Origin of the sequence: Janibacter sp. LM (assembly GCF_039631275.1) — a bacterium.
GTDB lineage: Bacteria > Actinomycetota > Actinomycetes > Actinomycetales > Dermatophilaceae > Janibacter > Janibacter terrae.
In genome coordinates, this window is record NZ_JBDIVG010000025.1 from 1 (window position 1) to 55683 (window position 55683).

General features: G+C 73.4%; 55 protein-coding genes, 1 pseudogene and 1 riboswitch (1 of these 57 only partly in view). Of the genes and pseudogenes, 29 read left to right on the plus strand and 27 right to left on the minus strand.

Annotated features, from left to right (window positions below):
* Together ABC138_RS13270 and ABC138_RS13275 are read left to right on the plus strand one after the other, a co-directional pair.
* A partial coding sequence (locus ABC138_RS13270) for a DUF222 domain-containing protein (protein ID WP_345913972.1) occupies positions 1 to 531 on the plus strand: 531 nt, incomplete at its 5' end.
* Between the two features lie 202 nt (positions 532 to 733).
* Entirely contained in the window at positions 734 to 4018 is a 3285-nt protein-coding gene (locus ABC138_RS13275; RefSeq protein WP_345913973.1) for a DEAD/DEAH box helicase, read from the plus strand.
* Between the two features lie 24 nt (positions 4019 to 4042).
* Here the strand turns inward: ABC138_RS13275 and ABC138_RS13280 are convergent, their stop codons facing one another.
* Together ABC138_RS13280 and ABC138_RS13285 are read right to left on the minus strand one after the other, a co-directional pair.
* Positions 4043 to 4504 carry a pyridoxamine 5'-phosphate oxidase family protein gene (locus ABC138_RS13280; RefSeq protein WP_082807762.1) on the minus strand — a complete coding sequence of 154 codons (462 nt, stop codon included), beginning with the start codon at positions 4502 to 4504 and terminating at the stop codon, positions 4043 to 4045.
* A 209-nt stretch (positions 4505 to 4713) separates the two neighbouring features.
* The gene (locus tag ABC138_RS13285) at positions 4714 to 5058 is read right to left on the minus strand and encodes a DUF2200 domain-containing protein (protein WP_345913974.1); all 345 of its coding nucleotides are present in this window, start codon (positions 5056 to 5058) and stop codon (positions 4714 to 4716) included.
* A 56-nt stretch (positions 5059 to 5114) separates the two neighbouring features.
* On the opposite strand from ABC138_RS13285, the gene ABC138_RS13290 reads away from it, so the two are divergent.
* Positions 5115 to 5876 (plus strand): HEAT repeat domain-containing protein, encoded by a 762-nt coding sequence (locus tag ABC138_RS13290; protein WP_345913975.1) that lies wholly within the window; start codon positions 5115 to 5117, stop codon positions 5874 to 5876.
* Between the two features lie 6 nt (positions 5877 to 5882).
* On the opposite strand, the pseudogene ABC138_RS13295 reads toward ABC138_RS13290, so the two are convergent.
* The 7 genes and pseudogenes from ABC138_RS13295 to ABC138_RS13325 all read right to left on the minus strand — a co-directional run bounded on the left by ABC138_RS13295 (position 5883) and on the right by ABC138_RS13325 (position 12658).
* A pseudogene (locus ABC138_RS13295) lies at positions 5883 to 7296 on the minus strand (NAD(P)/FAD-dependent oxidoreductase).
* A gap of 30 nt (positions 7297 to 7326) precedes the next feature.
* Positions 7327 to 7749 carry an ankyrin repeat domain-containing protein gene (locus tag ABC138_RS13300; RefSeq protein ID WP_068328010.1) on the minus strand — a complete coding sequence of 141 codons (423 nt, stop codon included), beginning with the start codon at positions 7747 to 7749 and terminating at the stop codon, positions 7327 to 7329.
* A 23-nt stretch (positions 7750 to 7772) separates the two neighbouring features.
* Positions 7773 to 8963: a winged helix DNA-binding domain-containing protein gene (locus ABC138_RS13305; protein WP_345913976.1), complete on the minus strand. Its 1191-nt coding sequence runs from the start codon at positions 8961 to 8963 to the stop codon at positions 7773 to 7775.
* A gap of 1 nt (position 8964) precedes the next feature.
* Entirely contained in the window at positions 8965 to 9609 is a 645-nt protein-coding gene (locus ABC138_RS13310) for a methyltransferase domain-containing protein (RefSeq protein WP_345913977.1), read from the minus strand.
* 32 nt (positions 9610 to 9641) lie between these two features.
* Positions 9642 to 10688, minus strand: a complete 1047-nt coding sequence (locus tag ABC138_RS13315; protein ID WP_345913978.1) for a DNA polymerase IV — start codon at positions 10686 to 10688, stop codon at positions 9642 to 9644.
* A gap of 21 nt (positions 10689 to 10709) precedes the next feature.
* Complete coding sequence (locus tag ABC138_RS13320) at positions 10710 to 11711, minus strand: peptidoglycan-binding protein (RefSeq protein ID WP_345913979.1); 1002 nt, start codon at positions 11709 to 11711, stop codon at positions 10710 to 10712.
* Positions 11709 to 11896: riboswitch (cyclic di-AMP (ydaO/yuaA leader) on the minus strand. It overlaps the preceding gene by 3 nt.
* Positions 11897 to 11983: 87 nt before the next feature.
* Positions 11984 to 12658 (minus strand): GTP pyrophosphokinase family protein, encoded by a 675-nt coding sequence (locus ABC138_RS13325; protein WP_345913980.1) that lies wholly within the window; start codon positions 12656 to 12658, stop codon positions 11984 to 11986.
* 82 nt (positions 12659 to 12740) lie between these two features.
* On the opposite strand from ABC138_RS13325, the gene ABC138_RS13330 reads away from it, so the two are divergent.
* On the plus strand, positions 12741 to 13148 hold the full coding sequence (locus tag ABC138_RS13330; RefSeq protein WP_345913981.1) for an NUDIX domain-containing protein: 408 nt from the start codon (positions 12741 to 12743) through the stop codon (positions 13146 to 13148).
* 15 nt (positions 13149 to 13163) lie between these two features.
* Here ABC138_RS13330 and ABC138_RS13335 read toward each other — a convergent pair whose 3' ends face one another.
* The gene (locus ABC138_RS13335) at positions 13164 to 13547 is read right to left on the minus strand and encodes a hypothetical protein (protein ID WP_345913982.1); all 384 of its coding nucleotides are present in this window, start codon (positions 13545 to 13547) and stop codon (positions 13164 to 13166) included.
* A 91-nt stretch (positions 13548 to 13638) separates the two neighbouring features.
* Here ABC138_RS13335 and ABC138_RS13340 point away from each other — a divergent pair, with 91 nt between their 5' ends.
* Together ABC138_RS13340 and ABC138_RS13345 are read left to right on the plus strand one after the other, a co-directional pair.
* Entirely contained in the window at positions 13639 to 14658 is a 1020-nt protein-coding gene (locus tag ABC138_RS13340; protein ID WP_338539178.1) for a pyridoxal-phosphate dependent enzyme, read from the plus strand.
* Positions 14655 to 15821, plus strand: a complete 1167-nt coding sequence (locus tag ABC138_RS13345; RefSeq protein ID WP_211596855.1) for an amidohydrolase — start codon at positions 14655 to 14657, stop codon at positions 15819 to 15821. Before ABC138_RS13340 ends, ABC138_RS13345 begins: the two co-directional genes overlap by 4 nt.
* Before the next feature lie 27 nt (positions 15822 to 15848).
* Here the strand turns inward: ABC138_RS13345 and ABC138_RS13350 are convergent, their stop codons facing one another.
* On the minus strand, positions 15849 to 16484 hold the full coding sequence (locus tag ABC138_RS13350; protein WP_345913983.1) for a maleylpyruvate isomerase family mycothiol-dependent enzyme: 636 nt from the start codon (positions 16482 to 16484) through the stop codon (positions 15849 to 15851).
* Between the two features lie 78 nt (positions 16485 to 16562).
* On the opposite strand from ABC138_RS13350, the gene ABC138_RS13355 reads away from it, so the two are divergent.
* The 4 genes from ABC138_RS13355 (at position 16563) to ABC138_RS13370 (ending at position 20111) form a co-directional block, all read left to right on the plus strand.
* Positions 16563 to 17060 carry a MarR family transcriptional regulator gene (locus ABC138_RS13355; RefSeq protein ID WP_345913984.1) on the plus strand — a complete coding sequence of 166 codons (498 nt, stop codon included), beginning with the start codon at positions 16563 to 16565 and terminating at the stop codon, positions 17058 to 17060.
* A gap of 39 nt (positions 17061 to 17099) precedes the next feature.
* Positions 17100 to 18137, plus strand: coding sequence for an NAD(P)-dependent alcohol dehydrogenase (locus ABC138_RS13360; RefSeq protein WP_345913985.1), 1038 nt, complete (start codon positions 17100 to 17102; stop codon positions 18135 to 18137).
* 118 nt (positions 18138 to 18255) lie between these two features.
* Positions 18256 to 19431: an endonuclease gene (locus ABC138_RS13365; protein WP_345913986.1), complete on the plus strand. Its 1176-nt coding sequence runs from the start codon at positions 18256 to 18258 to the stop codon at positions 19429 to 19431.
* 5 nt (positions 19432 to 19436) lie between these two features.
* Complete coding sequence (locus ABC138_RS13370) at positions 19437 to 20111, plus strand: hypothetical protein (RefSeq protein WP_345913988.1); 675 nt, start codon at positions 19437 to 19439, stop codon at positions 20109 to 20111.
* Here ABC138_RS13370 and ABC138_RS13375 read toward each other — a convergent pair.
* The gene (locus ABC138_RS13375) at positions 20100 to 21410 is read right to left on the minus strand and encodes an MFS transporter (protein ID WP_255218336.1); all 1311 of its coding nucleotides are present in this window, start codon (positions 21408 to 21410) and stop codon (positions 20100 to 20102) included. The two genes, ABC138_RS13370 and ABC138_RS13375, sit on opposite strands and share 12 nt — an antisense overlap.
* Positions 21410 to 22636 (minus strand): M20 family metallopeptidase, encoded by a 1227-nt coding sequence (locus tag ABC138_RS13380; RefSeq protein WP_345913989.1) that lies wholly within the window; start codon positions 22634 to 22636, stop codon positions 21410 to 21412. The genes ABC138_RS13375 and ABC138_RS13380 overlap by 1 nt, the downstream gene beginning before the upstream one ends.
* Positions 22637 to 22756: 120 nt before the next feature.
* Between ABC138_RS13380 and ABC138_RS13385 the strand changes: the two genes are divergently transcribed.
* From ABC138_RS13385 to ABC138_RS13405, 5 genes are read left to right on the plus strand one after another with little or no spacing between them, the layout of a single operon-like run.
* Positions 22757 to 23788 (plus strand): AsnC family transcriptional regulator, encoded by a 1032-nt coding sequence (locus ABC138_RS13385; RefSeq protein WP_345913990.1) that lies wholly within the window; start codon positions 22757 to 22759, stop codon positions 23786 to 23788.
* A 12-nt stretch (positions 23789 to 23800) separates the two neighbouring features.
* The gene (locus tag ABC138_RS13390) at positions 23801 to 25063 is read left to right on the plus strand and encodes a glutaminase (protein WP_345913992.1); all 1263 of its coding nucleotides are present in this window, start codon (positions 23801 to 23803) and stop codon (positions 25061 to 25063) included.
* Positions 25064 to 25762, plus strand: a complete 699-nt coding sequence (locus ABC138_RS13395) for an alpha/beta hydrolase (protein WP_068426464.1) — start codon at positions 25064 to 25066, stop codon at positions 25760 to 25762. It abuts the gene before it with no gap.
* A 12-nt stretch (positions 25763 to 25774) separates the two neighbouring features.
* Complete coding sequence (locus tag ABC138_RS13400; RefSeq protein ID WP_345914019.1) at positions 25775 to 27157, plus strand: FAD-binding oxidoreductase; 1383 nt, start codon at positions 25775 to 25777, stop codon at positions 27155 to 27157.
* Positions 27154 to 28422 carry a cyclopropane-fatty-acyl-phospholipid synthase family protein gene (locus ABC138_RS13405; RefSeq protein WP_345913995.1) on the plus strand — a complete coding sequence of 423 codons (1269 nt, stop codon included), beginning with the start codon at positions 27154 to 27156 and terminating at the stop codon, positions 28420 to 28422. The genes ABC138_RS13400 and ABC138_RS13405 overlap by 4 nt, the downstream gene beginning before the upstream one ends.
* Before the next feature lie 13 nt (positions 28423 to 28435).
* Here ABC138_RS13405 and ABC138_RS13410 read toward each other — a convergent pair whose 3' ends face one another.
* From ABC138_RS13410 to ABC138_RS13420, 3 genes are all read right to left on the minus strand, one after another.
* Positions 28436 to 29230 carry a GTPase domain-containing protein gene (locus ABC138_RS13410; RefSeq protein ID WP_068328071.1) on the minus strand — a complete coding sequence of 265 codons (795 nt, stop codon included), beginning with the start codon at positions 29228 to 29230 and terminating at the stop codon, positions 28436 to 28438.
* Positions 29231 to 29232: 2 nt separating this feature from the next.
* The gene (locus ABC138_RS13415; RefSeq protein ID WP_068329341.1) at positions 29233 to 29454 is read right to left on the minus strand and encodes a mycoredoxin; all 222 of its coding nucleotides are present in this window, start codon (positions 29452 to 29454) and stop codon (positions 29233 to 29235) included.
* An 85-nt stretch (positions 29455 to 29539) separates the two neighbouring features.
* Positions 29540 to 30058, minus strand: coding sequence for a SprT-like domain-containing protein (locus ABC138_RS13420; RefSeq protein WP_068328074.1), 519 nt, complete (start codon positions 30056 to 30058; stop codon positions 29540 to 29542).
* A 92-nt stretch (positions 30059 to 30150) separates the two neighbouring features.
* Between ABC138_RS13420 and ABC138_RS13425 the strand changes: the two genes are divergently transcribed.
* The 4 genes from ABC138_RS13425 to ABC138_RS13440 all read left to right on the plus strand — a co-directional run bounded on the left by ABC138_RS13425 (position 30151) and on the right by ABC138_RS13440 (position 33528).
* A complete protein-coding gene (locus tag ABC138_RS13425; protein ID WP_068329342.1) occupies positions 30151 to 31146 on the plus strand; it encodes an LLM class flavin-dependent oxidoreductase in 996 nt (331 codons plus the stop codon).
* Positions 31147 to 31599: 453 nt separating this feature from the next.
* A complete protein-coding gene (locus ABC138_RS13430) occupies positions 31600 to 32397 on the plus strand; it encodes a M57 family metalloprotease (RefSeq protein WP_068328082.1) in 798 nt (265 codons plus the stop codon).
* 217 nt (positions 32398 to 32614) lie between these two features.
* Positions 32615 to 33007 (plus strand): hypothetical protein, encoded by a 393-nt coding sequence (locus ABC138_RS13435; protein ID WP_345913997.1) that lies wholly within the window; start codon positions 32615 to 32617, stop codon positions 33005 to 33007.
* A gap of 26 nt (positions 33008 to 33033) precedes the next feature.
* Positions 33034 to 33528, plus strand: a complete 495-nt coding sequence (locus tag ABC138_RS13440; RefSeq protein ID WP_068328089.1) for an ASCH domain-containing protein — start codon at positions 33034 to 33036, stop codon at positions 33526 to 33528.
* 27 nt (positions 33529 to 33555) lie between these two features.
* Here the strand turns inward: ABC138_RS13440 and recD are convergent, their stop codons facing one another.
* Genes recD through recC form a run of 3 tightly spaced genes read right to left on the minus strand, consistent with a single transcriptional unit; the run spans position 33556 to position 42250 of the window.
* The gene (gene recD / locus ABC138_RS13445) at positions 33556 to 35331 is read right to left on the minus strand and encodes an exodeoxyribonuclease V subunit alpha (RefSeq protein WP_345913998.1); all 1776 of its coding nucleotides are present in this window, start codon (positions 35329 to 35331) and stop codon (positions 33556 to 33558) included.
* The gene (locus ABC138_RS13450; RefSeq protein ID WP_345913999.1) at positions 35328 to 38678 is read right to left on the minus strand and encodes a UvrD-helicase domain-containing protein; all 3351 of its coding nucleotides are present in this window, start codon (positions 38676 to 38678) and stop codon (positions 35328 to 35330) included. Before ABC138_RS13450 ends, recD begins: the two co-directional genes overlap by 4 nt.
* 14 nt (positions 38679 to 38692) lie before the next feature.
* Positions 38693 to 42250, minus strand: a complete 3558-nt coding sequence (gene recC / locus ABC138_RS13455; RefSeq protein ID WP_345914000.1) for an exodeoxyribonuclease V subunit gamma — start codon at positions 42248 to 42250, stop codon at positions 38693 to 38695.
* Positions 42251 to 42344: 94 nt separating this feature from the next.
* Between recC and ABC138_RS13460 the strand changes: the two genes are divergently transcribed.
* The 4 genes from ABC138_RS13460 to ABC138_RS13475 all read left to right on the plus strand — a co-directional run bounded on the left by ABC138_RS13460 (position 42345) and on the right by ABC138_RS13475 (position 43526).
* Positions 42345 to 42593 carry a type II toxin-antitoxin system prevent-host-death family antitoxin gene (locus tag ABC138_RS13460; RefSeq protein WP_338539200.1) on the plus strand — a complete coding sequence of 83 codons (249 nt, stop codon included), beginning with the start codon at positions 42345 to 42347 and terminating at the stop codon, positions 42591 to 42593.
* Entirely contained in the window at positions 42590 to 42751 is a 162-nt protein-coding gene (locus tag ABC138_RS13465) for a hypothetical protein (RefSeq protein ID WP_345914001.1), read from the plus strand. Before ABC138_RS13460 ends, ABC138_RS13465 begins: the two co-directional genes overlap by 4 nt.
* 13 nt (positions 42752 to 42764) lie before the next feature.
* Entirely contained in the window at positions 42765 to 42911 is a 147-nt protein-coding gene (locus ABC138_RS13470; RefSeq protein ID WP_345914003.1) for a hypothetical protein, read from the plus strand.
* A gap of 66 nt (positions 42912 to 42977) precedes the next feature.
* The gene (locus tag ABC138_RS13475) at positions 42978 to 43526 is read left to right on the plus strand and encodes a GNAT family N-acetyltransferase (protein ID WP_345914004.1); all 549 of its coding nucleotides are present in this window, start codon (positions 42978 to 42980) and stop codon (positions 43524 to 43526) included.
* Here the strand turns inward: ABC138_RS13475 and ABC138_RS13480 are convergent.
* Genes ABC138_RS13480 through ABC138_RS13490 form a run of 3 tightly spaced genes read right to left on the minus strand, consistent with a single transcriptional unit; the run spans position 43475 to position 45794 of the window.
* Positions 43475 to 44518 carry a threonine/serine dehydratase gene (locus tag ABC138_RS13480; protein ID WP_345914005.1) on the minus strand — a complete coding sequence of 348 codons (1044 nt, stop codon included), beginning with the start codon at positions 44516 to 44518 and terminating at the stop codon, positions 43475 to 43477. The two genes, ABC138_RS13475 and ABC138_RS13480, sit on opposite strands and share 52 nt — an antisense overlap.
* Positions 44519 to 44523: 5 nt before the next feature.
* Positions 44524 to 45156: a DUF305 domain-containing protein gene (locus tag ABC138_RS13485; protein ID WP_345914006.1), complete on the minus strand. Its 633-nt coding sequence runs from the start codon at positions 45154 to 45156 to the stop codon at positions 44524 to 44526.
* Entirely contained in the window at positions 45153 to 45794 is a 642-nt protein-coding gene (locus tag ABC138_RS13490; protein WP_345914007.1) for a DUF3105 domain-containing protein, read from the minus strand. Before ABC138_RS13490 ends, ABC138_RS13485 begins: the two co-directional genes overlap by 4 nt.
* Before the next feature lie 91 nt (positions 45795 to 45885).
* On the opposite strand from ABC138_RS13490, the gene ABC138_RS13495 reads away from it, so the two are divergent.
* The 3 genes from ABC138_RS13495 to ABC138_RS13505 are packed head-to-tail and all read left to right on the plus strand — an operon-like array spanning position 45886 to position 47803.
* Complete coding sequence (locus tag ABC138_RS13495) at positions 45886 to 46824, plus strand: alpha/beta hydrolase (RefSeq protein ID WP_345914008.1); 939 nt, start codon at positions 45886 to 45888, stop codon at positions 46822 to 46824.
* Positions 46821 to 47180, plus strand: coding sequence for a hypothetical protein (locus tag ABC138_RS13500; protein ID WP_345914009.1), 360 nt, complete (start codon positions 46821 to 46823; stop codon positions 47178 to 47180). The genes ABC138_RS13495 and ABC138_RS13500 overlap by 4 nt, the downstream gene beginning before the upstream one ends.
* Entirely contained in the window at positions 47177 to 47803 is a 627-nt protein-coding gene (locus ABC138_RS13505) for a DUF998 domain-containing protein (protein WP_068328132.1), read from the plus strand. The genes ABC138_RS13500 and ABC138_RS13505 overlap by 4 nt, the downstream gene beginning before the upstream one ends.
* On the opposite strand, the gene ABC138_RS13510 is transcribed toward ABC138_RS13505, so the two are convergent.
* A complete protein-coding gene (locus tag ABC138_RS13510; RefSeq protein WP_068328138.1) occupies positions 47800 to 48741 on the minus strand; it encodes a LysR family transcriptional regulator in 942 nt (313 codons plus the stop codon). The genes ABC138_RS13505 and ABC138_RS13510 overlap by 4 nt on opposite strands.
* 129 nt (positions 48742 to 48870) lie before the next feature.
* On the opposite strand from ABC138_RS13510, the gene ABC138_RS13515 reads away from it, so the two are divergent.
* Positions 48871 to 50073, plus strand: a complete 1203-nt coding sequence (locus ABC138_RS13515) for a Glu/Leu/Phe/Val dehydrogenase dimerization domain-containing protein (RefSeq protein ID WP_345914010.1) — start codon at positions 48871 to 48873, stop codon at positions 50071 to 50073.
* A gap of 68 nt (positions 50074 to 50141) precedes the next feature.
* On the opposite strand, the gene ABC138_RS13520 is transcribed toward ABC138_RS13515, so the two are convergent.
* Genes ABC138_RS13520 through ABC138_RS13530 form a run of 3 tightly spaced genes read right to left on the minus strand, consistent with a single transcriptional unit; the run spans position 50142 to position 52271 of the window.
* Positions 50142 to 50810 carry a GntR family transcriptional regulator gene (locus ABC138_RS13520; RefSeq protein WP_068328140.1) on the minus strand — a complete coding sequence of 223 codons (669 nt, stop codon included), beginning with the start codon at positions 50808 to 50810 and terminating at the stop codon, positions 50142 to 50144.
* Positions 50797 to 51528, minus strand: a complete 732-nt coding sequence (locus tag ABC138_RS13525; protein ID WP_345914011.1) for a maleate cis-trans isomerase — start codon at positions 51526 to 51528, stop codon at positions 50797 to 50799. The genes ABC138_RS13520 and ABC138_RS13525 overlap by 14 nt, the downstream gene beginning before the upstream one ends.
* Positions 51525 to 52271 carry an Asp/Glu/hydantoin racemase gene (locus tag ABC138_RS13530; protein WP_345914012.1) on the minus strand — a complete coding sequence of 249 codons (747 nt, stop codon included), beginning with the start codon at positions 52269 to 52271 and terminating at the stop codon, positions 51525 to 51527. The genes ABC138_RS13525 and ABC138_RS13530 overlap by 4 nt, the downstream gene beginning before the upstream one ends.
* Before the next feature lie 70 nt (positions 52272 to 52341).
* Between ABC138_RS13530 and ABC138_RS13535 the strand changes: the two genes are divergently transcribed.
* Together ABC138_RS13535 and ABC138_RS13540 are read left to right on the plus strand one after the other, a co-directional pair.
* Positions 52342 to 53331: a D-2-hydroxyacid dehydrogenase gene (locus ABC138_RS13535; RefSeq protein ID WP_345914013.1), complete on the plus strand. Its 990-nt coding sequence runs from the start codon at positions 52342 to 52344 to the stop codon at positions 53329 to 53331.
* The gene (locus tag ABC138_RS13540; protein ID WP_338539207.1) at positions 53328 to 54698 is read left to right on the plus strand and encodes an amidase; all 1371 of its coding nucleotides are present in this window, start codon (positions 53328 to 53330) and stop codon (positions 54696 to 54698) included. The genes ABC138_RS13535 and ABC138_RS13540 overlap by 4 nt, the downstream gene beginning before the upstream one ends.
* 100 nt (positions 54699 to 54798) lie before the next feature.
* Here the strand turns inward: ABC138_RS13540 and ABC138_RS13545 are convergent, their stop codons facing one another.
* A protein-coding gene (locus ABC138_RS13545; RefSeq protein WP_345914014.1) for a LuxR C-terminal-related transcriptional regulator crosses the window boundary here: on the minus strand, positions 54799 to 55683 show its end. The gene runs 1392 nt beyond the window's last position; only the last 885 of its 2277 coding nucleotides appear in the window; its start codon lies beyond the right edge, outside the window; it ends in the stop codon at positions 54799 to 54801.

Here is a 55683-nt window from a genome sequence, read left to right on the forward strand (position 1 = left end):
GCCGACAAGGCCCAGATCCTGGTGACCATCAGCCTCCACGCCCTCGCCAGCGCGGCCACCGACGGTTGCTGCGTCGCCTGCGGGCAGGACCTGCCCGGCCACGCCCCCGACGCCACCGGCCGGGCGTTCGGCGGGGCAGCGTTCGACCCGCCCAGCGGGGGCCACGCCGGCGGCCTGACAGCCACCGGCCAGGTCCTGACCCCCACCACCGTCCGCAAGCTGGCCTGCACCGCCGGGATCATCCCCGCGATCTTGGGTACCAACCACGAACCCCTCGAGCTCGGCCGTACCACCCGACTGTTCACCCCCGGCCAACGCAAAGCCCTGTGGTTGCGCGACGGCGGCTGCACCTACCCCGGCTGCACCATGCCCCCGCAATGGACCGACGCCCACCACAGCACCCACTGGGCCCACGGCGGGGCCACCGACCTGTCCAACGCCGCCCTCCTCTGCGAACGCCACCACACCCACGTCCACCAACACGACCTCACCGCCACCACCACCCCCCGCGGCGTCACCTGGCACACCTAGCGACCACGCGCTGACCTGAGGTGCGACGAAGGAGCCTCCAAGGGCCCGCACCCGCCCCCCACGAGCCGGGCCACAGACATGCCGCGCCGTCCCCAGACCCGGCGGCACACCCCCTTCGTCCACACGGAGCGGTCGGGCCGAGCGTTGACGGACGGCCTGCCTAGGGTGGGTTGCAGGCACAGAGGGCGAAGGGAGCAACGACGTGGTCTGGAAGGTCGAGTCCGCCGACTGGGTGCTGTCGTTGACGGACGACGACATCGAGGCGGCCACGGACGAGGGCACCTTCGACCGGGGGTATGGCTACGCCGAGGACGAGATGGTCACCCAGGCCGCGGCCCTCAACCGGGGTCGCGTCCTCGTCGCCACGGTGCTGGGGTCCGGCCACGAGTCCTACCAGACGATCGTCTCCCTCGAGGGCGACTCCCGGGCTCCCCGCACCGAGTGGAGCTCCCGGTGCAGCTGCCCGGTCGGCGCGCGCTGCAAGCATGCGGTGGCCGTCCTCCTCACCGTCCGCGACGTCCTCGGGGGCCCCACGGGGATCGACACCGCCCCCGCCGCCCCGTGGGAGGCGACCCTCGAGCGGCTGTCGGCGCCCGCGCCGGTCGAGCCCCTGCGCGACGGCGACGTGCTGGCGCTGGTCTTCGAGCCGGTCATCGAACCCGGGCGGGGGAGGGGGGCGGCCGACTCCCGCAAGCTCCTCGTCCGGCCCACGCGGTGGACGCGACTGGGCCGGTGGGCCAAGAAGTTCTCCTGGGCGGAGGCCGACAGCGAGTCCTACAACGCCGTCGCCATCAAGCGGAGCCATCGGCGGGCGGTGCGGTTCCTCCTCGCCCTGCAGCACCCGGCCGCCGCCAGGGCCCGGTCCTACGCGGTCAAGGAGCCAGCCGTCCATCTCGACGCCTTCGGCGGGGAGGTCTGGATCGCTCTGCGTCGGGCCGAGCAGGCCGGTATCGCCTTCCTCGCGAGTGACGAGGGGCGCCCGGCGCGGCTCCTGGCCGAGCCCGTCGAGGCGGTCGTCGACGCCACCCGCGACGCGGACGGTGTGTGCCTGACGCCGAAGATCGTGTGGCCCGACCCCACGGTCGAGCCCGAGGACGTCCACCTCCTCGGTGACCCCGTCCACGGGCTCTCGGCGAGCGTGGACGGGGAGCTGGTCCTCGCCCCCTTCGCCGCGACGTTGGGGACGGGTACCACCGACCTGCTGCGCGGCGGCGAGGTGCTCGTCCCCGCGGCGGACGTCGACCGTTTCCTCGCGATGTACCTCGGTCGGCTTCGCGAGCAGGTCACGGTCATCTCGTCGGACGGCAGCGTGGACCTGCCCGAGCCGACCCCGCCTCGCCTGCACATCCGCGTCGGGGGCGAAGGGGAGGCTCTGCGCCTCGACCTCGGGTTCGTCTACGCGGCGGGCAGCCAGGAGCACGTCGTCCCGGCGGGCGCCGGCGGAGCCGTCCCGCGGGACGCGAAGGGGGAGCAGGCGCTGCTGACCGCGCTCGGCGACCTCCGCGAGGTCCCCGGGGCGGTCGTCCGCGCCACCGGCAGCACCCAGCGCCGCCTCGTGCCGCAGGTCCTGCTGCGCGGCGCCACCGCGATCGCCGTCGTCACCGAGGTCCTGCCCGCGCTCGAGGTCGACGAGCGGGTCGTCGTCGAGCACGGGGAGGACGTGCCGGCGTACGAGCACCTCGACGAGGAACCCGTCATCGCCGTGCACGAGGCGGGCCAGGCCGCCGGCTCCGACTGGCTCGACCTGCGGGTCAGCGTGACCATCGGCGAGGTGGCGGTGCCCTTCGAGCCGCTCTTCGCCGCTCTCGTGCGGGGTGAGGAGATCATGCTGCTGGAGTCCGGTGAGTGGTTCCGTCTCGACCACCCGGTGCTCACGGACCTGCGCGCCCTCATCGAGGAGGCCGGCGAGATCACCGAGCCCGAGGCGGGCGAGCTGCGCCTCAGTCGCTACCAGGTCGGCCTCTGGGACGACCTCTCCGGCATCGCCGACGTCGCGGTGCCCCGCGAGCACGACTGGCGGGCCCGCGTCGAGGCCCTGCGGGACCTCGACACCACCGAGCCGCCGCCGGTCCCCGATGGCCTGCGGGCGACCCTGCGGCCGTACCAGCTCGAGGGCTACCACTGGCTCACCACGCTGTGGGACGCCGGGCTCGGTGGGGTGCTCGCCGACGACATGGGCCTGGGCAAGACCGTCCAGACCCTGGCCCTGCTCGCCCGGGCCGCGGCAGCCGGCGAGCTCGACCGGCCGGTCCTCGTCGTCGCGCCCACGAGCGTCGTCGGGACGTGGGCGAGCGAGGCGCACACCTTCGTCCCCGATCTCGAGGTGCGCACCCTGGGCCGGACGAGCCGCACCCGCGGCCAGGACGTCGCCGAGGCGGTCGCCGGGGCACAGCTCGTCGTGACCTCCTACGCCGTCCTGCGCATCGACGCGGACGAGTTCGCCGCCGTCGACTGGCGCGGCGTGGTCATCGACGAGGCCCAGTTCGTCAAGAACGACCGGGCCAAGGCCCACCAGGCGATCAGGCGGCTGTCGACCCCCTTCGTCCTCGCGGTGACGGGCACGCCCCTGGAGAACTCGCTGATGGACCTCTGGTCCCTGCTCGCACTGGCCGCGCCCGGGCTGTACCCGCACAGGGAGCGGTTCGTCCGGGACTACCGCAAGCCGATCGAGTCGGGGGAGCGGCCCGAGCTGCTCGACCGGATGCGGCGCCGGGTCCGGCCGCTCATGCTCCGCCGCACCAAGGAGCAGGTGGCGCTCGACCTGCCGCCCAAGCAGGTGCAGGTGCTGCCGGTCGACCTCACGCCCGGCCATCGGCGGCTCTACGACAGGCACCTGCAGCGCGAGCGCAAGCGGGTGCTCGGCCTGCTCGCCGACCCCGAGGCCAACCGGGTCGCGATCCTCGCCTCGATCACCCGGCTGCGACAGCTGAGCCTGGACCCCGGGCTCGTCGACGACGAGCACCGCGGCCAGGTGACGTCGGCGAAGATCGAGCTGCTCGTCGAGCAGCTGCGCGAGCTCGGCGACGAGGGCCACCGGGCGCTCGTCTTCAGCCAGTTCACGAGCTACCTGCGACTCGTCCGTGAGCGGCTCGACGCCGAGGGCATCACGACCAGCTACCTCGACGGCGCCACGACCGACCGCGCCGGGGTCATCGACGAGTTCCGGACCGGTGACTCCACGGCCTTCCTGATCTCGCTCAAGGCGGGCGGCGTCGGTCTGACGCTCACCGAGGCGGACTACGTCTTCGTGCTCGACCCGTGGTGGAACCCCGCGGCCGAGGCGCAGGCGATCGACCGGGCCCACCGCATCGGCCAGGAGCGACCGGTGATGGTCTACCGGCTCGTGTCGACCGGCACGATCGAAGAAAAGGTGCTCGCCCTGCAGGAACGCAAGCGTGACCTCTTCCAGCGGGTCGTCGACGACGGAGGCGCGCTGTCCGGCGCGATCACGAACGAGGACATCCGGGCGCTGCTCGACGTCGAGTGAGCTCCGGCGCTCACTCGGTGGCGCTCACTCGGTGGCGCTGCGCGGGGCCCGGGTCGCCGGCGTGCGCCAGACGTCCGGGTCGGCGACGGTGAACCGTCGGCCGGTCACCTCGCTCGGGGTGATCCGCACGAAGTGGCCCTTGTCGCCGGCCTGCCACGGGAAGATCGGCAGGTCCACGGTGTCCGTCAGCTCGTCGATCTCGCTGATGGGACGCGCAGCACCCTTGACGACGACGCTCCAGGCGCGACCGGTGTCGGGGTCGAAGCCGTCGGCCTCGAAGGCGACCCGCGCGGTGGACAGGGCTGCGAAGAGCTTGGTCCCCTGACCCGAGCGAAAGACGACGGTGCCGTGGTCGACGCCGAAGTTGATCGGGAAGAGGTCGGGATGGTCCTCGACCAAGACCGCCAGGCGGCCCACCGTGGTCGTGCGCAGCAGCGACCAGCAGGTGTCGTGGGTGAGGACTTCGACCGGGGTCGTGGGGACCATCTGCACCGCCTCCTGGGGGACATCTCGAGGTTAGCGCAGGATCGGGCCGTCCCAGCCGGGTGGGTGGGCAGGGCGGGGCGCCCGGGTCAGCCTCCGTGCACGCGCACGCAGCAGCGCCCCTCACCGCTCGCCTCCTTCGAGGAGGACGAAGGGGGCGCCCGCGCCGCTCTCTCCGACGGCATCGAGGGAGGGCTGACCCTCGGAGCGGGTCAGCCGCGCAGGACCTTGTCCATGGCCTTGCCCCTGGCGAGCTCGTCGACGAGCTTGTCGAGGTAGCGGATCCGGCGCATCAGCGGGTCCTCGACCTCCTGCACCTTCACCCCGCACACCGACCCGGTGATGAGCGCGGAGTTCGGGTTGAGCGTCGCCGCACCGAAGAAGTCCTCGAAGGTCGTCTCGTCGTCGAGGTGCTGCTGCAGGCTCGCCTGGTCGTAGCCGGTGAGCCAGCGGATCACCTCGTCGAGCTCGCTGACGGTGCGTCCTTTCTTCTCCACCTTGGTCACGTAGTGCGGGTAGACCGAGGCGACGGGCGTGGTGAAGATCCGGTGGCTCACGGGTCGAGCCTAGGTCGCCGCCTGCCTCTCGCCGTCGCCCGGTAGCGTCGACGGCCATGAGCAGCAGCATCGAGCGGGCCCTGCGGGCCGCACGTCACGGGGACGCGTCGGTCCGCCAGCAGGCCGCGCTCCACCTCGGCACGTACGGCGACGCCTCGATCGCCGCCGAGCTCGTGGAGCTGCTCGTGAGCGAGGCGGACTTCTACGTCCGCGAGACGCTCACCTGGGCCGTCGTCACCCGCGCCGAGGCGACGTACCCGTTGCTCCTCGCCGAGCTCGACGGTGACGGACCCGCCCGCGTGCAGGTGCTCCACGCGTTGAGCAAGATCCGCAACCCGCAGTCCGTCGCCGCGATCCTGCCGCTCACCGACGACGAGGACGACGCGGTGGCCGCCAAGGCCTGGTGGGCGCTCGGACGCATCGGCACCCCGGGAGCGGTGGCGACGCTCATCGCCCACCTCGGCGTCGAGGACGAGTTCCGTCGGCGTGAGCTGACCCGCGCTCTCGAGCAGGCCGGAGAGGCAGCCGTCGAGGGGCTCGCCCAGCGACTCCGCGAGGACCCCGACCCGTCGGTGCGGCGCCACGCCGCCGAGGCGCTGCTCGGCATCGGCGAGCCGGCAGCCCGTCCGGCTGCCTCGGCCCTCTTCCACGTGATCGAGCACGACGACAAGGAGGTCGTGCTTCCGGCGATCGAGGCCCTGGCCGAGCTCGACCTGCCCGACGTCGACGCGACCCTGCAGGGGTTGCGCGACGGTGATGACGCCTGGCTGTCGATCACGGCCGGCTGGCTGCTCGCCGACCGGGCCGACCGGGCCTGAGCCGGGTCAGCCGGCAGCCCGTCGCAGCTCGTGCGGCAGCTCCTCGAGCAGCCGCAACCAGACCTCGCTGGCGTCCGGGAAGCTCGGGACCGCGTGCCGCAGCACGTGGACCGGCACCCGGCCGGTGATCGCGACCGTCGCCGCGTGCAGGAGCTGGCCGGCGTCCGTGCCCACGAAGGTCGCGCCGAGCACGAGCCGGCTGTCCCGGTCGACGACGAGCTGCGCCGCGCCCGGTGCGTCGTCGCGCAGCAACGCCGCCGGCGACCTGGTCGAAGGGGACCTTCGCGACGACCACGTCATGGCCGGCCTCGACCGCCCGGGCCTTCGTCAGGCCGACCCGCGCCACCTGCGGGTCGGTGAAGACGACCTGCGGCACCGGCACGTCCTCGGGCACGGGCACGGGATCGACCCCACCGGCGGTCGACGCGATGCGGTCGCCGAGGACGCGTGCGCGGTACTTGCCCCAGTGGGTGAGGGGGGCTTCCCCGCTAGCGTCGCCGACCGCGTGCAGCCAGTCCGGCAGGCGCCCGTCGAGGACGTCGTCGGGGCCGAGCCCGACCGCGTCCAGGCCGAGGTCATCCAGGCGTGGGCGGCGGCCCGTCGCGACGAGCACCTCGTCCGCCTCGATGGACCCGTGGTCCGTCACGACCGTGACCGGGCCGCCGTGGACGCGCCCGACGCCGGTGTCCCTCGCGTCGGAGCGGTGGCACGCGGTGACCGACGTCGACAGGCGCAGGTCGACCCCCTTCGCCCGCAGGGCCGCCTCGATCATGGTGCCGGCGAAGGGCTCCTGGCCCTCGAGCAGGCCGGCGCCGCGGACGACGAGCGTCACCCGGCTCCCGAGCGCGGTCAGCCAGGTCGCGGCCTCGCAGGCGACGACCCCGCCGCCGATGATGACGAGGCGGTCGGGGACCTCGGTCACGGCGGTCGCGTCGCGCGACCCCCACGGGCGGACGTCGGCGAAGGGGGCCGGGACCACCGGCGCGCTCCCGGTGGCGATGACGACCGCGCGCCGAGCGCGCAGTCGCTGGGTGCCGTCGACGCCGTCGACCTCCACCTCGCGGTCGGCGACGAGGCGCGCGTGGCCGCGGACGGTCGTGATGCCGAGTCCCTCGGCCCAGGTCACCTGCCCGCTGTCGTCGCGGCCGCCGACCCAGGTGTCGCGGCGGGCGAGCAGGCCCGCGGGCTCGACCTCGGCGGTGCCCACCCCCTCGAGGTGGGCGGTCGCGTCGGCGACGGCGACCGGCCGCAGCAGCGCCTTGCTCGGGATGCACGCCCAGTACGAGCACTCACCGCCGAAGAGCTCGCCCTCGACGAGGGCCGCGGTGAGGTCGGTGTCCTCGATGGCGTACTGCGCGGCGTTCTCACCGACGGGGCCGGCGCCGATGACGACGACGTCGTACTCGTGGACCTCGGGCATGTGGGCTCCTTGGCTCGTCGTGGAAGGGGGTCAGACCGGCGGCAGCAGGTCGGCTCGGTCGAACATCTGCGCGGTGGCGCGGGCGGAGGGCGTGCCCGCGTCGGGGTCGGCCCCGTGGTCGAGGAGTGCGGCGACCACCTCGGTCTCGGCCTTGAAGACGGCACCGGCCAGGGGTGACTGACCGCGGCCGTTGACGCGGTCGACGTCGGCGCCGCGGTCGGCGAGGTCGCGCACCAGCGGGGCGTGCCCGTGGTACGCCGCGAGCATGAGCAGCGTGTTGCCCGCCTCGTCGGCGAGGTCCACGGGGGCGCCGGCCTCGAGGTAGGGCACGAGCCCGGCAGCGTCGCCGGCCCGGGCCAGGTCGAGGAGACGGTGGGCCAGCTGGACCGCTTCGTCGCGGGGCTGGTCGGCCCCGGTCGCTGCCGCGTACGCGTCGTCGATCTCGTCGCTCATGCGCCCAGTCTGCCGGGTGCGGGTCAGGGGAGGGGTTCGCCCTTCATCAGTGCCGAGGCGTAGACGTTGGCGATCCGCACGCCGTCGAGCCAGGCCGTCAGGCGCTCGGCCTCGAGCGCCAGCGCCGCCCGCGCCTCGCTCCCTGGGTCGACCCCCGGGCACTCGACGACCGACACGACACCGTCCTCGTCCTGCACCCACGCGCCGACGACCCGGCCGTCCCACCAGGCGGTCGTGCCGCCGTTGCCGTTGCTGTCGAAGAGCCACCGCCGGTGGTCCGGGTCGAGGTGGTGGTCGCGCTCCTTCCACCCCATCGTCGTCGGGTCGAGCGTCGGCAGCAGGGCCGCCCACGGCCCGACCTCGGGGGCGGGCTCGACGTCGTCGGGCAGCACCCACCCGGTGCGGTCGCGCTCCAGGGCGACCTCGACCGCGCCGACCGTCGCCAGGGCGGTGCGGGTCGCTCCCTTCGTCGCGCCGAGCCACCACTGGACGTCCTCCAGCGTGCCCGGCCCGAACCGCGCCAGCCAGCGCCGCACGAGCTCTGCGTAGGCCGCGTCGAGCGGCAGCGGCGCGACGGGTCCGCCGAGCCAGGCGTCCATGAGGGTCCACGCGGGCTTCGACAGCCGCCAGTGGCCGGCGTTGGGCCCGCGGGTGATCTTGCCCTCCGCCCCGAGCCAGCCGAGGACGCGCGGCGCGAGGTTGAAGGTACCGCCGTACCGCTTGCCCTCGTTGACCGTGATGGCCCCGGCGAGCTCGGGCAGCGCCTCGCGCAGCTCCTTGGCGATCATCGCCCCGCCGCCGGAGAGTTGGGCGAGGACCGCCGCGCCCGCTGCGTCGAGCCAGGCGTCCCCGTCGTCGGCGACCCCGTGCCTCGCGGCGTCTCGGGAGACCAGGCGGCGCTGCTCGGGCGCGATGCATCCGACGGCGACCCCGAGAGCCGCGGGCAGCAGGTCGCGGGGGAAGGCGAAGAGGGTGCGGCGCATCGCCAGCTGCTTGACGAGGCTGCGGTCGGTGTACATGGCCTCGTCCACGGCGAAGGGGGTCACCCCCGACGTCCGCGCGCCGACCGCGAGGTGGACGGTCGCCGCCTCGGTCGCGTGCAGGCAGACGACGGACCGGGCCGCGGTGACGGGGTCGCTCGCCCGGTGGGCGGGGTGCAGCCCGTGCCGGGTCGCGAGCCGCGCGCGCCGCTCGCGGTCGTCGACCAGCCGCACCTCAGGCCTTGCGGGCGACCGCGAGGAAGACCGGGTAGTCGCGGCCCTGCTTGAGCACGGTGCCGGCGTCGCCGACCCGCACCTCGGTGAGGCCGGCGGCGCCGAGCCGGGTGGCGAGGTCCTCGCGGGAGAAGCCGTGGTGGCCGTCGAAGTCGCCGTCGTGGAAGCTGCCGTCCTCGCGGTCGAGGTCGGCGAGGCACAGGTGGCCCCCGGGCTCGAGCATCTCGGCGAAGGCGGCGAGGACGCGGTCGAGGTCGTGCACGTGGTGCATGACGTTGGAGGTGACGACGAGGTCGAAGCGCTCGGACGGCACGGGATGGGCTTCCAGGTCGAGGTCCCACACCCGGGTCGGCGAGGGGAGGACCCCGTCCGCGACCTTGTCGGCGAGGACCTGCCGCATCCCGGAGGAGTTGTCGGCGAGGGTGATCGTCGGCTCGGTGAGGGACTCCAGCAGCGCGATGGTCACCAGGCCGGTGCCGGCGCCGTACTCGAGGAGCTTGGTGCGGGGTGCGAGCGGGACGGCCTCGGCGATGGCGGCAGCCACCTCACCGGACTGCCGGATCTTGTCCGGGTCGTCGTCCCAGGTCGCCGCCTTGTCGTCGAAGCGCCTGCTGCCGGGGTGGTCGTGTCGCGCGTCGTGGCCCATGGGACCACCCTGCCACCGACCGGGGACAGCCGTCACCGGTCGTAGCCGCCCTCCGGCGGCACCATCTCGCCGCGCACGCCGAGCAGCCGCACCGGCCGGTCGTCGTCGAGTGCCCGGTAGAGGTCCATCGCCGTCCCCGCGACGACCGCGGGGTCGAAGGTCGGCTCGGCCAGCTTGCGCACCCGCACGACCGTGAAGAACGGGGCGAAACGCACCTTGAGGTGGACGCGGGCGCAGGCCCTCCCTTCGTCCTGAAGGTCGGTGACGACCTGCTCGGCGAGGGCGCGCAGGGCGGTCTCGATCGTCTCGGTGCCGACGAGGTCCTGCTGGTAGGTCATCTCGTGGCCGTGCGCGCGTGGGACCCACGGCGTGTCGTCGACGTGCGAGCTGCCCTCCCCGCGGCCGAGCGCGAGCACGTACCGCCCGGTGCGCGGACCGAGCTCCGCGACGAGCGCGCCCACGTCCGCGGCGGCGAGCTCGGCGACGGTCTGCAGTCCGAGGCCCGCCAGGCGCGTCCCGGTCCGCGGGCCGACGCCCCAGAGCGCGGTCGTGGGTCGTGCCCCCATGACCTCGAGCCAGTTCCTGCGGGTGAGCCGGAAGATGCCCCGCGGCTTGCCGAAGTCGGTCGCGATCTTGGCCCGCACGCGGGTGTCGCCGATCCCGACCGAGCAGTGCAGGCCGGTCGCGGCGAGGACTGCGTCGTGGATCTCCCGGGCGGTCGCCTCGGGGTGCTCGGCCTCGATCCCGACGAAGGCCTCGTCCCAGCCGAGCACCTCGACGACGGCACCCGGCACGGCGCGAAGGGTGTCCATCACCCGTTGCGACGCGGCCTCGTACACGGGGAGGTCGACGGGGAGGAAGACCGCGTCGGGGCACTTGCGCAGGGCGATCTTCAGCGCCATGCCGGACCGGACGCCGAGCTCTCGCGCCTCGTACGACGCCGTCGAGACGACGGCCCGCTCGGTCGGGTCGCCGCGCCCGCCGACGATGACGGGCAGGCCCGCGAGCTCGGGTCGGCGCAGCACCTCGACGGCAGCGAGGAACTGGTCCATGTCGACGTGCAGTACCCAGCGCGTCATGACCCCACGGGGCGCGGTCGCTCAGGCGCGGCCGTACGAGACGGCGCTCGTCCAGATCGGGCGGTGCGTGGTGTCGACGCGCGAGTTGCCGGCGTCGTACATCTTGCCGTTGCCCGCGTAGATGCCCACGTGCCAGGCCGGGGTGCCGAAGAAGACGAGGTCCCCGGGCTTCGGCGAGGAGACACGGGTCGTCGACTGGCGCTGCTGCTCGGCCGTGCGCGGCAGGGAGGTGCCGTGCTGGCGGAAGACGTAGCTGGTGAACCCCGAGCAGTCGAAGCCGGACGAGGGGCTCGTGCCGCCCATCCGGTAGGGGGTGCCGACGAGGCGCGAGGCGGTGCCGAGGACGTTGCCGCTCGAGATCGGGGTGCGCGCCGAGGTGCGCGAGGTGCGCTGCGGGGTGCTCGTGCGCTTGATGCCCATGGCGGACCCTGTGCGGGGACCGACGACTCCGTCGGCGGTCAGGCCGTGGCGGGCCTGCCAGCGCTTGACGGCCGCCTTGGTCCCGGCGCCGTAGACGCCGTCGGCGGTGACGCCGACGACGCGCTGGACCTGCTTGACCAGCCCGCCGCGGTGGCCCTGCCAGAGGGTGCCGGTGAAGCGGGACCGGGCGGGGGTGGCCGCCGCCCTCGTGCGGGTCGAGGTGCGTGTGGAACGGGTGGTCGAGCCCAGACGCATCTTGGTGCCGGTGCGTGCGCCGACGATGCCGTCCGCGGTCAGGCCGTAGCGGGCCTGCCAGCGCTTGACGGCGGCCTTGGTCGCGGGACCGAAGACGCCGTCGGCGGTGACGCCGACGACGCGCTGGACCTGCTTGACCAGCCCGCCGCGGTGACCCTGCCATAGGGTGCCCGTGAAGGTCGCGGTGGTCCCGGCCGACTGGACGGAGGGGGCGGCGGTGGCGGACGAGGCGCCGACCGTGGTGGTGCCGAGCCCGATGGCGGCGACGGCGAGGGCGGCGCCCGTGTGGCGCGCGAGGGGGTTGGTGGTCCTGGGGGCGCGGTGACGCCCGGCGTAGAACTTCGACATCGAACTCTCCTACGCCTGCGGAGTTAGCTGTCGGGTTGGAGTGGAGATCACCCCGCCCAGGCGGTCTGGTTCGACCGCCGAGGACTTCACCCCGAGGCACTGGGGCCGTGGATCTGGTGGGTCCCCCGCTCCTGCCACTCCTCCTCAGGGACTCACGGGCTGGCAGGACTCGGCGACCCGTGAGCGACCCCTCGTGTGGTGGGGTCGCGAGAAGACTAGGCCATCAGGACACGAAATGGTCACGGTGCCTGTGGAAACTTTCCGCTCGCCCCCTACGCGCCTTGGTGCGACGTGTCCGGCTGCCCGTGCACCGCCCGGTGCAGCTCGGCCATCTCCTCGTCCATGCGCGCCGCGGTGACCGCGGCGTCGGCGATCCGCTGCCGCAGGTGGGGCGGGACGTCCCCTTCGTACTTGTAGAAGATCTTGTGCTCCGTGCTCGCCCAGAAGTCCATCGCGACGGTTCGGAACTGCACCTCCACAGGGACCTGCACCGGCCCGGAGGAGAGGAAGACGGGGATCTCGAGGATCACGTGGACCGAGCGGTAGCCGTTGGGCTTGGGGTGGGCGATGTAGTCCTTGACGACGCGCACGGTGATGTCCGCCTGCGCGGTGAGCGAGTCGACGAGCCGGTAGACGTCGGCGACGAAGGAGCAGATGACCCGCACCCCCGCGATGTCGGTGATGTGCTCGCGCAGCGCGGAGATCTCGAGCTCGACACCTTGCCGGGCGGCCTTGTCGATGATGCTCTCGGGACTCTTGACGCGGGTCGAGATGTGCTCGATCGGGTTGTCGCGGTGCAGCTCGGCGAACTCCTCGCGCAGGATCTCCAGCCGCGTCGCGACGAGCTCCATGCCGAATCGGTAGCCGAGCATCATGCGGGTGAAGTCCTCGCGGATGCGGGCGAAGCGCTGCACCGCATCGGCGGGCAGGTCGACCGGGCTGGTCATGTCCCTCCTCCTGGCGTCCGGGATCGCGGACAGGGTAGGGACCCAGCCTGAGCGTCGGCCGGGACGGCCGTAGGGTGACGGCGTGGACCAGGGCCCGATCGTCGTGAGCGCGGTGGAGCTGCAGGATGCGGAAGGGAGCGTCCTCACCGTCCGCAAGCGCGGCACGACCTCCTTCATGCACCCTGGCGGCAAGCCCGAGGAGGGCGAGTCCGCGGCCGACTGCGCGATCCGTGAGGTCGCCGAGGAGCTCGGGCTGGCGCTCGACCCCGCGGACCTCGAGCTCGTCGCCGTCCACCACACCGATGCCGCCAACGAGCCCGGCCGGGCGCTCGTCGCGACCGTCTTCCGGCACCCGCACCTGACCTCCCTTCGCCGTCCGCGGATCACCCCGGCCGCGGAGATCGAGGAGGTGCGCTGGATCGACCCGACGCAACCCCTGCCGCACGACTCGGCGCCGCTGCTGCACCTCGTCGTCGAGGCGCGTCGGTGACGTCCCGACGATCCGCTAGAGCGACAGGGCGACCCGGACCAGGGAGAGCGGGATCCACACGATGGCGCCCACGACGACGAGCGTCAGCAGGCCGTGCAGGACGAGGAGCGGGCCCCACCGCAGCCACAGGTCACGGGCATCGCCGCGGCTCTCGGCGCGGAAGACCGACTGCTTCTGGCTGCGCACGATGCGCCCCCACTCGCCCCCTTCGTCGCGCATGAGCGGGGCCCAGAGGTCGCCCGCCGCGCGGGCCCGCGCGAAGTCGACGAGGACCCGCCGCGAGGTCACCCACCAGCCCCCGGCGAGCAGGGTCAGCAGGAGGAGGACCACGAGGGCGGCGAAGCCCCAGGCCGCCCACACGAAGAGGGTGAGCCGGGCGGTCTCGGGGTCATCGGGCACCCGCAGAGCGTAGGCCGTGGACCGGGCGAGCGGGTGGTGGCCGGGCGAGCCGCGCTGGACGTGGTGATCGGGTGCGGTCGATGCTGGCGGCATGAGCACCTGGAGGAGCAACCCCGCCGCCCGTGAGTGGACGGGCGGTGTCGTCCACGAGGGCGCGCGCGCGTTCCACCGCACCCTGCCCGGCTACGCGCCGACGCCCCTCGTCGACCTGCCGGCGCTCGCCGCGGAGCTCGGGGTCGCACGTGTCCTCGTCAAGGACGAGTCGCAGCGGCTCGAGCTCGCCGCCTTCAAGGTGCTCGGCGCCTCGTGGGCCTGCCACCAGGTGCTCGACAGGACACCCGGAGCACAGCTCGTCACCGCGACCGACGGCAACCACGGTCGCGCCGTGGCCTGGCTGGCGCGGCTGCTCGGGACGTCCTCGACGGTCTTCGTCCCGGCGGTCATGACAGCGGGGGCCGAGCAGCGCATCGTCGACCAGGGCGCCGAGGTGGTCCGGGTGGACGCGGACTACGACGAGACGGTCCGGGTGGCGGCGCGGTACGCCGCCGAGGACCCCCGGCGTGAGCTCGTCCAGGACACGGCCTGGCCGGGCTACGAGGACGTGCCCGGGTGGATCGTCGACGGGTACGACACGCTGCTGCTCGAGATCGACGAGCAGCTGGGTGGCGAGCCCGACCTCGTCGCCGTCGGGGTGGGCGTGGGGTCGCTCATCCAGGCCGTCGTCGCGCACTACCGGCGCGGCTCGTCGGTCCGGGTGCTCAGCGTCGAGCCGGACACGGCGGCGTGCGTCCTCGCCAGCTTGGAGGCGGGGGCGCCGGTCTCCGTCGAGACGGGCAGCACGGTCATGGCCGGCCTCAACTGCGGCACGGTCTCCACGCTCGCGTGGCCGGTGCTGCGCGACGGGTGCGATGCCGCGGTGACCGTGACCGACGAGGCCGCGCTCGCGGCCTCGCGGGACCTGGCCGCGCTCGGGATCTCGTCGGGCCCCTCCGGGTCGTCGACGCTCGCCGGGGTGCGCGCAGCGCTCCTCGACCCCGGTCGGCGCGCCGAGCTCGACCTGCCGGAGGACGCGACCATCGTCCTGCTCAGCACCGAGGGGATGCCGGCGTGAACCCCCTTCGCGTGGACGAGGAGCAGCTGCGGGCGTGGCGCCACCACCTGCACCGCCACCCCGAGACGGCCTTCGAGGAGGCCGTCACCTCCGACAGCGTGGCCGCCGTCCTCGCCGACCTCGGCTACGACGTCGTGCGGGGCCTGGGCGGGACCGGTCTCGTCGCCTCCCTGACGAAGGGGGAATCGCCGCGGGCCGTCGGGCTGCGGGCCGACATGGACGGGTTGCCGATCACCGAGGTCGCCGGCCGCGAGCACGGGTCCGCCACCACCGGTCGCATGCACGCCTGCGGGCACGACGGGCACATGGCGATGGTGCTGGGGGCTGCGGCGGCGCTCGCCTCCCAGGACTTCGACGGGACGGTGCGGATGGTCTTCCAGCCCGCGGAGGAACCCGGCCGGGGCGCGCAGTCGATGGTCGACGACCGACTCTTCGAGCGCTTTCCCGTCGACGCGATGTACGGGCTGCACAACATGCCGGGGATCCCGGCCGGTCACCTGCACACGCGGGCGGGTGGGTTCATGGCGAGCGAGGACGACTTCGAGATCGTCGTCACCGGCCGCGGCGGCCACGCCGCCCGGCCCCACGCAGTCGTCGACCCGCTCGTCGTGGGCGCCGAGATCGTGCTCGCGCTCCAGACGGTCGTCGCACGCAGCATCGACCCGGCGGCACCAGCAGTGCTGTCCTGCACGGGGTTCGTCACCGACGGGGCCCGCAACGCGATCCCGACGACCGTGCGGATCAGCGGGGACACGCGCAGCTTCGACCCCGCGGTGCAGGAGCTGCTCGAGCGGCGCATCCACGACCTCGCGACGGGCATCGCCGCCGCGCACGGGGCGAGAGCCGAGGTGACGTACACGCACGAGTTCGCGCCGACGCTCAACGACCCGGCAGCCGCCGCGCGGGCGGTGGCGGCGGCCCGTGCGGTCCTCGGCGCCGAGCGGGTGGACGGCGACTGCGACCCGGCCATGCCCAGCGAGGACTTCGGCGTCTTCGCCCGGCACGTCCCCGCGTGCTTCGTCTTCCTCGGCAACGGGACACAGCCCGGCCGTGGGGGGACCCCGTTGCACAGCAGCGACTACGACATCAACGACGACATCCTCGCCGACGGCGTGCGCTACCTCGTCGCGGTCGCGCTCGAGGAGCTGCGGCAGGCGCCGTGACGCGACGGGGGCGCTCTTCGGGGAGGCTCAGGGACTGAGCGCCGCGACCCCGGGTCCGGTGACCCGTCCGAGGCCCGCCCGCCGGCCCGTGACGAGGAGGTAGAGGTCGGACATCGCGCCGGTGACCTCGGGGCCGCTGCCGTGGGACCAGTCGGTGTCGGTCGCCTGCAGGCGCACCCGGTCGAGAGGCAGGTGCTCGAAGACCTTGCCCTTCCTGCCCCCGGCCAGGTGCAGGGCGTGGTCGGCGGCCACCCGGAGGTGGTCGACGGGAAGGTCGGGGTCCAGCGCCAGCGGCAGCGCGATGTCGAGCGTGTGGGCGAGGAGGTCGAGGTGGACCTCGCGCACGCTGAGCCCGGGGAAGGTGCGGCGGTTGCCCACGAGCTGCTCCAGGCGGCCCACGAGCTGCTCCGGGGTGTGGCGCCGCGCGATCTCCCGGGAGCCCTCTCGGATCAGCCGGTTGGTCCCGCCCGGGTGCCGCAGGGCCATCGCGGCCAGGGCCCCGTTGCCCATGAGCGGCATGGTCACGTGCGCGAGGACGTCCCGGACGGTCCAGCCGGTGCACAGCGAGGCCATGGCCCACTGGGGTGCGGTGAGCGGCCGCACCAGGCCCGCGAGCCGGGTCCGGCCCTCGTCGACGGCCCTCCACATGCTCTCGGTGTCCATGGCCGTCCCCTCTCGCGACGTGATAGTACGATCATAGGACTACATCTGGTCCCTGAGGAGACCCACCAGGAGGTGCCCGTGCCCCGTGAGCTGCCGCTCGGCATGCTGATGTTCCTCGCCCACCGTGCGGCCGAGGACCGGGTCTTCGCGCGCCTCGCCGAGGCCGGGCACGACGACATCACCCGCGCGCAGGGGCGCCTGCTCGCCGGGATGGACGAAGGGGGGACCCGCCTCGTCGTCCTCGCCGAGCGCGCCCGGGTCGCCAAGCAGACCGCCGTCGCGCTCGTGGACCGCCTCGAGCGAGCGGGGTACGTCACGCGCGAGCTCGACCCGAGCGACGGACGCGCCCGCCTCGTCGTGCTCACCGAGCGTGGTCGCGGGCTCATCCCGCACGCCCGCCGCGCGGAGGCCGAGACCGATGACGAGTGGACCGCCGTCCTCGGTGCCCGCCGTGCTCGCGCCCTGCGCGCCGCCCTCGACGACCTCCGCGACGTCGTCGACCCCGAGTCCGCACTGCCCCGGGGCAGTGCCGGGTCGGGAGCGGTCGTTTGGTCGCAGGGGGAGGGCAGGAGTTGACTGGGCGGGTCCCCCCTTCGTCGTCCGAGAGGAACCCCCGTGCGCACCGTGAAGGCATGGGCGGCCACGTCCGCCACCGCCCCCCTGTCCGCCACCACCATCGAGCGACGTGACGTCGGGCCCGACGACGTCCTCATCGAGATCGCCTACGCCGGCATCTGCCACAGCGACATCCACACCGCGCGCAGCGAGTGGGGCCAGGCCCCGTACCCGCTCGTCGTCGGCCACGAGATCGCCGGCACCGTCGCCGAGGTCGGCTCCGACGTCACCCGGCACCGGGTCGGCGACCGCGTCGGCGTCGGCTGCCTGGTCAACTCGTGCCGCGAGTGCGATGCCTGCAGGGCCGGCAAGGAGCAGTACTGCCCGCAGTCGATCGGCACGTACAACGCGACCGACCGTGACGGCACCATCACCCAGGGCGGCTACTCGACGCACGTCGTCGTCACGGAAGACTTCGCGCTGAAGATCCCCGAGGGTCTGGACCTCGACGTCGCCGCGCCGCTGCTGTGCGCGGGCATCACGACGTGGTCGCCGCTGCGCCGCTGGGGCGTCGGCGAGGGCTCGAAGGTCGCCGTCGTCGGTCTCGGCGGCCTCGGCCACATGGGCGTGCAGCTGGCCGTCGCGCTCGGCGCCGACGTCACCGTGCTGTCCCAGTCGCTGAAGAAGCAGGAGGACGGCCTCGCGCTCGGCGCCACGGACTACCGCGCGACGAGCGACGAGTCGACCTTCGAGGACCTGGCCGGGCAGTTCGACCTCATCCTCAACACCGTGAGTGCGCAGCTGCCGATCCAGCGGTACCTCGGCCTGCTCGCGCCCGAGGGCACGCTCGTCAACGTCGGCGGCCCGGTCGAGCCCTTCGAGGTCCCGGCCTTCTCGCTCATCGCGGGCGGCCGCTCGCTCGCCGGCTCGAACATCGGCGGTATCCCCGAGACCCAGGAGATGCTCGACTTCTGCGCGGAGCAGGGCATCGGCGCCAAGATCGAGGTCATCTCCGCCGACCAGGTCAACGAGGCCTGGGAGCGGGTCGTCGCCTCGGACGTGCGCTACCGCTTCGTCATCGACGCGGCGACGATCTGATCCCGCGCCGGGGACGAAGGGGGAGAACCTCGACCCGTCCCTGACCAGGAGTTCACCCACCGGACCTCACGGGCGGTGAGGCTGGGCACACCCCAGCCCCCACCCGTGAGGTCCACCCATGTCCCGCATGCTCGCTCGGCTGGCCGGTGTCGGCGCCGCCGCGCTGCTCGTCGCCGTCCCGTCCCTCCCTTCGCAGGCCGTCACCCCGGCTGCACCCACCTCGGCCGTGGCCGTCGCGACCACCCCGCTCACCGTCGCCGACGCGATCGGCCGGCAGGACGGGTCGACCCAGACCGTGCGCGGGTACGTCGTCGGGCAGCCCACGGCGACCAGCACCGTCGTGCGCAGCGGCTTCCCCAACGACTACGCCCTGGCCATCGCGGCCAGCCCGTCCGAGACCGACACCGCGCGGATGCTCTACGTGCAGCTGCCGAGCGCGCTGCGCTCGCAGTGGGGGCTGGCGTCCAACCCCGACCGCATGGGCGACCAGATCGACGCGACCGGTGCGCTGTCGGCGTACTTCTCGCACCCGGGGATGAAGAGCACGAGCGCGATCTCGCCCGCGGGCGCGAGCGACCCCGGCGACCCGACCGACCCCGGCGAGCCGACCGACCCGGGCAGCTACTATGACGGGACCGCCGGCCTCACCGGCAGCCAGCTGGAGGCGCGGCTGCACCAGATCATCAGCAACAACCGGGTCCTGTCCTACGACCAGGTCTGGGACGGCATCAAGGACGTCGACGAGGACCCGCGCAACACCAACAACGTCGTCCTGCTCTACAAGGGCACGAGCTCACCGAAGTCGAACAACGGTGGGGGAGTGGACAACTGGAACCGTGAGCACGTGTGGGCCAAGAGCCACGGCGACTTCGGCACGACCGCCGGACCCGGCACGGACCTGCACCACCTGCGTCCGACGGACGTGACGGTCAACAGCGCCCGCGGCAACCTCGACTTCGACGACGGCGGCAGCGAGAGCACCGAGGCGCCCGGCAACTACTCCGACGGCGACTCCTGGGAGCCGCGGGACGCGGTCAAGGGTGACGTCGCCCGGATGATCTTCTACATGTCGGTGCGCTACGAGGTCGGCGACGTGGTCGACCTCGAGGTCAACGACCGCGTGGGCAACGGCTCCACCCCGTACATGGGGCGCGTCTCGGTGCTCAAGCAGTGGAGCCAGCAGGACCCGCCGGACGCCTTCGAGCAGCGCCGCAACGAGCGGATCCACGCCAACTGGCAGGGCAACCGCAACCCCTTCATCGACCACCCGGAGTGGGTCGAGTCGATCTGGTGAGGGGGTTGACCCGAGTCCTCCTCCCGCCCCGGCTCAGCGTCCGGATGCTGCCCCACTACGGCGATCACGGCATCCTCGTACCCGTCGAGGCAGCGCACGTGCGCCGACTGCGCGACGTGGGGTTCACGGTGTCCGCCATCTCGGTCCTCCTCGCCGCCCACGGCACCGAGACCTACCGTCAGGCGCTCGCCGTGCAGCGGGAGTCCCTCGGCGACGAGCTGCGCGCGGCCGTGGAGCGACTGGCCCTCATCAACCAGCTCCTCGACGAGGAGGGCTCCACCATGTCTGCCATCACCGTCACCCGCGAGACCATCCCCACCCGCACCGTCGTCGCCCTGCGCGGCACCGTGCCCGCCTACGACGAGGAGGGCCGGCTCTGGGCTGAGCTCATGCCGGAGATCGCCCGCCAGGGCATCATGCCGAGCGCCCCGTGCGGCGTCTTCGAGCACGACCCGGAGTACCGGGAGTCCGACCCGACGCTGTCAGGGCACCTGCACGCTCATCAGCGAGGCACACGCCCGCATCGGCGAGCTCGTCCGCTCCGAGGGGCTGACCCTCGCAGCTCGGGGAGGCGTCGACGACCCGGTCGCCGTCCTCGGCTTCAACCGGTACCTCGTCGACCCCTGGCAGGCCACGCCCGTGGAGTCCGTGACAGAGGTGTGCGTCCCTCACGCCTGTGAGCGCAGGTCCGTGCCCTTGGTCTCCTTCATCGTCAGGACGACGGCGGCCGAGACGAGCAGCATTGCGACGGAGTAGGTGACGAAGGCGTTGGGGCCGATCTCCTTGCCCATCCACGCCTGGAGGTAGGGCGCAGTCCCGCCGAAGAGGGCCACGGCGATCGAGTACGGGATGCCGACGCCGATGGTGCGGATCCGGGTGGGGAACATCTCGGCGAAGACCGCCGGCAGGATCGCGGCCGCCGCGGCGACGAAGACCAGCGCCACGATCATCGACACGGCGAGCTGGACGGCGGAGTCCTGGAGGTAGGAGTTCAGCGGGAAGGACACCGCGGCCATCCCCAGTGCGCTGGCCATGAAGACCGGCTTGCGGCCGATCCGGTCCGACAGGGCACCCCACGCCGGCAGGATCGCGATGAAGACGAGGTTGGCGACGACACCGGCCCACAGGGCGTGCTGGGCGTCGATGCCGAGGGTGGCGATCGCGTGCGCGGGGGCCGCGATGGCCCACGTGTAGAAGGCGATCGTCAGGCCGACCGTGAGGCCGATGACCTTGGCGGCGGAGGCCCGGTGGGTCCAGATCTCGGACCAGAGGCTCGGCCCGCCGTCCGCGGTGGGCTCGATCTCCGCCTCGAAGTGCACGGTCTCGTGCATCCGGCTGCGCATGACGAGCGCGTAGATGCCGAAGAGCCCGCCGATGACGAAGGGGATGCGCCACCCGTACGACTGCATGTCCGCCGTCGAGAGCATCCCGGTGAGGACGACGCCGACGAGCACGCCGAGGACGTTGCCGAGGGTGCCCGAGACGTAGATGAGGCTCGCCCACAGGCCGCGGTTGTGGTTGTCGGCGAACTCCGAGACGTAGGTCTGCGCCGACGGCAGCTCGCCGCCGTGCGCGAGGCCCTGGATGAGCCGGGCGAGGACGAGGACGAGGGAGGCGAAGACCCCGATCTGCCCGTAGGTCGGCGCGACCGCGATGAGGATGCTGCCGAGGGCCGCGGCGCCGACGGTCGCGGCCATGGCGAACTTGCGCCCCCGCCTGTCGGAGATCCAGCCGAAGAGGAAGCCGCCGAAGGGGCGGGCGGCGAAGCCCACCGCGAAGACGATGAGCGTCGACAGGAAGGCCGACACCGGGTCGTCGGGGTTGAAGAACTGGGTCGCGAAGAAGGGGGAGAAGATCGCGAAGATCCCCCAGTCGAACCACTCGAGGGCGTTGCCGACGCCGGTGCCGACGACGGTCTTGGCCCGGCTCTGCTGCGGCGTCGCGGGGGCGGTGGTCGGGGTGGTCATGGGGGTGGACATCAGGCGCTCCTGGCGGGGGTGGTCTCGAGCCGTCGGGTGGCGAGCTCGGCAAGCAGGGCGGCGCCGTCCGGGAGGACGGAGTCGTCGAAGTCAGCCCGGGGGCTGTGGTTGTAGGGGGCGGTGGCCGGGTCGGCGCCCCGGCGGGTCGCACCGAGGCCGATGAAGCTGCCCGGCACCTCGTCGAGGACCCGGGAGAAGTCCTCGGACCCGGTGAGCGGGTGGGTCATCTCCTCGCCCCGTCCCTCGCCGAGCAGCTCGGTGATCGTGGTGGCGGCGAAGGCGGTCTCGTCGACGTCGTTGACGGTCACCGGGTACTCGGCCTCGAACCGGACGGTCACCTCGACGCCGTGTGCGTGGGCGATGCCCTCCAGCAGACGGGGGACTGCGGTGACGAGCAGCTCGCGGGTCCGGGCGGAGAAGGTGCGCACGGTCGCGTCGAAGGAGGCGGTGTCGGGGATGACATTGCGCCGCGTCCCCGCCTCGAGCCGTCCGACGGTGATGATGGCGGGGTCGAAGACGTCGACCTGCCGGGTCACGAGGGTCTGCAGCGCGGTGACCATCTCGGCGACGGCCACGACCGGGTCCTGGGCCAGGTGCGGCGCCGAGCCGTGACCGCCGGCGCCGTGCACCTCGACGAAGAGGCCGTCGGAGGCGGCGAGCATCGGCCCCGGCCGGGTGCGGAACTGCCCGGCGGGGTCGAGCGAGGAGAAGACGTGCAGCCCGTAGGCGGCCTCGACCCGTCGGCCGGAGGCGTCCAGGACGCCCTCGCGGACCATGTGCGCGGCGCCGTCCCAGCCCTCCTCGCCGGGCTGGAACATCAGGACGACGTCACCGGCGAGGCGGTGGCGCCGGTCGGCGAGCAGGTGGGCGGCGCCGACGAGCATCGCGGTGTGCAGGTCGTGCCCGCAGGCGTGCATCGCCCCGTCCACCCGGGAGGCGAAGGGGAGGCCCGTCGCCTCCTGCACCGGCAGCCCGTCCATGTCGGCGCGCAGCAGCACGGCCGGGGCGGCCCCCTTCGTCCCGTCGTGGACGGTGCCGCGTAGGACGGCGGTGACCGAGGTCGTCGAGCGCCCGGTGGTGATCTCGAGCGGGAGGCCGTCGAGGGCGGCGAGGACCCGGTCGCGGGTCCGGGGCAGGGTGAGCCCGATCTCTGGCTCGCGGTGCAGGTCGCGGCGCAGACGGGTCATCTCATCGCGCAGCGTGCCGGCGTCGTCCAGCAGGGTCATGTGGTTCCTCCGGCGTCGTTGCTCGGTCCCTGGGGCTGCCGACCAGTGTGGGATCCTCGAGCGCAACGAGCGGTTAGACGTACGGATTCGTGACGTCAGCCGGAGGATCGAGGAGGATCTGTGCAGACGACGGCCTTCGACGAGCTGGACCTGCAGCTCCTGCACGGGCTGCAGATCGCCCCGCGGGTGCCGTGGGCGCAGGCCGCCCGCATCCTCGGCACCAGCCCGGTCACGCTCATGCAACGGTGGGACCGGCTGCGCCGCGAGGGGCTCGCCTGGGTCGTGACCCACCCGTCCGGGGAGGGCGGCGGGGTGCTCACCGCCTTCGTCGAGGTCGACCTGGAGCCCGGCCGGCACGCCGGGGCGCTCGCGGCTCTGATGCGCGACCCGCGGGCCCTGTCGATCGAGCAGAGCGCTCGCGGTCGCGACCTGCTCGTCACCGTCATGGCTCGTGACCTCACCGCCCTCGGGGGCTACCTCCTGGACGAGCTGCCCGCCCTGCCCGGGGTGCAGCGGCAGCGGACCTCGCTCGCGCTGCAGATCCACCGCCAAGGGCGCGACTGGCGCCTCCAGTCGCTCGACCAGGCCCAGCGCGAGGGCTTCGCGAGCGCCCGGCGCCAGACCCCCCCCGGACCGGCCACCATGCCGCGCGACCCCGGGCCGATCATCGAGGCGCTCGTCGCCGACGGGCGGGTCGGCGCCGCGGAGATCGCCCGCGCGACCGGCCGCAACCCGGCGACCGTCCGGCGCCACCTCGCGCGGGTCATCGCGACGGGGGAGCTGGCCTTCCGCTGCGAGATCGCGCAGGACCCGACGCTCTGGGCGCTGCACTGCACGTGGTTCGCCCGGGTGCCCGAGGAGGCCAAGGAGCGCACGGTCGCCGCACTGACCACCCTCCCCGAGCTGCGGCTGTGCGTGTCCACGACGGGGGAGAGCAACCTGCTCGTGTCCGTGTGGGCGCGCTCGCCGTCCGACCTCATGCGCCTGGAGCGGCTGCTCGCCGACCGCCTGCCATGGCTCGCGCTCGTCGAGTCGGTCGTCATGCTGCGCACGCTCAAGCGCTTCGGGTGGCTCGTCGACGACCGCGGCCGCGCGACGGGCGAAGTCGTCGCGCCCGTCGTCATCGGCGACGAGCGGCGCCCCGGTGCGTGACAGGATCGGGACATGCACTCCCCCGTGCCCGACTACCTGACCGAGGTCGCGCAGGCGTGCTCCGCGACCCGCACGGGCGAGCCCGCCACGTACATCCCTGAGCTCGCCACCGTCGACCCCGACCTCTTCGGCGTCGCCATGGCCACCGTCGACGGGACGCTCTACTCCGTGGGCGACGCCCGGCGGGAGTTCACGATCCAGTCGATCTCCAAGGCCTTCGTCTACGGGCTGGCCGTCCGCGAGCTGGGGTTCGAGACGGTGCTGGCGAAGGTCGACGTCGAGCCGTCCGGTGACCCCTTCGACGAGCTCTCGCTCGAGCCCACGACCGGGCGACCGCGCAACCCGATGATCAACGCCGGCGCGATCACGACCCACGCGCTCGTCGGCGGGCCGGACGCCAGCCCGATGGGGCGCTTCGAGGCGATCCACGGGCTGCTGTGCGACCTCGCCGGGCGCGAGCTCGCCGTCGACGACGACGTGTGGCGCTCCGAGATGGACACCGCCCACCGCAACCTGGCGATCGCCCACCTGCTGCGCAGCCACGACATCATCACCGACTCGCCCGAGGACGTCGTCTCCGCCTACGCCCGCCAGTGCTCCGTGCTCGTCACGGCAGAGGACCTCGCGATGATGGCCGCGACCCTGGCCAACGCCGGCGTGCAGCCGGTGACCGGCAAGCGGGTCTTCAGCGGCGGCCAGGTGCGCCACCTCCTGTCCGTGATGCTCACCTGCGGCATGTACGACTCGGCCGGTGACTGGGTCTCCTCCGTCGGCATCCCCGCCAAGAGCGGTGTCGGCGGCGGCATCATCGGGGCCCTGCCCGGCCAGGTCGGCATCGCGACGTTCTCCCCGCGGCTCGACGCGCACGGCAACAGCGTGCGCGGCGTCGAGGTCTTCGAGCGGCTCTCGCGCGACATGGGCCTGCACCTCATGGAGGTCGCGCCGCCCGCCCGCTCGGTCGTCCACGCGACCCGGGTGGTCGGCAGCGGCGAGGACGCGGTGCGCGTCTTCGAGCTCTCCGGCACGATCGGGTTCACCGGCGCCGAGCGCGTGCTGCGCCGGCTCGCCGAGGACCCGCCGGCCGAGCGGCTCGTCGCCGTCGACCTGGGAGGGGTGCACTCCCTCGAGGGCCCCGCCCGCGTCATGCTCCTCGAGGCGATCCGCCGCCTGCGTCTCGACGGCCACGAGGTCTACCTCATCGACACCGAGGGCGTGCTGCCCGACGCCGACCCGGGCGACGGGCGCCTGCTCGAGCAGCTCCCCGCGGAGCTGTAGATGCTGCGGCGCCTGATCTACCCCGTCCCGCCGTACACAGCCACCGACCACGAGACGACGAAGGGGGGCACCCACCTCCTCCATCGCCCCGCGCCGGAAGGGGGTCGCACGATCGTCTACCTGCACGGCAACGGCTCCGACCTCGCCTCCGTCGCGCCGCTCGCGGGCCTCTTCGCCCGGTACCACCTGGGCTTCGCGGCGGTGGAGTACCCCGGCTACGGGCCGGCCGCCGGGACCCGGACCAGCCAGCGCGCGATCCTCGCAGCGGCCCACGACGGGCTGGCCCACCTGGCCCTGCCGGCCGAGCGCACCGTGCTCGTCGGCGAGTCGCTCGGGTCCTCCGTCGCGGCCCACCTCGCGGCCGACGGCGTCCTGGACGACGCGGCGGGCACCGGTCGCCTCGTGCTCGTCTCGCCGTTCACCTCGATGGTCGCCATGGTGCGTCGTGTGGTGCGGGTCTTCCCCCGCCAGCTCGTGCCGGACCGCTGGGAGACCGACGCCGTCGTCGGGCGCATTGGTGTCCCGACCCTCCTCGTCCACGGGGAGCGGGACACGCTCGTCCCGCCGGCGATGAGCGAGGCGCTCGCCGGGTCGATCGGCGAGGTGCGCCGGGTGGTGGTCCCCGGACGGACGCACAACGACCTGTGGGAGGCGCCGAGCGAGTGCCTCGACCTCGTCGCGGACTTCGCCCGGGTCTAGGATGTCGGCGTGATGCAGGTCACCGGTTGGCCTGCCCACGAGGCAGCCGTCCAGCGGCTCGTCCGTTCGCATGCCGGGATCCCGACCGGGTCGTCCGTGCGCCTGGCGAAGCAGACGTCCAACCTCTTCCGTCCTCGAGCCGAGACCGGCGCCCCAGGTCTCGACGTCTCGGGCCTGACCGGGGTCATCGAGATCGATGCCGACGGGCGCACCGCGCAGGTCCAGGGCATGTGCACCTACGAGGACCTCGTGGCCGCGACGCTGCCGCACGGGCTCACCCCCTTGGTCGTCCCGCAGCTGCGCACGATCACCCTCGGTGGTGCGGTCACCGGCCTGGGCATCGAGTCGACGAGCTTTCGCAACGGCCTCCCGCACGAGTCGGTCCTCGAGATGGACGTGCTCACCGGCTCCGGCGAGGTCGTCACCGCACGGCCCGAGGGCGAGCACGCCGACCTCTTCGCGGCCTTCCCCAACTCCTACGGCTCGCTCGGCTACGCCATCCGGCTGCAGATCGAGCTCGAGCCGGTCCCCGCGCGGGTCGCCCTGCGGCACCTGCGCTTCGGCGACGTGGACGCGCTCGCCGAGGCGCTGGAGCGCATCGTCACCGAGCGCGAGCACGACGGGGCACGGGTCGACGGGCTCGACGGGGTCGCCTTCGCTCCCGACGAGCTCTACCTCACCCTCGCGACGTGGACCCAGGACGCGAGGCCGACCAGCGACTACACCGGGCAGCGCATCTACTACCGCTCGCTGCGGGAGCGCTCCACCGACCTGCTGACGATGCACGACTACCTGTGGCGGTGGGACACCGACTGGTTCTGGTGCTCGCGGGCCTTCGGCGCGCAGCACCCGCTGGTGCGCCGGCTGTGGCCGCGGCGCCGGCGCCGCTCCGACGTCTACCACCGGCTGGTCGCCTGGGACCGGCGCCTGGGTCTCGTCGACCGGCTCGACCGGTGGGCCGGGCGGCCCCAGCGGGAGCGGGTCATCCAGGACGTCGAGGTGACCGTCGACCGGCTGGCCGACTTCCTGCGGTGGTTCGACGCCGAGGTGGGCATGCGACCGGTCTGGCTGTGCCCCCTTCGTCTGCGCGAGGGGCCCGACGGCCCGCGCACGTGGCCGTCCTACCCGCTCCAGCCGCGCACGACGTACGTCAACGTCGGGTTCTGGGGGACCGTGCCGGTCGGCGACGACGCGCCGCAGGGACCGACCAACCGGGCCGTCGAGGCCGAGCTCGGCCGGCTCGGCGGCCACAAGTCGCTCTACTCGGAGGCCTACTACTCCCGCGACGAGTTCGACCGCCTGTACGGCGGTGACGACCTCGCGCGGGTCAAGGCACGCTACGACCCGGACGACCGCCTGGTCGCCCTGTACGACAAGGTGGTGCACCGCAGATGAGCGCGATGAGGATCGCCGACGCCCTCGCCGGCTACCTGCCCGAGGGGATACCGGTCCGCTTCACCGCGTACGACGGCAGCGCGGCGGGACCGGCGGACGCCCCCTTCCACATCGAGCTGCGGACCGAGCGGGGGCTGGCCTACCTCATGACGGCGCCCGGCGACCTGGGTGTCGCCCGCGCGTACATCACCGGCGACCTCGCGGTGACCGGTTGCCACCCCGGCGACCCGTACCCGGTCCTCGACCTCATGTCGAGCACCGCACGCTGGCGCACCCCGGGCCCGCGGCAGGCCGTCGAGCTCGTCCGCGGCCTCGGGGTCCGACACCTCGCCCCGCCGCCGCCCCCGCCGCAGGAGCACCTGCCGCGCTGGCGCCGGGTCGTCGAGGGCGTGCGGCACAGCCGGACCCGCGACGCCGAGGTGATCCACCACCACTACGACGTGTCCAACCGCTTCTACGAGCTGGTCCTCGGGCCGTCGATGACCTACACCTGCGCGGTGTACCCGACCCCCGACGCGACGCTCGAGGAGGCCCAGCACGCCAAGTACGAGCTCGTCGCGCGCAAGCTCGCGCTGCGGCCCGGGCAGCGCCTGCTCGACGTCGGCTGCGGCTGGGGCGGCATGGTGCGGCACGCGGCGCGCGAGCACGGCGTGCGCGTCCTCGGGGTGACGCTCTCGCGCGAGCAGGCGGACTGGGCGCGCGCGGCCATCGAGCGCGAGGGGCTCGGTGACCTCGCCGAGGTCCGGCACATGGACTACCGGGACGTCTCCGCGCGCGACTTCGACGCGGTGAGCTCGATCGGCCTGACCGAGCACGTCGGCATCGCCAACTACCCCGCCTACTTCGGCTTCCTGCGGGACCGGCTCCGGCCGGGCGGGCGCCTGCTCAACCACTGCATCACCCGCCCGCACAACCGCCCCGTGCGCACCGGCGCCTTCATCGACCGCTACGTCTTCCCCGACGGCGAGCTCGCCGGGGTCGGCACGATCGTCGCGGCCGTGCAGGACGTCGGCCTCGAGGTGCAGCACGCCGAGAACTTCCGCCTGCACTACGCCAGGACGCTCGCCGCGTGGAATGCCAACCTCGTCGCGCACTGGGACGAGGCCGTCGCCGAGGTCGGCGAGGACACCGCCCGGCTGTGGGGGCTGTACATGGCCGGCTCGCGGGTGGGCTTCGAGCGCTACGACGTCCAGCTCGACCACGTGCTCGCGACCAAGGTCGCAGATCGTGGGGCGAGCGACTACCCGCTGCGTCCGGACTGGTGAGGGACGCGTCCGGTCAGAGGTGACCGGCGAGCTGGGCCATGCGCGCCTCGAGGGCAGTGAGCAGGGCGGAGCAACGCCTGGTGTCGTCCTTGCGCGCGGCCTTGCTGCCGGACTGGTCCGGCTCGCTGCACATCGGCAGCACGTCGACGGAGAGCCGGGCGCCGCCGGCGAGCGAGCGCAGCTCGTCGAGCTTGTCGGCGAAGGGGGAGCCGCTGCCGGGGGAGTAGTAGCGCACCGCCTCGTCGACGTCATCGGGGTAGAGGTCGGTCTTGGTGACGACGATGATCAGCCACACCGGCTTGTCGCGGCGCAGCGCCATCGAGGCGATGCGGTGGGCGGTGATGACCCAGTCCTCGAGCTCGGCCGCGAGCTGCTCCTCGCGCGTGGCGAGCGCGCTGCCGCTCGTGCCGGCCGTGCGGCGCGGGGTGGCGTAGCCGTTGGCGACGACGTGCATGACCCCGTCGACCGGGTCGTCGTGGAAGACGTCGTCGAGGGCACCGAGCCGGGTCGCGGCGTTGTCCCCGGGGACGACGCGGAAGCGGAACCCACGACCCTTGGCCGAGCGGCGGGTGCGGCGCTCCATCGTCGCGGAGCCGACCTCCACGGTGCTCTGGGCGGAGGCGCGCCGGGCGAGCCGGTCGGCCAGGCGGGTCTTGCCGACACCGGTCATGCCGGTGACCGCGACGGTCGGGAAGCGGCCGCGCAGGAGGTGGCCCAGCTGGTGCGGGGCCCCGGAGAGTGCGGTGAGGGCGCCCCCGGCGAGGCTCGTGCCGACGGCCGTGCGGGTCGCGGAGGAGAGGCGCGCCATGGTCAGCCGAGCGCCTTCTTGACGTCAGCCAGCGAGGGGTTGGTCGCCGACGAGCCATCGGGGTAGAGCACCGTCGGCACCGTCTGGTTGCCGGCGTTGATCGTCTCGACGAGCTCGGCGGTGCCGGGCGTGTCCTCGATGTTGATCTCGGTGTAGCCGATGCCCTCGCGGTCCAGCTGGGACTTCAGGCGGCGGCAGTAGCCGCACCACGAGGTCGAGAACATCGTGACCGTGCCGTCAGTGGGCAGGTCGACTCCGGGGGGCAGGATCTCGCGCACGTTCACGACTCCAGCCAACCACGTTTCGTCCTCAACCCTTCCCTCGGGCACGGCCCTCGATGGCCGCGAGCTCCCTCACGTAGGTGGCCAGCATCGGGGTCGGGCGACCCCGGTGGGTCCATGTGAAGACCGCTCCCGGGTCGAAGCGGCGGCTGCACTCACGGCAGGACAGGACCCGACTCGGCCGGCGGTGGCGCTCGACGCGGTGCCCCGCGGGGCAGGTCCCCACCCAGGCCCCGGGGATCGTCGGGGCATCCTCCGGCAGGCAACGGTCGGGCTGGGCGCCGACCTGCACCGCCATCGCCCGCCAGCGCGGCCCGTGGCCCGCCCGCGGACCGACGAGGGCGTGGGCGATCTCGTGCAGGACGGTGTCGCGCACCTGCTCCCGGGTGTGCAGGAGGGTGAGCGGGGCGCTCAGCCCGATCGTCGACGTCGAGGCGCGGCACACGCCCGCCCGCTTCTTGGCGCGGTCGAGGACGAGCTGCCAGTCCGCCAACCCGTGCTCGTCCATGAGCGCCCGCGCCATCGTGCGCGCTTCCCCGAGGTCCATGGCAGGCGAGATTAGGCGAAGGGGGTGACATCTCCCCCTTCGTCCCGCTGCGTTGTGGAATACCGGTGCGGGAGTGCGGGGTTGTGGAGGACGTGCACCCACAGCTCTCACTCCTCGACCTGGCCACCGTCGGCCGCAACCAGCCCGTGAGCGAGGCGCTCGCCGACACCGTCACCCTCGCGCAACGCGCGGACGAGCTCGGCGCCTTCGAGAGGTTGTGGTTCGCCGAGCACCACAACATGGGGCGCATCGCCTCCGCGGCGACCTCCGTGCTCATCGCCCACGTGGCCGCGCGCACCGAGCGCATCCGCGTCGGGTCCGGCGGCGTCATGCTGCCCAACCACTCGCCGCTCGTCATCGCGGAGCAGTTCGGCACCCTCGCCGAGCTCCACCCCGGCCGCATCGACCTCGGCCTCGGGCGGGCCCCCGGCACCGACGGCCAGACGATGCGCGCGCTGCGCACGGACCCGAGGGCGGCCGAGTCCTTCCCCCAGGACGTGCGCGAGCTGCAGGGCTACCTCGCCGACGAGTCCCTCGTCGAGGGCATCCACGCCTACCCCGGGCGCGGCACCCGGGTGCCGCTGTACATCCTCGGGTCCTCGCTCTTCGGGGCCCAGCTCGCCGCCGCCTACGGCCTCCCGTACGCCTTCGCGAGCCACTTCGCGCCCGACGCCCTCGAGCAGGCGGTGCGGGTCTACCGCGAGCGGTTCACCCCGAGCGAGCAGCTGGCCGAGCCGCACGTCATCGCCGCGGCCAATGTCATCGCCGCCGACGACTCCGCGACGGCCCATGACGCGCGGCAGCGCGTGCTGCGCGCCCGGGTGCGGATGCTCGCCGGCCGGGTCGGCGGCGGCGACATCGACGACGCGATGGTCGACTCGCTCATGGACACCGCCATCGGGGCCCAGGCCCGGCACATGCTCACCCACACCATCGCCGGTGACGCGGCCGAGGTTGCCGCCGGCCTGCGCGACTTCGCCTCCCTCGCCGACGCCGACGAACTGATCCTCACCAACCCGGCGCCCGAGCTGGACCTGCGGATCCGCACGCTCGAGATCCTCGCCGGGCTGCGCGAGGACGCGAGCTGACCTCCCTTCGCCGGCAGTGATGTCGTCGACACTGCCTTCGTCGACACTGACGAAACCCTGACGTCCCGGGGGTGGAGTCGTGGGGCGGGCGCCACCTAGCGTGGACGTCAGGAGCCCCGGCTCCCGCTGGACGTGGCCGAGTCCGATCATGAGGGGATCGCTCGGTCCCGGTCGTCGAACCGCTCCCCCCGGTTCGTGACCACCCTGGGAAGGGACACCCCCTTCGCGCCACTCCTCCCCCGGCGCGGAGGGGGTGTCCTGCGTCCGGGGGCAGTGCCTCGCCGCGCTCCCACGGCCGGAGGTCGACGGGCTGGCAGGGCGCTGACCAAAGAAGAGGCCGATGCCTCCCGAACCCTGACGAGATCCCGGCCGAGCGGGCCGCTCCACGGTCATACATTCCCTTCACCCGGTCGGCGCGACCGCGTCACGGGACCTCATCGAAGGGTGAATCGCATGAAGCGTGCCGCAACCGTCCTGGCGCTCGCCGCCACCGTCTCCTTCGGCGCCTCGAGCGTCGGCCACGCCGCGGGGACCGCTGACGACCCGAGCTACACCGACTTCCGGTCGCAGACTGTCCAGGACACCGACAAGCAGTACATCGTCAACGGGGACATCCCACTGTCCGGCGAGAAGCAGCTGCGCGAGTTCTACGACGAGCTGGTCAACCCCGGCAACGACTCCGCCCTGATCGTCAACACGGTCTACGGCAAGGACGACGTGTGGAGCGCCACGCAGGCCAAGAACCTCACCTACTGCGTGAGCACCAGGTTCGGCACCGACCACGCCAGGGTCGTGCAGGCCATGCAGGACGGCGGCAACCAGTGGGAGGCCGCGAGCTCCGGCGTCGACTTCACCTACGTCTCGTCGCAGGACGGCAAGTGCACCACCCGCAACAACAACATCGTCTTCTCCGTGGAGCCGACCAACACGACGAGCTACATCGCCCGTGCCTTCTTCCCCAGCACACCCAAGCGCAGCCGCAACGTCCTCGTCAGCACGAGCCAGCTCTTCACCGCCGGCTCGTGGACGCCCTCCAACATCATGGCCCACGAGCTGGGCCACGCCCTCGGCTTCCGCCACGAGCACACCCGCCCCGAGGCCGGCACCTGCTTCGAGGACAACAGCTGGCGCCCGCTGACCCCGTACGACTCGGCGTCGATCATGCACTACCCGCAGTGCAACGGCTCGAGCGACGACCTGAGCATGACCGCGGCGGATCGCGAGGGCATCCGCTCGGTCTACGGTTCCTGAGCCCCGGCCCAGGACCACGCAGGGAGGGGCACGCCCTTCGTCCCGGACTCCTCCGCCGGTGACGAAGGGCGTGCCCCGCGTCCGGTCGCTGCGCCCGGGAGGTCGGACGTCGGATGAGGAGATCCTCATGTCCGTCTCATCGAGAGCTCATCGACACTCCGTAGCTTCCTCGGTGAGGCGCGCCGCTGGGGCGGGCCACGTCGAAAGGCACGCCACCATGAAGCGTCTTGTCTCCTCCGTCGCCGTGAGCGGTCTGATCCTCACCGCCGCCGCAGCCGTGGCCCCCGGCGCCTCCGCCGACGAACGGGTCTGCCGCGGCTACATCGGCAAGGTCGTCGTCGACGACATCTTGGTCCCGCGGGGCGCGACGTGCTCGATGTACGGCACCCGGGTCAAGGGCAACATCAAGGTCGAGGCGGGCGGCGGCGCGAGCATCCGCACCAACGACGTCGACGGTGACATCCAGGTCTTCAGCAACCGCAGTGGGTCGAAGAACATCTACGACAACCGGGTCGCCGGCAATCTCCAGTGCAAGAGCAACTACCCGGCGCCCAAGGGTGCTCGCAACAAGGTGCAGGGCAACAAGGAAGGCCAGTGCCGCCGCTTCTGACCCCGGACGGCGGGCACACTGGCCGGATGGACGACATCGAAGCCTTCTGGCAGCGGGCGCAGCAGCACGCCGACCTCGCGCAGGTCAGCTCGTACACCGGGGTGAACCCGCTGGCGGTGCTGCGCCCGCCGGCCTGGGGCTTCGGCGCCACGCCCGAGCAGGCGGACGAGCTGCTCGGGCTCGTGCTCGCGGGCACCAAGACCGCGACCGCGTCGGCGCTGTGGGACTACGAGGCCGAAGGGGAGGACCTCCCCGAGGAGGGGACGCTCGGCATCGTCGTCGACGGGTCGGGCACACCGCGGGCCCTCGTCGTGACGACCCGGGTGCGGGTCGTCCCCTTCGACGAGGTGGACGCCGAGCACGCCCGCGCGGAGGGGGAGGGCGACCTCTCCCTGGAGCACTGGCGGGCGGTGCACCAGGACTTCTTCGCGCGGCACGCGAGCCACGACCGCGGCTTCGCCCCGGACATGCCGGTGGTGCTGGAGGAGCTGCGGGTGCTGCACGCCGAGCCGGCGCGGTAGTCGCAGGAAGAGCTCCTGCTCAGCGGGTCAGACGCGGTGGCGCAGACCGGTGGCCCGCTGGGTCGGCCGTCGGACCGCGGCGCGGATCGCGGCCTCGGAGCCGACGAGCGTCACGGACTCCTGCGCGCGGGTGATCGCGGTGTAGAGCAGCTCGCGGGTGAGCAGGCGCGAGTCCTCGTCGGGGAGGACGACCGTGATGGCGCGGGCCTGGCTGCCCTGGCTCTTGTGGATCGTCAGCGCGTGCGCGGTCTCGACCTCGCCGAGGGTGCTCGCGGGGTGGACGATGGGCGCACCCGGCTCGCCGAAGACCCCCACGACCCGGTGATCGGCGCGCAGCGACATGACGCCGGTGTCGCCGTTGTACAGCCCGAGGCCGCGGTCGTTGGTCGTGACGAGCAGGGGACGCCCGACGACCTGGCGGCCCGAGTAGTCGGTCGCCTCGCCGAGCCAGCGCTCGACGCGGTCGTTCCACGGCCCGACGCCCCACGGGCCGTCACGGTGCGCGCACAGGAGCCGGTGCTCGGCGACCTGGCGCAGGGCGCCCGCGTGGTCGCCCGCGAGCGCGAGCTCGCGCAGCCGCAGGGCGTGGGCGAGCAGACGTGGCCGCAGCGCCGCGTCGGCACCGAGCACGTCGTCGACGGGCAGGTGCTCGACCGGTCCACCGGCGACGGCCGTGGCGAGCAGTTCGACGACCCGGTCGTCGTCGCCCACCCGCACCGCCTCGGCGAGGGCACCGATCTCCCGGCCGAAACGGTGCGACGTGCTCAGCCGCGCCACCGGACCGTCCTCGCGGCCCGCGTACCCGGCGACGAGGTCCGCGAGGACCGCGCCGGCCTCCACGGACGCCAGCTGGTCGGGGTCGCCGACCAGCAGCAGCCGGCTGCCCGGGCGCAGGGCCTCGAGCAGGCGCGCGGTGAGGGTGAGCGACAGCATGGACGCCTCGTCGACCACGACCACGTCGTGGGGAAGGGGGTTGCCCCGGTCCCGTCTGAACCGGTTGCCGCTGTCGGGGCGCCAGCCGAGCAGACGGTGCACGGTGACGGCCTCGATGTCGGTGCCGAGCCGCTCCCGGTCGACCGCGGGCAGGTCGCCGAGGGCCCCGAGCACCGACTCGCGCAGGCGCGCAGCGGCCTTGCCGGTCGGCGCGGCGAGGGCGATGCGCGGGCGGTGGCCACTCCCTTCGGCCTGCTCGAGCAGGAGGGTCAGCAGCCCGGCGACGGTCGAGGTCTTGCCCGTCCCCGGGCCGCCGGCCAGCACGGTCGTCAGGCGGTGGGCGGCCGCGTGCACGGCCGCGCGCTGCTCGGCCCACGTCTGCCCGGGGAAGACGCGCGCCAGGCCGGCCTCGAGCACGGGCTCGTCGACCGCAGGAGGCGCGGCGGCCGCCCGCCGAGCGAGGTCCGCGGCGACCTGGACCTCTTCGCGGTGGTAGCGGTCGAGGTAGACCAGGCCGTGCTCGACGCGCAGCACCCCGGCGGTGGCGAGCACGCTCGCGCGGACGCTCTCGAGCCACTCCTGCGGCGCCGGCAGGGGGGTCGAGGTGGGCGGGTTCACCTGGTCCACGGGCTCGAGCAGCGCGCGCGCGTGCTCGAGGTCCAGGCTGGTGGAGCCCTCGCGGGCGGCGCGCACGACGAGCGCGAGCGTCAGGCGGGCGAGCGGGTCGCTCTCCTCGACGAGCTCGGTGAGCCGCACGGCGACGTGGACGTCGGCCGCCTCGATGACCCCCGCGGCGTTGAGGCCGGCGAGGTCACCCGTCGCGGCGAGTGCGAGCCGGCGGTCGTACGGGTCGGTGGCCACGGTGGTCATGCGGCTCCCTTCGGGCCCGGGCGGCGCCCGTCGAGCAGGTCGGACACGCCCTCGATGAGCGCGATGGGCGGCTGCCAGGAGAAGACCCCGCTCGGGTGCCCGTCGACGACGGGCGTCTCGGGGCCGGCCATCCCGCGCAGGTAGAGGTAGAGCACGCCGCCGAAGTGCTCGTGCGGGTCGTACCCCGGCTGCCGCCACCGCAGGAACCGGTGCAGCACGACCCCGTAGAGGATCGCCTGGAGCGGGTAGGAGGAGTGGTTCATCGCCGCGCGCAGGGCGTCCGGACCGTAGTGCTCGGTCGTCAGGGGGGTGTCGACGGGACCCAGCCAGTTGGTCTTGTAGTCGACGACGAGGTGCCGTCCGCCGACTCGCAGGACGATGTCGACGGACCCGGTGAGGTACCCGCGCAGCGCCTGGTCGCCGAGCACCGGGTCGTCGAGGACGTCGGCGAAGGGCAGCACCGGGTCGTCGGCCGCCAGGTGCTCGCGCATGAGCGCGGCCAGGTCGCCGAGGACCGTCTCGCTGCCGGCTGCTGCGTCCCCGCCGCCCAGCGGCAGCTCGAAGTCCATCTCGCACAGCCGGTCCCGCGCCCCGACGTCCCGCAGCGTCGTGCCCGGGGCGAGTGGCCCGAGCGGGCTGTCGATGACCCGGACCAGCGCCTCGGCGAGGCCGTCGCGGTCGAGGTCGGGCACGGGCCAGCGCACGACCTGCTCCTCGACGTGCGTGCGCAGCTCGACGAGCAGGTCGTCCGCCTGCGCGTCGGCCTCCTCGAGCACGGCGTGCACGAGGGAGCCGAAGCCCGCGCCCACCGGCAGCTCGGCCATGGGCGACGGGAGGTGACCCGCACCCGGTCCGGAGCCCGCCACGATGGGCAGCGGGGTGCTCCCCTCGTCGTCCTGGTGCCCGACGTCCTCGGCCTCGCTCGCCACGAGCTCCTCGGTCGCGGGGCGGTGCGCCTCGTCGAGGGGACGGGTGAGCGCGGTGTACGAGGTGCGTCGCCACTCCTCGTCGATCGTGCGGGTGAACTCCCGCACCGAGAGGTCGCCGACCGGCGCGGGCCGGGCCACGGTCTCGGCGACGGGCCGGGCCTCGACGACCTCGACCCGCAGACCCCCGCGGGCCTCCCAGGCCTCGACCTGGCTGCGCAGGTGCTCGTCCCCGGGGACGGGGTGCGTCACGGGGACGGGCCCCTCGCCGGCGCTGCGCCCGAGGAGCATCCGGTGCAGGGGGGACGGCGCGGTGTTGCGGGCGGAGGGGAACCACCAGGCGACGACCTGGCTCTGGGCGCGGGTCATCGCGACGTAGAGCAGGCGCAGCGACTCGCCGCTCTCCTCCGCGGCGGCCCGGTCGAGGCGCTCGCGGCGGCCGTCGTCGGAGGTGATGCCGATGTCGAGCGCGCGGGTGCGGTCCTCGCGGTGGAAGTGCAGCACGTCGGGCGTGGGCAGCCACCGGTCGGCGAGGAAGGGCAGCATGACGATCGGGTACTGCAGCCCCTTGCTCGCGTGGATCGTCGCCAGGTGCACCGCGTCGGCGTCGCTGTCGAGGCGGCGGGCGCGCTCCTCCTTGCGGGCGGCGGCGATGCGTTCGCGCAGCCACGCGGTGAGGGAGGCGAGCCCCTCACCCTCGGTGACGACGCGCTGGTGCAGGGTCTCGCCGACGTGTCGCAGGTCGGTGAGGAGGCGCTCGCCGTCGGTGCGGCGCAGCACCCGCGCGTCGAGCCCGTCGGCGGAGGCGGCGGCGAGCACGGCGGCGACGCCTCGGCGACCGAGCAGCGCGGCCCAGGTCCGCAGCCGGTGGGCGACCTCCTCGGTGAGGTCGTCGCCCTGCTCGTCGAGGTCGGTCGCGCTCGCCCCGACGAAGGGGGTCAGCGCCGCCGCGCGTACCCGCTCGGTGCGGTGCGTCAGCTCCATCGCCTCGAGCAGGGTGAGCCAGTGCGCGGCGGCGGGGGAGTCGTAGATGCTGTCGCTGGAGACGATGACCGAGCGCAGGCCCACCTCGGTGAGGGCGCTGCGCACCTCGTCGAGCTGCTTGCGGGTGTGGGCGAGGACCGCGACGTCACCGGCGCGCAGCGGTTTCCCCACGAAGGTCGTGCCCCGCGCCAGCAGCCGGGTGATCTCGGCGGCGCAGTCGCGCGCGACGAGCGGTCGCACCGCGGCGATGGCCACGGACCGCTCGCCGGGCGGCTGCACGAGCTCGGTCGGCACGACCCGCAGGCGCACCGGGTCGAGGAGGCCGTCCGGTGCGACGCCGCCGGAGGTCCCGAGACGGGACCCCTGCGTGGCCGCGCTCACCGGGTGGACGACGATCTGCGGGTCGCCGAGCTGGGCACCTCCGAGCAGCACCCCGAGGCTGCGCACGAGCGGGCCGTCGGAGCGGTGGTTGACGTCGAGGGTGTGCCGGGTCGTCGCGGTGGCGGAGGCGGCGAGGTAGGTGTCGACGTCGCCGCCGCGGAACCCGTAGATCGCCTGCTTGGGGTCGCCGATGAGCACGAGCGTGCTGTGCCCGGAGAAGGCCCGGTCGAGCACCTGCCACTGCACCGGGTCGGTGTCCTGGAACTCGTCGACCAGCACGACGCGCCACCGGTGCCGCATCCGCTCGCGGGCCGGCGAGTCCTCGTCCTCGAGGGCGTCGGCGAGATGGGAGAGCAGGTCGTCGTAGCCGAGCACCCCGAGCCGCCGCTTGCGCCGGTCCATCTCACGTCGCACGAGGTGCGCGAAGCGCAGGGCCCGCGCGTCGGCGCCTTGCCCCTGGAGCTCGCCGGGGTCGAGCACGGCATGCGGGTTCTCGGTGACGGCGCGGGCGATCTCGCCGGCGCGCTGCCGGCTGAAGGCCGGCTCGCCGCCGCCCGCGAAGCCGCGCACGTAGAGGTCGTCGACGACCTCCTCGCGCAGGTCCGACAGGTCGTCGACGAGGCGCGCGTGGGCGTCGGAGTCGCCCGCGACACCCAGGCTGCGCAGCACGATCTGGCAGAACTGGTGGGTCGTCGCGATCGTCGCGGCGTCGAAGTGGGTCAGCGCGTCACGCAGTCGTCGCGCCCGCTCGGCGACCTCGTGCTCGGACCCGGTCCGCAGCAGCGCGACGACCGGGTCCTCGCTCGCGATCCTCGGGTCGGCGACGTGCCGGTGGACGTGTCGGAGGTGCTCGCGGACGCGCTCGCGCATCTCCCGGGAGGCCGCGCGGCCGAAGGTGATGACGAGCATGTCCTCGAGCCGCACCTGCCCCTCGGCGACGTATCGGGAGACAAGAGCGCCGATCGTCCACGTCTTGCCGGTGCCGGCGCTCGCCTCCAGCAGGACCGTGCCCGTCGGCAGGTCCGCCGTGATGTCGAAGGGGGTCAGCGTGCTCATGCCCGTCACCTCGGTCATGCGGAGCTCTCGATGTTGTCGATGGCCGGACCCCAGACCCTGGGCGCGAGGGTGGCCAGGTCGGTCCCGGGGCCGGCGACGTCCTCCAGGAGCACGGCGAAGGGAGCCTCGCTCCCGTGGACGAGCCGCCACCACGCATCGTCCCGCTCGCCGGGGATGACCGTGCCGTTCCTGAGGTGGCTGGCGGACCAGTCCGCCTCGGCCTTCTTCGTCGCAGCGGTGTGCCGGGAGCCGTTGCGCTGCACCACCTCCGCCCACGCGAAGGCGGTCTTGACCGGCAGCGGCAAGGGCGCGGTCAACCCGAGCGCGTACAGGTCGACGAGGGCCGCGAGGTGCGACCGGGCAGCGGCCTGCGGCAGGGGCCCGCGGGTCGTGCGGGCCACAGAGCCCCGGCTGCCCTTGCCGAGGGCACTGGCCTGCCACCCTTCGTCGTCCGACCCGGCGGCGGTGAGGGCGAGCAGACGGATCCACGAGGCGAGCTGGTGCTTGGGGGCCAGGCGCGAGTAGGTGACGTCGACGAGGTGGTGACCGCGCACACCGTCGACGGTGCCGGTGAGCCGTCGGTCGCCGGGGAGGGCGACCTCGATGTCGAACGAGCGCGGCTCCTCGGCCGGCCCCTGCGCCACCTGGGCCATGAGCCCCTCGACGGCCCGTCCGATCTCCTCGAGCGCGAGGTGGCCGAGGCCGGCGGGCGGCAGCTCGCCGCGGAGCAGCTCGGCTTGGTAGATCGCGTGGGGGTCGTGCCCGGCGACCCGGGCGCGCAGGGCGCGGTCGCCGATGGCCCACTTCTGGAGGCCGTCGAGGTCGATCGGCAACCGGTCGCTCACCTCGTCGACCTCCCGGGAGACACCGACGCCGAGCCGCTCGCGCACGAAGCCGCGGGCCGGGTTGTCGTAGAAGGAGATCAGCTCGGCGAGCGAGATGTCGTCGACGGCGCGGGCGGGCAACGGCGAGGTGAGCAACCGTCCGGGCGGGGTGCGCTCGCCCAGACTGGCCCGGGCGGCCTGCAGCGCGGCCCGGTCGAAGCTGAACGGTCCGTCGTCACCCTGCCCACCCGAGAGGTTGCGCGCGTCGAAGGGCTGCAGCGGGTGCTGGCGGACCGGCACGGGCGCGGTGGTCGTCTCGCGGGCGGCGTCGATGAGCTCGCCGAGGGGGACGGCGGGCGGGCAGGGCTCGCCGCTGTGCTCGTCGGCGCCGGTGTAGGTGATGACGAGGCGGTCCCGGGCGGCGAGGACGGCGTCGAGGAGGAGCTGCCGGTCCTCGCTGCGGGCGTCGCGCTCGCCGGTGAGCGGGGTGCGGGCGAGCACGTCGTCACCGTCGACCGTCTGCTGCCGCGGGAAGGAGTCGTCGTCCATCCCGAGCAGGCACACGACGCGGTGGGGGACCGAGCGCATCGGTGTCATCGTGCACACGGTGAGGCCGCCGGTGCGGAAGCTCGCGCGGCTCGGCCGCCCGGCCAGCTGGTCGCGCAGCAGCACGCGGACGTCGGCGAGGCGCAGCGGCACGTCGTCCCCGGCATGCCGGGCGGCCGAGGAGAGGGTGCGCCGCAGGTCGCCCACCTGCCACTGGTCGCGGGTGGGCACGTCGGTGAGCGACAGGACGGTCTCGGTGAGCCCGGTCATCCACTGCTCGGCCGTGCCGGCGCCCTCGAGGGTGTCGAGCCCTGCGCCGATGCGCCCGAGCATCTCGGTGACCCGGCCGACGAGATCGACGGAGCCGCTGCCGACGTCGTCGAGCGGCATGACCCCGCCGACCTCGAGCGGCCCGTCGGCGGAGACGGTGACGCCGAGCAGGAGCCGGTCGAGACCGAACCGCCACGTCCCCTGGTGCTCCACCTCCATGGCGAAGGGGGCCCGCCGCGCCTGGTCGTAGCCCCACCGGATCCCGGAGTCGGTGACCCAGCGGGTCATGGTGGCGAGGTCGTCGTCGTCGAGGCGGAAGCGGCGCCGCACCGCGTCGCTCGCTGCCAGGTCGAGGACCTCGCTCGCGGTCAGGCGACCACCGGCGAGGGCCACGACACGGTGGGCGACGTCGAGGAGCGGGTTGGTCGCGCGCAACGAGCGGTCGGCGAGGCGGACGCGCAGGCGGTGGGCGGGGTGGGTGTCGACGCCCTCGGCGTCGGTCCCGTGATCACCGAGACCGAAGGCCGCCCCGATGAGCGGCGCGTAGGTCTCGACGTCGGGGCACATGACGAGCACGTCCCGAGGCTCGAGGCCCGGGTCGTCCTCGAGCAGGCCGACGAGCACCTCGCGCAGCACCTCCACCTGCCGCGCCGGGCCGTGGCACGAGTGCACCTGGATCGACCGGTCGTTAGCGGGCACCTGGCGCGCCGCCCGCTCGTCCTCGTCGGGCACGTGGTCGTCGCGGATGTCGGCCTGGAGCCACTCGAGCACGCTCCTCGGCGGCGCCGGCACCCCGTCACCCGCCCCCTGAGGAGGCGCGCCGTCACCCGCTCCCTGAGGAGGCGTCCCGTCACCCGCTCCCTGAGGAGGCGTCCCGTCACCCGCTCCCTGAGGAGGCGCGCCAGCGCCGTCTCGAAGGGCGGCCGGGCTCCCGCTGCTCCCCAGCACCCGCACCAGCTCGCGCGAGTCCCGCCCGAGCGAGGCCAGGAGCGGGTGGCGCACGAGGTCGCTCGTGCGGTCGTCAGCGCGGGCCACGACGCCCTCGTCGGCGAAGGGGGCGAGCCGCTCCCACAGGTCGGGCGAGGGCTGCGGCAGCCACAGGTGCACGTCGCGGGTGCGGGCGAGCGCCCGGAGGAGCTCGACGTCGGTGACCGCCAAGCGCGTGTGGCCGAAGAGCGAGAGCCGCTCCGGCAGCTCGAGCCCATCTCCGTCCGCTCCCTGAGGAGGCGCGCCAGCGCCGTCTCCGTCCGCTCCCTGAGGAGGCGCGCCAGCGCCGTCTCCATCCGCTCCCTGAGGAGGCGCGCCAGCGCCGTCTCGAAGGGACGCGACCGTCTCGGCGTGGCGCACGTCCGGCGGGGGAGCGTCGACCCGCGCGACGAGCCGCCGCCACAGCTCGGCCTGCCACGCCAGGTCGGCGTCCAAGGCCGCGCCCGCGCCGTCGGTGTCCCGCCCCTCGCGCCAGTCGGTGAGCATCGTCGGTCGGCTCTGCGCGTAGCGGTGGAGGAGTCGGGCGAGGCGCAGCGCGACGGAGTACCGCCGCCCGGCCCGGACGCCGTCGGGGTCCTCGGTGCCGTGCCCGAGGTGCCGGCTGAGGGCCGTGCACCACGGCTCGCCGAGCGCGTCGTCGATGACCGACAGGAGCGGCCAGGCGAGGTGCTGCGGCAGCCACGGGTCGTCGTCGTCACGGCCGGTGAGCATCGTGACGAGCGAGCGCGGCCGCAGGAAGGTGACGCCCGCGCACACCCCGTCCTGACCCCCTTCGCCCGTGCCGAGGCGGTGCGAGAGCCGCTGCGCGAGCCAGCGCTCGATGCCCTGCTCGGGCACGACGACGACCTCTTGGGCGAAGGGGTCCGGCAGCGGGCTCGCCAGCAGCCCACCGAGGTCCTCGGCGAGGGTGTCGGTGCGCTGCGCACGGTGGAGGTGTAGGGCCACATGCAGACCGTATCCGCGCCGACCGACAGCGCGTGGTGGACCATCCACATGCTCGACGTCCGCGGTCATGTGCTACAGCGCGCTACGGTGATCCATGAGCACCATCAGCCAGCGGCAGCTGCGCAACGACAACGCAGAGATCATGCGCGGCGTCGAGCGGGGCGAGAGCTACACCGTGACGCGTCGCGGAGTCCCCGTGGCGACGTTGTCACCCTTCACCGAGCAGACGGACCTGCAGTGTCTGCGGCCGGCGACCAAGCGATCGCCTTTCGCCGAGATCCGCCGGGCCCACGCCACCGAGTCCACTCAAGAGATCCTCGACGACGTGCGCGGCGATCGGTGAGCTGCTGGTACCTCGACACCTCGGCGGCTTTGAAGCTCGTGATCGAGGCGCGGGAATCGAGCGTCCTGGCAGATCACCTGGACACCGAGACACCCGACCTCGTGGCCTGCCTGCTGCTCGAGACGGAGCCTGCGTCGGGCAGCGCAGCGAAGGGGTGACGTCCAGGAGGTGGTGTCCCAGCTGGTCGAGCGGGTGAACCTCTTCGAGGTGCCGGCCTCGCTCTTCCGCGAGGCGGGGCTGCTCGGCGGTCCTCGCCTGAGGTCGCTCGACGCCCTGACTTCGCGGCAGCCGTACGCATCGGGGCCGATGCCGTCGTGACCTACGATCACCGCATGGCTGAGGCATCACGCGACCTCGGCTTCACCGTCATCGCTCCCACCTGACATGGGCGATCTGCAGCACGTGCGCACCGAGCGGCTCCGGCTCGACATCCCGACCATCGAAGACCTGTCGGACCTGCACGCCATCTACTCGGACCCGCGGACCTGGGCGCACTCCCCAGAGGATCTGCAGAGCCATGAGCGGACGACCTTCGTCATGCTCGCGGGCTGGCTGCACGGGTGGGAGCGCGACGGGCTGGGACCGTGGATCGTGCGCTCGCTCGACGACGGCGCCTTCCTCGGCAACGCGGGGTGCTGGCTGCGGCCGGGTGGCTGGTGGAACCTCGGCTACGCCATCGCCCCCGACTCCCGTCGCGCGGGCCTGGCCACGGAGGCCTGCGCCCCCGCGCTCACCGTCGCGCGTGAGGTCAGGCCCGACGGCCCGGTCCTCGCCCGGCTCCTCGAGCACAACACCGCCTCCCGTCGGGTCGCCGAGCGGCTCGGGATGACCCTGGTCCACCGCGGCCCCGCTGAGGGGGCCCCTGACGCCGTCCGACTCGTCTACGCGGACCGGGAGGTCACGTCAGAGGAGCTGGCAGCACGCCTCGGCTGAGGGCCGCTGCCGGGCGGGCCTGACAGGCTCGCCGTCAGCACGTCGGCGAGGACCGGGGCGTCGACGTTGCCGCCGCTCGCCACGACGACGACGGTCTGACCGGCGAACCGCTCCCGCTGTGCCAGCACCGCCGCGAGCGCGGCCGAGCCGCCCGGCTCGACGACGAGCTTGAGCGTGCGCACGGCCTCGCGCATCGCGACCCGGGCCTCGTCGTCGGTGACCTCGAGCGCGGTGACCGGGTGCCGTGAGAGCGCGGCGAGCGTGTGCTCACCGACGGTCGGCGACCCGATCGCGTCGAGGAAGACCGGCACCGCCGGCACCTTCTCCACCCGGCCGGAGGCGAGCGAGCGCGCCATCTTGGGGTACCCGTGGCGCTCCACGACGAAGGGGGCGACGTCGTACGTCGAGCGGACCGCCTCGATGACCCCCGACGACAACCCACCACCGCTGCACGGGAGGACGACGGCGTCGGGGGAGTGACCCCCTTCGCGCAGTTGGTCGACGATCTCCAGGCCCACGGTCCCCTGGCCCGACATCACGCGGACGTCGTCGTAGGGGTGCACGAGGGTCAGGCCGCGCTCGGCGACGAGGCCGCGCCCGACCTCCTCGCGGTCCTGCGTCGCCGGGTCGTAGAAGACGACCTCCGCGCCCCACCAGCGGCACCCGTCGACCTTGATCCGCGGGGCGTCCTGCGGCATGACGATCGTCGCGGTCGAGCCGGTCATCCGCGCCGAGGCCGCGACCGCCTGGCCGTGGTTGCCGGTGGAGAAGGCGAGCACGCCGGCCGCCCGCTCCTCGTCGTCCAGCGAGAGCAGCGTGTTGAGCGCGCCCCGGATCTTGAACGAGCCGGTCAGCTGCAGCGCCTCGGCCTTGACGAGCACGGTCGCGCCGACCAGCTCGTCGAGCATCGGTGAGGAGAGCAGCGGGGTCCGTCGGACGCGTCCGTCGAGCCGCCGCGCCGCGGCCTTGATCGTGTCGATGCCGAAGTCCATGGGACTCACTCTGCCAGCGGCTTCGCGCCACGCTCCCGCAGCATCGTCGTCATCGTCTCGACCTCGCTGGTCTGGCTGTTGATGATCGAGGTGGCGAGGGTCTCGACGGCCTCGTTCTTGGCGTAGTCGCGCGCGTTCTCGGCCATGGGCACGCCGGCCTCGTGGTGGCGGATCATCAGCTGGAGGAAGTAGACCTCCGCCTCTTCGCCCTCCAGGCCCTCGAGCCTGGTGATCTCCTCCTGGCTCGCCATGCCGGGCATGAGCCCGTCGTCGGTGAGCTCGGAGGCCTCGTCGCCGTGGGAGTGGCCCAGGCCCTTCATCCAGTCCATCGGTTCGCCGGGCCCGGTCGGGCTCAGGCCCCACGTCTGCAGCCAGCCGGCCATCTGGCCGGACTGGTGCGACTGGGTGCGCGCGATGTCGTAGGCGAGCGAGCGCACGAACCGGTCGTCGGTGCGGTCGTAGATGATCCACGACATCTCGACGGCCTGGTCGTGGTGGGTCTGCATGTCGCGGGCGAAGCCTGCCGCGACGCTGTCGTCGGCCGGCAGGTCGTCCCCGCCGGCGCGGCTGACGAGCAGCCCGGCGACGAGCCCGACGGCCAGCGCGACGACGGCGGCGAGGACGACCCGGGGGGTCACTTGACGAGGCTCGTCTCGGGGGTCACCCCGCCGGTGCAGGCGGCGCCGGGCTCAGGGGTCTGCGGCCCCTGGCGGTACTCCTTGATGAAGCCCTTGATCCGCGGGTCGTCCGCCGAGTCGACGGCGAGCTGGTGGCCCCAGGCGGACAGGACGATCTTGCTCGGCATGTCGCCCTCGTAGGGGGAGAGGAGGGTGTACGTGTCCGGCAGGGCGTCGTCGAGCTTGTCGACGTCGGCCTCGGGCAGGGACGGGTCGTAGGTGATCCAGACGGCACCGTGCTCGAGCGAGTGGACCGCGTGCTCGTCGGGCACCGCCTCGTCGTAGGTGCCGCAGTTGAGCCAGACGCCGTTGTGCTCGCCTCCGACCGGCGGCGACTCCTTGTAGTCGACCCGGCCGTTGACGTGGTTGCCGCCCTTGTAGTCGAAGGTCTTGACGGACCCGAGGTCGCCCGCGGCCGCGCGCTCGTCGCGCTCACCGAGGATCGCCCAGAGGACGGCGCCGGCGATGAAGACGATCACCAGGCCGGCGGCGCCGGCGAGGAGGAGGGATCGGCGGCGGTCGGCCGACTGCTGAGCCTTGCGGGCCTCGGCGAGCTTGGCCTCGCGGGCGGAGAGGTTGGTGGACTTCTTGCTGCTCATGGGTCCCTCGGGGTCGGGGGGCGGGTCTGGGGCCGATTATTGCACCGTCAACTGAAAGTCCACTGGGGGCTCTCGCCACTAGTCTGGCGCCATGCGCTCCGAGACGACCACCATCACCTCTCCGCAGGACGGTCTGCCGCTCTTCGTCCGTATCTGGCTCCCGGACGCGCAGGCGAAGGGGGTCGTGCAGATGGCCCACGGCATGGCCGAGCACTCGGGTCGCTACGAGCGCTTCGCGCAGGCCCTCACCGACGCCGGCTACGCGGTGTGGATGCACGACCACCGAGGACATGGGGAGACCTCGAGCGGTGTCGAGGACCGCGGCTACTACGCCGACGACAACGGTTGGGACACGGTCGTCGAGGACCTGCATGCGATCTCGGACGCCATCGCCGAGCGGCACCCCGACCTGCCCGTCTTCTTCTTCGGGCACTCCATGGGTTCGCTCCTCGGCCGCGACTACATCACCAGGTACGGGCACGCCCTCGCCGGCGCGGTCCTCTCCGGCACCGCCGGCGACCCGGGCCTCCTCGGCAAGGTCGGCCAGGTGGTCGCGACCCTGCAGGCGCGCATCCGCGGTCGCCGCACGACGTCCCGGCTCATGGACGCGCTGACCTTCGGCGCCTACAACAAGCCCTTCAAGGACGAGGGCGACTTCGCCTGGCTCTCCCGCGACCCGGCCGAGGTGCGCAAGTACGTCGACGACCCGCGCTGCGGCGAGGTCTTCACCGCCGGGTTCTTCGCCGACCTGCTGGGCGGGGTCGGTCGCCTGCAGGGCCTCGCCGCCCGGGTCCCGCACGACCTGCCGCTGCTCGTGGTCTCCGGCTCCGACGACCCCGTCGGCGGCAAGGACGGCCGCGGCGCGCGTGCCGTGGCCGAGGCCTTCAGTGCCGGCGGCGTCCGGGACGTCACCGTGGAGATCTTCCCCGGTGCCCGGCACGAGCTGCTCAACGAGATCAACCGCGACGAGGTCACGGCGGACGTCATCGGCTGGCTCGATGCCCACCTGCCCGTGACGAAGGGAGTGTGACCGACGTGACCGAGGACAAGCGTGATGCCCGCCGGGCCATCGAGGACCTCGAGCTCGAGCGGCGGCTCGGCGAGGCCGGTGCGGCCGCGGCGAAGATCGCCCAGGACGCGGTGGGACTCGTCGGGACCTTCGCCGCCGACCACCGCGAGCAGGCCCACGGGTTCCTCGATCGCGCCGAGAGCGAGGTCGCTCGGGTGACCGGTGGCACGGGCGCCGGGTTCCTCGGCAGGGTGCGCTCGGGGCTGGCCGCGGGCGTCGACCTCGTGGCCGACCAGAAGCCGGGCGGGCAGGAGCCGGGCGGGCGGGAGCCGGGCGGCGACCAGCCGCCGGCGAGCCCCCCTTCGCCCGACGCGTGACGCGACTGCGGCTCGGCGGGCTGCTGCTCCTGCTCGCCGTGCTCTACCTGCTCGGCGAGGCCTGGGCCGTCGGCGGCTGGCAGGGGCGTCCGTACAGCTGGACCCGTGACGCGATCAGCGCGCTCGGCGTGCCCGAGGTCATGTGGACCGATGCCGACCGCGCCGAGTCGACGCGGCACGGGGCGATGAACGCGACCTTCGTCGTCTCGGGTGTGCGGGTCGCGCTCGCCGCGCTCGTCCTCGCCCCGTGGGTCCCGCGGTGGCGCTGGGCGGTGCTCCCTCTCGCCGTCGTGCACGGGCTCGGGGTCGTCGTCGTCGGTCTCGTGCCCACGGGCCTGACCTCCGACCGGGCCAACGGGCACGGGACCGGCGCGGTGCTCGCGATCGTCGGCGGCACGCTGCTGCTCGTCGCGCTGACGATCGCCCTCGCGCGCCGGTACCCGGCCCTCGCCGGCTGGGCCGCGGTCTGCGCGCTCGTGTCGTGCGCGGGGATCGTCCTGATGTGGACCGGGGTGGTCGGCTTCGGGCTGGCCGAGCGGCTCGCGGTCGACGCGGTCATCGTCTGGCAGGTCGTGGCCGGGGCAGTGCTCCTGCTGCACGCCCGCCCGCCCGCCCAGCCCTAGGAGGGTCTCGCCTCTTCCGGGGGCACGCCAGCGACGGTGAGGCCCTGCTCGTCCGCAGCCGTGCGCACCGCCTCGACGAAGAGGTCGATCGACGGGCGCGGCGTCGAGCTGGCCCGGTGCGCGACCGAGACCGTGCGCAGGATCGTCTCCTCGAGCGGCACGACGTCGACGCCCGGCGGCAGCAGCGTCAGGCCGAGGTCGGAGACGAGGGAGACCCCGAGGCCGCCGGCGATCATCGCCAGGGCGGTGAACTGCTCCTCGACGGTGTGCACGATGCGCGGCTCGAAACCGTGCGCGTGGCACTCCACCCGGACCGCGCGGCCGAAGTGCGACCGGGGCCCCGAGAGGATCCACGGGTACTCGGCCAGCTCGGTGAGGGAGACGCTGTCGCCGGGCAGGACACCCTCGGGGACGGCTGCGTGCAGCCGCTCGACGGCGACGACCGACCGCTGGACCGCGGGGTCCCAGTCGACGGGGTGGCCCGAGTAGTCGATGACGAAGGACATGTCGAGCAGCCCGTCGCGCACCGCGTCGGCGGTCTCCTCCGGGACGAGCTCGGTGGTGCGCACCGCGATGCCGGGGTGCTCGAGCGCCAGCGCCGAGAGGGCCCGCGGCAGCAGGCCGGAGGCGACCGACGCCCACACGCCCACGGTGAGGCGCGCGGTGATGCCGGACTGGGCCTGCTCGATGGCCGCGGTCGCCCGCTCGACGGAGCCGAGGATCTCCTCGGCGTGCTCGGACAGGAGGAGGCCGAGCTCGGTGAGCTGCACCCGCCGACCGTGCTTCTCGATGAGCTTGACGCCCACCTCGCGCTCGAGCTGGGCGAGCTGCTGGGAGACGCCGGAGGGGCTGTAGTGCAGGGCCTGGGCGGCAGCGGTGATCGTGCCGCGCCGGTGCAGCTCGCGCAGCATCTGCAGTCGTCGCAGGGACAGCTCCATCCGCCCACAGTAGGCGGCGCGGATCGTGCACAGAAGGTGCACGATCAGGCGCACCTTCCGTAACTGGACGTCAACGGCGTCACACGCTGACGCTGGGGCCATCGCTCCTGACGCAGAAGGTGGTTCCCCGTGACCCTCACCCACAGCACCGACCCGTCCCACGCCTTCGTCGACCACGCCGCGGCCCACGAGGTCACCTGGGTCGATCCGGTGACCGGGGCCCACGGGTACCTCGTCGTCCACACCCTCGTCTGCGGCATCGCGACGGGTGGCACCCGGATGCGTCCCGGCTGCACGCGGGACGAGGTCGCGGACCTGGCGCGCGGGATGGCGACCAAGACGGCCGCCTTCGGTCTGCCGGTCGGCGGGGCGAAGGGGGGCATCGACTTCGACCCGAAGGACCCGCGGGCCTTCGGTGTCCTCTCGAGGTTCTTCGACGCGATGCGCCCGTGGCTCGACGGCCACTGGGTCACCGCGGAGGACCTCGGCGTGACCCAGCAGCTCATCGACGACGTCTTCGAGGAGATCGGCCTGTCGCAGTCCTTCCACGCGGCGATCACCCGCTCCCCGGACCCAGAGGCGACCCTCGAGCGGGTGCACGCGGGACTGGCGGTCATGACCGACGGGCTGCCGCTCGGCGACATCATCGGCGGCTACGGCGTGGCGCAGGCCTGCCTCGGCGTCGCCGACGGGTTCGGCTGGGCGGTGCCCGAGACCGAGGTCACGATCCAGGGCATCGGGACGATGGGTGGCGGCGCCGCGTGGTACCTGCACGAGGCGGGCGCCCGGGTCACGGCGATCGCCGACGCGCGCGGCACGCTCGTCGACCCCGCCGGGCTGGACATCCCGACGCTGCTCGACCTGCGCGACCAGTACGGGGAGATCGACCGCACGCAGGTGCCGTCCCACGTGCAGCAGCTCGACCGCGACGCGATCCTGCAGATCACCGCGGACATCTTCGTGCCGGCGGCGGTCTCGTACGCGATCCGTGAGGCCAACGTCGAAGGGGTGGCCGCCCGCGTCGTCGTCGAGGCCGCCAACGCCGCGACCACGTGGGGGGCCGAGGACACGCTCACCGGGCGCGGCATCCCGGTCGTGCCGGACTTCATCGCCAACACGGGGGCCGCGGCCTGGGCCTGGTGGCTGCTGCAGGGGCAGGTCGGGACCGACCCGGAGGACTCCTTCCGGCGGCTGTCGAGCGAGATGCGCTCGAAGGTCGCGGTGCTCGCCCGGGCGTGGACGCAGGAGGGCACGCCGATGCGCGACACCGCCTTCGCGCTCGCCGCGACCAACCTGCGGCTGCTCGAGGGCGCCCAGATCGTCATCCCCTGACGTCCTGACACTCGGGTGATGGCTCCTATCCGGTCCGGATAGGAGCCATCACCCGAGTGTCGGCGCGGTCAGGGCGTGCGCTTGGCGACGAGCCGCTCGACGGCATCGTCGAGGTGGGCCTGCAGCGCCGCCTTGGCGCGGGCAGGGGTCGCCTCGAGGATCGTGCGGCGCAGGGCCTCGTGCTCGTCGACCTGGGTCTCGAGCTCGGTGTAGGTCGTGCGCAGCTCGCCCAGGCACATCCGGGTCTCGACGAGCAGGGTGCGCATCGCCCGGATGAGGCGCGGGCTGGCGGAGGCCTCGACGAGCACCTCGTGGAAGTGCTGGTCGGCGTCCGAGACGGCCGGGCCGTCCCCCTTCGCGGCGGCCTGACGCATCCGCCGGACGACCTCGTCGAGCTCGCCGGCGGTGGCCTCGCGGCGGCCCTCGTCGAGGACGACCTCGAGGGCGCCCCGCTCGATGACCGAGCGGGTCCGGTAGACGTCGCGCACGTCCTCGAGGGTCAGCTCGCTGACGAAGACGCCGCGGTTGGTGATCGCGTGGAGGATGCCCTCGGAGACGAGGCGCTGCATGGCCTCGCGCAGCGGGCCGCGCGAGACCTCGAAGTGCGCGGCCAGGTCCGCCTCGCCGAGCTGCTCACCCGGCTCGAGGCGCCCGGTCATGACGGCGCCGCGCAGCTCGTCGGCGAGGTACTCGACCGTCGAGCGGCGCGGGTTGGGGGTCAGGTCACTGACGGGCATGGTCCTGCCTTTGCGCGAAGAGGGCCCCCAGCACGGAGGACGTGGGCCTCGACCCGGCGAGGGCCAACGCCTGCCAGATCGTCACCTGGTTGGCGGTGAGCACCGGCTTGCCCAGCCGCGCCTCGAGGTCGGGGATGACCGCGAGGGTACGCATCGCCGTGTCGGGCACGAGGAGCGTCTGCGCCTCGGGACGGTCGTGGGCGACGGCGAGCTCGAGGACCTGCTCGGGGGCCAGGCCCCCCACCTCCGCGGCCGTGTCGATGCCGGCGCTGCCCATCGCGACGACCTCGATGCCCGCGGCCGCGAGGTAGTCCACGAAGAGGGCGGCCACCTCGCGCGGGTAGCTCGCGGCGACCGCGACCCGGGTGAGGCCGAGGTCGGCCAGGGCGGCGACGAAGGCCGCGCTCGTGCTCGACGCGGGCACGCCTGCGGCAGCGGCGAGCTGGTCGATCTGCTGCTGCGCACCCTCCGGCCCGTAGACGAAGCTGCCCGACGTGCACGCCCAGACCACCGACTGGGGCGCGTGCTCGGCCAGCGCCGCAGCGCCCGCGGCGAGGCGGTCCGGCCGGCCGAGGTCGAGCAGCTCGGGCACGGCGTGCAGGTCGGTGCCGTAGACGTGCGTGACGGGCAGGTGCACGCCGAGCAGCGCGGCAGCCCAGGGGTACTCGTCCTCGGCCGCGTGGTCCGGGTAGATGATCCCGGCAGTGGGTGCGCTCACGGGCCGAACACCTCCCGGAGCCATCGACCCGGCCCCGTCGTCGGCAGCCCCATGCGGGCCAGGCAGGCCCACACGGTCAGCTGGTTGGCGGTGAGCACCGGTTTGCCGAGGTCCCGCTCGAGCGGACCGATGATGTCGTAGGTCGGCAGGTTGGTGCACGAGACGAAGAGCGCCTCGCTCGCGGGGTCGTCCGCGGCGCAGACGAGCTCGGCCACGGTGCGGTAGTTGACCCGCCAGATGCCGCCGCCGAGCCCGAGGTGCTGGGCCGTGACGACCTCGACCCCGAGCTCGCCGAGGAAGCCGACGAGCCGCTCGGTGAGCGGCTCGTCGTAGGGCGTGATGACCGAGACGTGCCGCAGCCCGAGGGCGGTCACCGCCTCGGCGAGGGCACCGGAGGAGGTCACGGCGTCGGGGGCGCCGGCCGCGCGGATCGCGTCACCGAGCGCGACCTCCCCTTCGCGCCCGTGGACGAAGCTGCCCGAGCTGCACAGGTAGGCCACGACCTCCGGCTCGACCCCGAGCAGCTCACGGGTCGCCGCCTGCAGCGCCGCCACGTCCGAGACGCGCTGCGCCATCTCCAGGCTCACCGGCACCGGCTCGAAGGGGGTGCGCGCCAGGTGGAAGCTCACCTCCAGCGGCGCCCACCGCCACAGCTCCCGCTCGAGGGCGAGGTCGAAGGGGGCGATGACCCCGATGCCGCGCTGGGCCAGCGGACCGTCGAACTCGGTGCCGGTCAGCTCCACGCGAGGACCTCCCTTCGACCGGGATTGCCAGATTGTTGACAATCTAGGAACCCGCTCATACGTTGTCAACATGCCCAGGCAGTCCGTGGTCGTGGTGCTCCACGACGGTGATCTCCCGAGCGAGCAGGCGATGGCGCCGGTCCGCGAGCGGGCGCGCGAGGTGCGTTACGCGAGCGCCGAGGAGCTGCCGGCGGCGCTCGCGGGGGCGGACGTGCTCTTCGCCTACGACTTCTTCTCCAGCGCCATCCCGCAGGCCTGGCACGCGGCCGACGCCCTGAGGTGGATCCACGTCGCCTCCACGGGCGTCGACGCGATCCTCTCGCCCGAGGTGCGCGGCAGCGACGTGGTGCTCACCAACTCGCGCGGGGTCTTCGACGAGGCCATCGCCGAGTACGTGCTCGGGCAGGTCGTGAGCATCGCCAAGGACCTGCCGCGCTCCTGGGAGCTGCAGCAGGCGCACCGCTGGGTCCACCGCGAGTCCGAGCGGGTCGCGGGCTCCCGCGTCCTCGTCGTCGGCACCGGCCGGATCGGGCGCGCCATCGCCCGGCTGCTGCGGGCGGTCGGCATGCAGGTGAGCGGGTCGGGGCGCCGCGCCCGCACCGACGACCCCGACTTCGGGACCGTCACCGCGCAGGAGGAGCTGCACCACGCGCTCGCCGCGGCCGACTGGGTCGTCTGCATCGCCCCGCTCACCGACGCGACGCGCGGCATGTTCGACGCCGCCGCCTTCCGCGTGATGCCCGACCACGCCCGCCTCATCAACGTCGGGCGCGGCGAGTCCGTCGTCACCGACGACCTCGTGGACGCCCTGCGCGAAGGGGACATCGCCGGCGCCGTCCTCGACGTCCTCGACACCGAGCCGCTCCCTGCCGACCACCCCCTGTGGGACATGCCGGGCGTGCACATCACGCCGCACAGCTCCGGGGACTTCGTCGGGTGGCGCGAGGAGCTCGTGCGCCTCTTCGCCGACAACTTCGCCCGGTGGGTCGACGAGGAGCCGCTGCTCCACGTCGTCGACACCTCGCTGGGCTACGTACCGACCGACGGGAGCAGTGCATGAACCCCACCGAGATGACCGCCGTCGAGCTCGTCGCCGCCTACGGGTCCGGCGAGCTCTCCCCGGTCGAGGCGACCGACGCGGTACTCGACCGGATCGAGGCGGCCGACGGTGAGATCAACGCCTTCTGCCTCGTCGACCGCGAGTCGGCCCTCGTCCAGGCGCGCGCCGCGGAGGAGCGGTGGCGTGCCGGGCACCCGCAGGGCCTGCTCGACGGGGTGCCCATCTCGATCAAGGACATCTTCCTCACCGAGGGGTGGCCCACCCTTCGCGGCTCCAGGGCGATCGACCCGGACCAGCCGTGGACGGTCGACTCGCCCGTCGCGGCCCGGCTGCGCGCGGACGGGATGGTCTTCGTCGGCAAGACGACGACGCCCGAGCTCGCGTGGAAGGGCGTCACCGACTCACCCCTGACCGGCATCACCCGCAACCCGGCCGACCCCTCGACGACCGCCGGGGGGTCGTCGGGGGGCGCGGCTGCGGCGGTCGCGGCCGGCATGGGCCCGGTCGCGGTGGGGACGGACGGCGGCGGCAGCGTGCGGATCCCCGCGTCCTTCTGCGGGATCGTCGGCTTCAAGCCCACGCACGGGCGGATCCCGATGTTCCCCGCGAGCCCCTTCGGCCCCCTCGCGCACGCGGGTCCGATGACCCGCACGGTCGAGGACGCGGCCGTGCTCATGGACATCCTCTCGATGCCCGACCCGCGCGACCCCACCTCGCTCGCGCCACCGACTCGGACCTTCCGCGGTGAGCTGGCCCGTGACCTCACCGGGCTGCACGTGGCCTACTCGCGGGACCTCGGCTGGGCGCAGGTCGACGACGAGGTCGGCTCGATCGTCGATGCCGCCGTCGCGCGGATCGCTGCCGCGGGGATGGTCGTCGAGGCCGAGGACCCCGGCTTCGAGGACCCGCGGGAGGCCTTCGAGCTGCTCTGGGCGACCGGTGCCGCGACGCTCCTGCGCGGGATGCCCGGTGCGCGCGAGACGGTCGACCCCGGCCTCGGCCGCATCTGGGACGAAGGGGAGACCAGCTCCGGTGTCGAGTACCTCCAGGCGCGGGCCGTGGCGGCGCAGCTCGGCATCACGATGGGCGCCTTCCACGAGCGGCACAACCTGCTGCTCACCCCGACGATGCCGATCGTCGCCTTCGAGGCCGGGCACGACGTGCCGCCGGGCAGCGGCCTGCGCGGCTGGCCCGACTGGACCCCCTTCACCTACCCCTTCAACATGACCCAGCAGCCGGCGATCAGCATCCCGTGCGGCACGACCGCGGCGGGACTGCCCGTGGGACTGCAGATCGTCGGCCCGCGGCACTCGGACGACCTGGTCCTGGCTGCTGCGCGGTGGGTCGAGGGCGTCCTCGCGGGCTGAGACGAGCACCAAGGGTCGTCCTGGTGCGCCCGGTGGCGGAATCAGCCACGAGATGCACGAGCACGACCTGTTGTGCACACCTCAGGCGCACGCACGATGGTCAGCGGTCACGCCCGGCGGCCCAGGCCGCGATCTGGCTGCGGGAGGTGACCTCGAGCTTGCCGAAGATCCGCTCCACGTGGCCATCGACCGTGCGCGGGGAGATGACGAGCTGCTCCGCGATCGCGCGGTTGGTCAGGCCCCGCTCGATGAGGGCGGCGACCTGCTGCTCCCGCGGCGTCAGGGGGGCCTCCTCGCTGTCCGCCACCTCGGAGTGGGCACCGAGGGCGAGCTCGACCGCGCCGAGCCGGGTCACCCCGGCGGCAGACGCCCGCCGACGGTCGGCCCGGCCCGCGCCGAGACGTCGGTCGACCTCACCCCTGACGGCGCGGCTCTCCGCATGGATCTTGGGGCCGAAGGCCTCGATCGAGGTGCCGATCTGGGCCCAGACCGACCCGGCGGCACCAGAGAGCTCCGCGGAGCGCTCGTCGTCACCGGCGTCGTGTGCCAGCCAGGCGAGCAGCTCCACTGTCAGCGCGATGCAGATCCCGTCCTGGAAGGCTCGCTGCAGCTCCAGCGCGGCGACGCCTGCGCGCGCTGCGGCCTCGGCGTCACCGAGGTGCCACTGGCAGACCGACGTGACCCAGAGGGCGTAGGCGCGGCACCACTGCTCGCCGTGCCGCTCGCTGAGGTCGAGGACCCGGGTGCACGTCGCGAGAGCCGCCGCGTGCTCGTCCTCGTAGGTTTGGGCCATGGCCATCTGGAAGAGGGCGGTGCCGGCGGGCGCATCGAGCCCCTGCCGGTCGAAGACGCTGATCGCCGCCCGGTAGTGGTCGATGGCGGCTGCGGTGCGCCCGCAGAAGGCGTGCCACAGCCCGGTCCAGTGGTCGGCGTGGGCCATGAGCACCTCGTCGTCGAGGGTCACCGCGATGGCGCGGCACTCCTC

Coding starts and splice junctions, on each gene's coding strand:
- ABC138_RS13400 (WP_345914019.1), top strand. CDS start 25,775: ATGCAGGTCACCGGTTGGCCTGCCCACGAGGCAGCCGTCCAGCGGCTC.
- ABC138_RS13480 (WP_345914005.1), bottom strand. CDS start 44,518: ATGGACTTCGGCATCGACACGATCAAGGCCGCGGCGCGGCGGCTCGAC.
- ABC138_RS13415 (WP_068329341.1), bottom strand. CDS start 29,454: ATGTTCTCGACCTCGTGGTGCGGCTACTGCCGCCGCCTGAAGTCCCAG.
- ABC138_RS13510 (WP_068328138.1), bottom strand. CDS start 48,741: ATGGAGCTGTCCCTGCGACGACTGCAGATGCTGCGCGAGCTGCACCGG.
- ABC138_RS13420 (WP_068328074.1), bottom strand. CDS start 30,058: ATGGACCTCGGGGAAGCGCGCACGATGGCGCGGGCGCTCATGGACGAG.
- ABC138_RS13520 (WP_068328140.1), bottom strand. CDS start 50,810: ATGCCCGTCAGTGACCTGACCCCCAACCCGCGCCGCTCGACGGTCGAG.
- ABC138_RS13450 (WP_345913999.1), bottom strand. CDS start 38,678: ATGAGCACGCTGACCCCCTTCGACATCACGGCGGACCTGCCGACGGGC.
- ABC138_RS13350 (WP_345913983.1), bottom strand. CDS start 16,484: ATGGACACCGAGAGCATGTGGAGGGCCGTCGACGAGGGCCGGACCCGG.
- ABC138_RS13395 (WP_068426464.1), top strand. CDS start 25,064: ATGCTGCGGCGCCTGATCTACCCCGTCCCGCCGTACACAGCCACCGAC.
- ABC138_RS13280 (WP_082807762.1), bottom strand. CDS start 4,504: ATGGTCCCCACGACCCCGGTCGAAGTCCTCACCCACGACACCTGCTGG.
- ABC138_RS13405 (WP_345913995.1), top strand. CDS start 27,154: ATGAGCGCGATGAGGATCGCCGACGCCCTCGCCGGCTACCTGCCCGAG.
- ABC138_RS13340 (WP_338539178.1), top strand. CDS start 13,639: ATGAGCACCTGGAGGAGCAACCCCGCCGCCCGTGAGTGGACGGGCGGT.
- ABC138_RS13300 (WP_068328010.1), bottom strand. CDS start 7,749: ATGAGCGACGAGATCGACGACGCGTACGCGGCAGCGACCGGGGCCGAC.
- ABC138_RS13410 (WP_068328071.1), bottom strand. CDS start 29,230: ATGGCGCGCCTCTCCTCCGCGACCCGCACGGCCGTCGGCACGAGCCTC.
- ABC138_RS13320 (WP_345913979.1), bottom strand. CDS start 11,711: ATGTCGAAGTTCTACGCCGGGCGTCACCGCGCCCCCAGGACCACCAAC.
- ABC138_RS13495 (WP_345914008.1), top strand. CDS start 45,886: ATGCGCTCCGAGACGACCACCATCACCTCTCCGCAGGACGGTCTGCCG.
- ABC138_RS13435 (WP_345913997.1), top strand. CDS start 32,615: ATGAAGCGTCTTGTCTCCTCCGTCGCCGTGAGCGGTCTGATCCTCACC.
- ABC138_RS13380 (WP_345913989.1), bottom strand. CDS start 22,636: ATGACCCTGCTGGACGACGCCGGCACGCTGCGCGATGAGATGACCCGT.
- ABC138_RS13440 (WP_068328089.1), top strand. CDS start 33,034: ATGGACGACATCGAAGCCTTCTGGCAGCGGGCGCAGCAGCACGCCGAC.
- ABC138_RS13325 (WP_345913980.1), bottom strand. CDS start 12,658: ATGACCAGCCCGGTCGACCTGCCCGCCGATGCGGTGCAGCGCTTCGCC.
- ABC138_RS13390 (WP_345913992.1), top strand. CDS start 23,801: ATGCACTCCCCCGTGCCCGACTACCTGACCGAGGTCGCGCAGGCGTGC.
- ABC138_RS13540 (WP_338539207.1), top strand. CDS start 53,328: ATGAACCCCACCGAGATGACCGCCGTCGAGCTCGTCGCCGCCTACGGG.
- ABC138_RS13365 (WP_345913986.1), top strand. CDS start 18,256: ATGTCCCGCATGCTCGCTCGGCTGGCCGGTGTCGGCGCCGCCGCGCTG.
- ABC138_RS13290 (WP_345913975.1), top strand. CDS start 5,115: ATGAGCAGCAGCATCGAGCGGGCCCTGCGGGCCGCACGTCACGGGGAC.
- ABC138_RS13535 (WP_345914013.1), top strand. CDS start 52,342: ATGCCCAGGCAGTCCGTGGTCGTGGTGCTCCACGACGGTGATCTCCCG.
- ABC138_RS13475 (WP_345914004.1), top strand. CDS start 42,978: ATGGGCGATCTGCAGCACGTGCGCACCGAGCGGCTCCGGCTCGACATC.
- ABC138_RS13375 (WP_255218336.1), bottom strand. CDS start 21,410: ATGTCCACCCCCATGACCACCCCGACCACCGCCCCCGCGACGCCGCAG.
- ABC138_RS13490 (WP_345914007.1), bottom strand. CDS start 45,794: ATGAGCAGCAAGAAGTCCACCAACCTCTCCGCCCGCGAGGCCAAGCTC.
- ABC138_RS13430 (WP_068328082.1), top strand. CDS start 31,600: ATGAAGCGTGCCGCAACCGTCCTGGCGCTCGCCGCCACCGTCTCCTTC.
- ABC138_RS13460 (WP_338539200.1), top strand. CDS start 42,345: ATGAGCACCATCAGCCAGCGGCAGCTGCGCAACGACAACGCAGAGATC.
- ABC138_RS13315 (WP_345913978.1), bottom strand. CDS start 10,688: ATGACGCGCTGGGTACTGCACGTCGACATGGACCAGTTCCTCGCTGCC.
- ABC138_RS13310 (WP_345913977.1), bottom strand. CDS start 9,609: ATGGGCCACGACGCGCGACACGACCACCCCGGCAGCAGGCGCTTCGAC.
- recD (WP_345913998.1), bottom strand. CDS start 35,331: ATGACCACCGTGGCCACCGACCCGTACGACCGCCGGCTCGCACTCGCC.